The 57,671-nt window shown below is 54.8% G+C and carries 51 protein-coding genes and 1 other annotated feature (1 of these 52 running past the window's edge); of the genes, 3 read left to right on the forward strand and 48 right to left on the reverse strand.

What is annotated here, in order from left to right; translation table 11 throughout:
- The 25 genes from NR121_RS03065 to gpr all read right to left on the reverse strand — a co-directional run.
- Positions 1 to 828, reverse strand: an 828-nt coding sequence (locus NR121_RS03065) for an AAA family ATPase (protein ID WP_256830459.1), incomplete at its 3' end; no start/stop codon positions are given.
- Between the two features lie 79 nt (positions 829 to 907).
- Positions 908 to 2,080, reverse strand: coding sequence for an exonuclease SbcCD subunit D (locus NR121_RS03070; RefSeq protein WP_054818548.1), 1,173 nt, complete (start codon positions 2,078 to 2,080; stop codon positions 908 to 910).
- Positions 2,081 to 2,092: 12 nt separating this feature from the next.
- Complete coding sequence (addA, locus tag NR121_RS03075; protein WP_256830461.1) at positions 2,093 to 6,061, reverse strand: helicase-exonuclease AddAB subunit AddA; 3,969 nt, start codon at positions 6,059 to 6,061, stop codon at positions 2,093 to 2,095.
- Positions 6,058 to 9,768, reverse strand: coding sequence for a helicase-exonuclease AddAB subunit AddB (gene addB, locus NR121_RS03080; protein WP_256830462.1), 3,711 nt, complete (start codon positions 9,766 to 9,768; stop codon positions 6,058 to 6,060). The genes addA and addB overlap by 4 nt, the downstream gene beginning before the upstream one ends.
- A 716-nt stretch (positions 9,769 to 10,484) precedes the next feature.
- Positions 10,485 to 11,057 (reverse strand): nitroreductase family protein, encoded by a 573-nt coding sequence (locus NR121_RS03085; protein WP_054818553.1) that lies wholly within the window; start codon positions 11,055 to 11,057, stop codon positions 10,485 to 10,487.
- Between the two features lie 63 nt (positions 11,058 to 11,120).
- A complete protein-coding gene (locus NR121_RS03090; RefSeq protein WP_054818547.1) occupies positions 11,121 to 12,491 on the reverse strand; it encodes a class I SAM-dependent rRNA methyltransferase in 1,371 nt (456 codons plus the stop codon).
- Positions 12,492 to 12,511: 20 nt separating this feature from the next.
- Positions 12,512 to 13,195: a deoxyribose-phosphate aldolase gene (gene deoC, locus NR121_RS03095; RefSeq protein WP_054818546.1), complete on the reverse strand. Its 684-nt coding sequence runs from the start codon at positions 13,193 to 13,195 to the stop codon at positions 12,512 to 12,514.
- A complete protein-coding gene (locus NR121_RS03100) occupies positions 13,196 to 13,624 on the reverse strand; it encodes an NUDIX hydrolase (RefSeq protein ID WP_062407539.1) in 429 nt (142 codons plus the stop codon).
- A gap of 84 nt (positions 13,625 to 13,708) precedes the next feature.
- Positions 13,709 to 15,115, reverse strand: a complete 1,407-nt coding sequence (mtaB, locus tag NR121_RS03105) for a tRNA (N(6)-L-threonylcarbamoyladenosine(37)-C(2))-methylthiotransferase MtaB (RefSeq protein ID WP_054818544.1) — start codon at positions 15,113 to 15,115, stop codon at positions 13,709 to 13,711.
- A 1-nt stretch (position 15,116) separates the two neighbouring features.
- Positions 15,117 to 15,887, reverse strand: coding sequence for a 16S rRNA (uracil(1498)-N(3))-methyltransferase (locus NR121_RS03110; RefSeq protein ID WP_256830465.1), 771 nt, complete (start codon positions 15,885 to 15,887; stop codon positions 15,117 to 15,119).
- 153 nt (positions 15,888 to 16,040) lie between these two features.
- On the reverse strand, positions 16,041 to 16,718 hold the full coding sequence (locus tag NR121_RS03115; RefSeq protein WP_062407533.1) for a site-2 protease family protein: 678 nt from the start codon (positions 16,716 to 16,718) through the stop codon (positions 16,041 to 16,043).
- A gap of 10 nt (positions 16,719 to 16,728) precedes the next feature.
- On the reverse strand, positions 16,729 to 17,709 hold the full coding sequence (prmA, locus tag NR121_RS03120; protein WP_062407531.1) for a 50S ribosomal protein L11 methyltransferase: 981 nt from the start codon (positions 17,707 to 17,709) through the stop codon (positions 16,729 to 16,731).
- A gap of 349 nt (positions 17,710 to 18,058) precedes the next feature.
- Positions 18,059 to 18,505: a hypothetical protein gene (locus NR121_RS03125; protein ID WP_306274250.1), complete on the reverse strand. Its 447-nt coding sequence runs from the start codon at positions 18,503 to 18,505 to the stop codon at positions 18,059 to 18,061.
- The gene (locus NR121_RS03130) at positions 18,435 to 18,584 is read right to left on the reverse strand and encodes a YfhD family protein (protein WP_375162504.1); all 150 of its coding nucleotides are present in this window, start codon (positions 18,582 to 18,584) and stop codon (positions 18,435 to 18,437) included. Before NR121_RS03130 ends, NR121_RS03125 begins: the two co-directional genes overlap by 71 nt.
- 126 nt (positions 18,585 to 18,710) lie before the next feature.
- Positions 18,711 to 19,826: a molecular chaperone DnaJ gene (gene dnaJ, locus NR121_RS03135; RefSeq protein ID WP_062407529.1), complete on the reverse strand. Its 1,116-nt coding sequence runs from the start codon at positions 19,824 to 19,826 to the stop codon at positions 18,711 to 18,713.
- A gap of 83 nt (positions 19,827 to 19,909) precedes the next feature.
- Positions 19,910 to 21,745: a molecular chaperone DnaK gene (dnaK, locus tag NR121_RS03140; RefSeq protein ID WP_074726985.1), complete on the reverse strand. Its 1,836-nt coding sequence runs from the start codon at positions 21,743 to 21,745 to the stop codon at positions 19,910 to 19,912.
- A gap of 51 nt (positions 21,746 to 21,796) precedes the next feature.
- Positions 21,797 to 22,417, reverse strand: coding sequence for a nucleotide exchange factor GrpE (gene grpE / locus NR121_RS03145; RefSeq protein WP_054818542.1), 621 nt, complete (start codon positions 22,415 to 22,417; stop codon positions 21,797 to 21,799).
- A 138-nt stretch (positions 22,418 to 22,555) separates the two neighbouring features.
- On the reverse strand, positions 22,556 to 24,097 hold the full coding sequence (locus NR121_RS03150; RefSeq protein ID WP_062407523.1) for a TCP-1/cpn60 chaperonin family protein: 1,542 nt from the start codon (positions 24,095 to 24,097) through the stop codon (positions 22,556 to 22,558).
- A complete protein-coding gene (gene hrcA / locus NR121_RS03155) occupies positions 24,094 to 25,128 on the reverse strand; it encodes a heat-inducible transcriptional repressor HrcA (protein ID WP_054818552.1) in 1,035 nt (344 codons plus the stop codon). Before hrcA ends, NR121_RS03150 begins: the two co-directional genes overlap by 4 nt.
- A gap of 89 nt (positions 25,129 to 25,217) precedes the next feature.
- Entirely contained in the window at positions 25,218 to 25,682 is a 465-nt protein-coding gene (locus NR121_RS03160) for an N-acetyltransferase (RefSeq protein ID WP_062407521.1), read from the reverse strand.
- Between the two features lie 76 nt (positions 25,683 to 25,758).
- A complete protein-coding gene (hemW, locus tag NR121_RS03165) occupies positions 25,759 to 26,931 on the reverse strand; it encodes a radical SAM family heme chaperone HemW (RefSeq protein ID WP_062407519.1) in 1,173 nt (390 codons plus the stop codon).
- An 87-nt stretch (positions 26,932 to 27,018) separates the two neighbouring features.
- Positions 27,019 to 28,833, reverse strand: a complete 1,815-nt coding sequence (gene lepA / locus NR121_RS03170) for a translation elongation factor 4 (RefSeq protein WP_062407517.1) — start codon at positions 28,831 to 28,833, stop codon at positions 27,019 to 27,021.
- A gap of 83 nt (positions 28,834 to 28,916) precedes the next feature.
- The gene (locus NR121_RS03175; protein ID WP_062407515.1) at positions 28,917 to 29,285 is read right to left on the reverse strand and encodes a hypothetical protein; all 369 of its coding nucleotides are present in this window, start codon (positions 29,283 to 29,285) and stop codon (positions 28,917 to 28,919) included.
- A gap of 51 nt (positions 29,286 to 29,336) precedes the next feature.
- Positions 29,337 to 30,587, reverse strand: a complete 1,251-nt coding sequence (gene spoIIP, locus NR121_RS03180) for a stage II sporulation protein P (RefSeq protein WP_062407513.1) — start codon at positions 30,585 to 30,587, stop codon at positions 29,337 to 29,339.
- Positions 30,588 to 30,822: 235 nt separating this feature from the next.
- Positions 30,823 to 31,821, reverse strand: a complete 999-nt coding sequence (gene gpr / locus NR121_RS03185) for a GPR endopeptidase (protein WP_174350754.1) — start codon at positions 31,819 to 31,821, stop codon at positions 30,823 to 30,825.
- Positions 31,822 to 32,016: 195 nt separating this feature from the next.
- Between gpr and rpsT the strand changes: the two genes are divergently transcribed.
- The gene (gene rpsT, locus NR121_RS03190) at positions 32,017 to 32,289 is read left to right on the forward strand and encodes a 30S ribosomal protein S20 (protein ID WP_054818541.1); all 273 of its coding nucleotides are present in this window, start codon (positions 32,017 to 32,019) and stop codon (positions 32,287 to 32,289) included.
- A 91-nt stretch (positions 32,290 to 32,380) separates the two neighbouring features.
- Here rpsT and holA read toward each other — a convergent pair whose 3' ends face one another.
- The 5 genes from holA to NR121_RS03215 all read right to left on the reverse strand — a co-directional run bounded on the left by holA (position 32,381) and on the right by NR121_RS03215 (position 37,209).
- Positions 32,381 to 33,400, reverse strand: coding sequence for a DNA polymerase III subunit delta (holA, locus tag NR121_RS03195; protein WP_054818550.1), 1,020 nt, complete (start codon positions 33,398 to 33,400; stop codon positions 32,381 to 32,383).
- Positions 33,401 to 33,713: 313 nt separating this feature from the next.
- Complete coding sequence (locus NR121_RS03200) at positions 33,714 to 34,985, reverse strand: anti-sigma factor family protein (protein ID WP_054818540.1); 1,272 nt, start codon at positions 34,983 to 34,985, stop codon at positions 33,714 to 33,716.
- A gap of 51 nt (positions 34,986 to 35,036) precedes the next feature.
- Positions 35,037 to 35,594 carry an RNA polymerase sigma factor gene (locus NR121_RS03205; RefSeq protein WP_062407507.1) on the reverse strand — a complete coding sequence of 186 codons (558 nt, stop codon included), beginning with the start codon at positions 35,592 to 35,594 and terminating at the stop codon, positions 35,037 to 35,039.
- 230 nt (positions 35,595 to 35,824) lie between these two features.
- Complete coding sequence (locus NR121_RS03210) at positions 35,825 to 36,028, reverse strand: 2-hydroxymuconate tautomerase family protein (RefSeq protein ID WP_054818538.1); 204 nt, start codon at positions 36,026 to 36,028, stop codon at positions 35,825 to 35,827.
- A complete protein-coding gene (locus NR121_RS03215) occupies positions 36,016 to 37,209 on the reverse strand; it encodes a YbfB/YjiJ family MFS transporter (protein WP_074726988.1) in 1,194 nt (397 codons plus the stop codon). Before NR121_RS03215 ends, NR121_RS03210 begins: the two co-directional genes overlap by 13 nt.
- A gap of 136 nt (positions 37,210 to 37,345) precedes the next feature.
- Here NR121_RS03215 and NR121_RS03220 point away from each other — a divergent pair, with 136 nt between their 5' ends.
- Positions 37,346 to 38,218, forward strand: a complete 873-nt coding sequence (locus NR121_RS03220; RefSeq protein ID WP_062407501.1) for a LysR family transcriptional regulator — start codon at positions 37,346 to 37,348, stop codon at positions 38,216 to 38,218.
- 108 nt (positions 38,219 to 38,326) lie between these two features.
- Here the strand turns inward: NR121_RS03220 and NR121_RS03225 are convergent, their stop codons facing one another.
- The 7 genes from NR121_RS03225 to NR121_RS03255 all read right to left on the reverse strand — a co-directional run bounded on the left by NR121_RS03225 (position 38,327) and on the right by NR121_RS03255 (position 45,119).
- Entirely contained in the window at positions 38,327 to 39,241 is a 915-nt protein-coding gene (locus NR121_RS03225; protein WP_054818535.1) for an EamA family transporter, read from the reverse strand.
- 190 nt (positions 39,242 to 39,431) lie between these two features.
- A complete protein-coding gene (locus tag NR121_RS03230) occupies positions 39,432 to 39,794 on the reverse strand; it encodes an MFS transporter (protein WP_256830477.1) in 363 nt (120 codons plus the stop codon).
- A 51-nt stretch (positions 39,795 to 39,845) separates the two neighbouring features.
- A complete protein-coding gene (locus tag NR121_RS03235; RefSeq protein WP_137670529.1) occupies positions 39,846 to 40,022 on the reverse strand; it encodes an amidase family protein in 177 nt (58 codons plus the stop codon).
- Positions 40,023 to 40,034: 12 nt separating this feature from the next.
- Entirely contained in the window at positions 40,035 to 42,626 is a 2,592-nt protein-coding gene (locus NR121_RS03240) for a ComEC/Rec2 family competence protein (protein ID WP_306274252.1), read from the reverse strand.
- A gap of 65 nt (positions 42,627 to 42,691) precedes the next feature.
- A complete protein-coding gene (locus tag NR121_RS03245; protein WP_062407496.1) occupies positions 42,692 to 43,204 on the reverse strand; it encodes a deoxycytidylate deaminase in 513 nt (170 codons plus the stop codon).
- A 15-nt stretch (positions 43,205 to 43,219) separates the two neighbouring features.
- Positions 43,220 to 44,512 carry a homocysteine synthase gene (locus NR121_RS03250; protein ID WP_062407494.1) on the reverse strand — a complete coding sequence of 431 codons (1,293 nt, stop codon included), beginning with the start codon at positions 44,510 to 44,512 and terminating at the stop codon, positions 43,220 to 43,222.
- Positions 44,513 to 44,609: 97 nt separating this feature from the next.
- Entirely contained in the window at positions 44,610 to 45,119 is a 510-nt protein-coding gene (locus NR121_RS03255; protein ID WP_235594253.1) for a ComEA family DNA-binding protein, read from the reverse strand.
- Between the two features lie 108 nt (positions 45,120 to 45,227).
- Between NR121_RS03255 and comER the strand changes: the two genes are divergently transcribed.
- Positions 45,228 to 46,109: a late competence protein ComER gene (comER, locus tag NR121_RS03260; RefSeq protein WP_062407490.1), complete on the forward strand. Its 882-nt coding sequence runs from the start codon at positions 45,228 to 45,230 to the stop codon at positions 46,107 to 46,109.
- Between the two features lie 48 nt (positions 46,110 to 46,157).
- Here the strand turns inward: comER and leuS are convergent, their stop codons facing one another.
- The 11 genes from leuS to NR121_RS03315 form a co-directional block, all read right to left on the reverse strand.
- Positions 46,158 to 48,605: a leucine--tRNA ligase gene (leuS, locus tag NR121_RS03265; RefSeq protein WP_062407488.1), complete on the reverse strand. Its 2,448-nt coding sequence runs from the start codon at positions 48,603 to 48,605 to the stop codon at positions 46,158 to 46,160.
- Between the two features lie 54 nt (positions 48,606 to 48,659).
- Positions 48,660 to 48,906, reverse strand: a binding site (T-box leader).
- 307 nt (positions 48,907 to 49,213) lie between these two features.
- Positions 49,214 to 50,008 carry a class I SAM-dependent DNA methyltransferase gene (locus tag NR121_RS03270; protein WP_054818532.1) on the reverse strand — a complete coding sequence of 265 codons (795 nt, stop codon included), beginning with the start codon at positions 50,006 to 50,008 and terminating at the stop codon, positions 49,214 to 49,216.
- Between the two features lie 75 nt (positions 50,009 to 50,083).
- Positions 50,084 to 50,983 (reverse strand): CvfB family protein, encoded by a 900-nt coding sequence (locus tag NR121_RS03275; RefSeq protein WP_062407485.1) that lies wholly within the window; start codon positions 50,981 to 50,983, stop codon positions 50,084 to 50,086.
- Positions 50,980 to 51,327 carry a ribosome silencing factor gene (gene rsfS / locus NR121_RS03280; RefSeq protein ID WP_054818531.1) on the reverse strand — a complete coding sequence of 116 codons (348 nt, stop codon included), beginning with the start codon at positions 51,325 to 51,327 and terminating at the stop codon, positions 50,980 to 50,982. The genes NR121_RS03275 and rsfS overlap by 4 nt, the downstream gene beginning before the upstream one ends.
- A 30-nt stretch (positions 51,328 to 51,357) precedes the next feature.
- Complete coding sequence (yqeK, locus tag NR121_RS03285) at positions 51,358 to 51,951, reverse strand: bis(5'-nucleosyl)-tetraphosphatase (symmetrical) YqeK (RefSeq protein WP_054818530.1); 594 nt, start codon at positions 51,949 to 51,951, stop codon at positions 51,358 to 51,360.
- On the reverse strand, positions 51,941 to 52,528 hold the full coding sequence (locus NR121_RS03290) for a nicotinate-nucleotide adenylyltransferase (protein ID WP_256830480.1): 588 nt from the start codon (positions 52,526 to 52,528) through the stop codon (positions 51,941 to 51,943). The genes yqeK and NR121_RS03290 overlap by 11 nt, the downstream gene beginning before the upstream one ends.
- A gap of 52 nt (positions 52,529 to 52,580) precedes the next feature.
- Positions 52,581 to 52,874: a ribosome assembly RNA-binding protein YhbY gene (yhbY, locus tag NR121_RS03295; RefSeq protein ID WP_256830481.1), complete on the reverse strand. Its 294-nt coding sequence runs from the start codon at positions 52,872 to 52,874 to the stop codon at positions 52,581 to 52,583.
- Between the two features lie 45 nt (positions 52,875 to 52,919).
- On the reverse strand, positions 52,920 to 53,789 hold the full coding sequence (locus NR121_RS03300; protein ID WP_256830482.1) for a shikimate dehydrogenase: 870 nt from the start codon (positions 53,787 to 53,789) through the stop codon (positions 52,920 to 52,922).
- Positions 53,790 to 53,841: 52 nt separating this feature from the next.
- The gene (gene yqeH, locus NR121_RS03305) at positions 53,842 to 54,972 is read right to left on the reverse strand and encodes a ribosome biogenesis GTPase YqeH (protein ID WP_062407474.1); all 1,131 of its coding nucleotides are present in this window, start codon (positions 54,970 to 54,972) and stop codon (positions 53,842 to 53,844) included.
- A 7-nt stretch (positions 54,973 to 54,979) separates the two neighbouring features.
- Positions 54,980 to 55,474 (reverse strand): YqeG family HAD IIIA-type phosphatase, encoded by a 495-nt coding sequence (locus NR121_RS03310; RefSeq protein ID WP_062410855.1) that lies wholly within the window; start codon positions 55,472 to 55,474, stop codon positions 54,980 to 54,982.
- 122 nt (positions 55,475 to 55,596) lie between these two features.
- On the reverse strand, positions 55,597 to 57,671 hold the 3' portion of the coding sequence (locus tag NR121_RS03315; RefSeq protein ID WP_256830485.1) for a transglutaminase TgpA family protein. It continues 157 nt past the right edge of the window; the window shows 2,075 of its 2,232 coding nt (coding positions 158–2,232); the start codon falls outside the window, past its right edge — the gene reads right to left on this strand; its stop codon occupies positions 55,597 to 55,599.

Below are 57,671 nucleotides of genomic sequence, written 5' to 3' on the forward strand. Positions count from 1 at the left end.
CGCCACGTGCGGCGCCTGCGCCGCCAGCGCGGCCCGACGCGCAGCCACCGCCGCGCGTTCGCGCTGCAGCTCGCGGACGGCGCGCAGCTCGGTCGCGCGTCGCTCGCAGGCGATCAGCCGCTCGCGCAGCACGCGGGCCGCTTCGCGCGCCTCGGCCAGCCGAGCCTCCGCTTGCGCCAGCGCCGCCTCTGAAGCGTCGCCCAGGCCCTGCTGCTCCGCCTGAAGCTCCTTGAGCGCGGCATCCGTCTCCTTATAGCGCGCGGAGGTCTTGGCGCTAAGCTTGTCGCCGTAAGGCTCCAGATGAAACAATCGCTGCAGCATCGCCCGCCGGTCCTTGCCGGCAAGTGTCAGAAATTCCGCAAACTTCCCCTGCGGCAGCACGACGGCACGGGTAAAATCAGCCATCGATAACCCTAAAATGTCTTGAATGTGCTGGTTGACTTCCCCCGCTTTGTCGGCCAATACGACGGATTCGCCGTCGCGGTAATGGATCAGCCGGCACAGGCTGCCCAGGATAGACTGCTCTCCGCTGCGCTTAAACTGGCGGTCCACCCGGTACCGCTTGGCCCCGGAACCAGAACCCAGCTCGAAGGTAAATGAGACGGACAGCGTCTGCTCCGCCTGATTCATGATCGCCTGCGTGCCGCCGGGCGCGCGCTCCACCTTGCCGAACAGCGCCAGCGTAATCGCATCGAGCAGGGTGGATTTGCCGCTGCCCGTCGGGCCGAAAATACCGAACACGCCGGCGCCCGTCAGCGCGGCAAAATCGATCTCCTGCGCTTCCCGATAGCTCTGAAGTCCGGCGATTTGCAAATGAATCGGCCGCATGCCGAAGCCTCCTTTTCGCTCAAACCCATGTTTTTTCAGGTCATCGCGTTATAGTCCAACATGTAATATGTCTTTCGCTTTATACCGCCGCGTCGTCCTCCTCAGCCAGCAGCTCCAGAAACAGCCGGACCAGTTCCGGCTCGGGCTGTGCGCCTCCGGTCTGCCGCTCGTAAAAGCGCCGGAACAGCTCGTCCATCGGGAGCCGGGATGCGGAAACGGGCTCCATGGCTTCCGGTTGCAGCTCCGGATAGACCGGCCGGATATGAAGGAAACCGTCCCTCGCCTGCCGAAGCTTGTGGATTTGTTCGAGCGACATCGTCTCCTGAAGATGAATTTCCAGATCGATCCAGGCCGTCGGATCTTTTCCTTCATCCAACCACCGGTGAACCTCCGCAAGCCCTCCCTTGGCCTTCCACTCCACTAAAGGCCTTCCGCTGGAAAGGAAAATCTCTTCCACCTGCGGAACCGAACCCGGCTTGATATCCAGAATGGTTACCGATTTGGCTTGTCCCGCCTCCGAGAAGCTGTAAGCCAGCGGCGAGCCGCTGTACCGAATCATCGTCCCGGAGCGGATGTACTGCGGACGGTGGAGATGTCCGAGCGCCACGTACTGCGCGCCGGCCGTCAAAGCTTCCGTATCGACCGTGTAGGCGCCGCCTACTTGAATCGGCCGTTCGGATTCGGTTTCTTTGCCTCCCAGAACGTACAAATGGCTCATCAGCAGATTGACCGTGTCTTTCCGGTAATGCCTCGCCTGCTCCTGCACGATATGCTTCACGCGTGCCGAATAAGCCCATCGCAGCAGCCCTTCCTCCGCCTCATCGGACAGCAGCTCGCGAAGACGGGATTCGGACGGATAAGGCAGCGCGAAGACGATCGCCGTTTCTCCCGTTCGCTTGATCGCCGACTTGTATACTCGCGCCTCCGGCAGGCCGACCAACGTCACGCCCAGCTTTAGCGCCAGCGGAGCGGCTGCCGCCAGCCGGTCCGGATGATCATGGTTTCCGGCAATGACATAGACCGGCCGGCTTCCCTGATCGGAGAGTCGGGCCAATGCGTCGTAAAACAGCTGCTCAGCGGCGGCAGGCGGATTGACCGAATCATAAATATCCCCCGCCACCAGCACCAGATCAATCTGCTGATCTCTCACGATGGCCGCCAGCTCATCGATAAAAGCCTCCTGCTCCGGCAGCCGGCTTCTTCCCTCCAATGTCCTGCCGAAATGCCAATCCGCCGTATGCAATACCCGCATGCCCATCCTCCTTTATAGCTGTACCACATGAGCTCCATCAAATAAAAAGATGTATTTGCCGATGACCGGCCTTTTCCAGATTGTCTCCACCGCTCTTGCATACAAATCGAGCTGCATCCGGTAGCTCTCCGCCACCCGTTGAGGAGAAGCGCCCTTCAGGCGATCCGTCTTGTAATCGAGCAGGACCAGACCCTCCTCCTCATCAATCAAGCAGTCGATCACCCCTTGCAGCATGACCGTTTCCTGCGATAAGCCTCCCGGTTCAGCGCCATACACATCCGTCGCAGGCAGTCCGAAGCTGAAGGGCACCTCCCGGTGTACCCGCTTGGCTTGAAGCAGCCGCTGCCCCAACTCGCTTCGGAAGAAAGACACAATAACCGCGGGGTCCACCAGCGATTGCTGCTGTTCGGTCAGCAGCTCCCGCGACACCATCCAGGCCAGCGTTTCGCGCACGTCCGCCTCCGAAGGATGACGATCCAGCGGCATATGCTGCATGACGGAGTGAAACACCGAGCCCCGCTCCGCCGCATTCAGCTCTCTTTGCTCCATGAAACGAGGTCTGCGGACAATCATCCGGCGGAAGACCGTTTGTCCTTTGTCCCGGCCTTTCTTGTCAACGTTGTCCTGACCGTTTTCCGCAGCGTGCCAAGGCGCCGCCGCGGGTTCCTCCGATAGCAGCTCAAGCAGTTTATGATGCTCGGACAGCCGCTTGAGCTCCGTTACGGACGTTTTGGACAAGACCAGCGTAGCGTCTTTATAGGAATAATCCCACGACAACCGCCGCCACACTTCATGCTCCCACCGCTCCGTTTCGTCCACAGGCTCCATGCGGACCACCGACTGCCACCGCGAATCGGCGTGATCCGATCCGGCGGCCGCCTGCGCCATACCGGCAAACAGCTCCGGCATGATCAGATGCACCCGCCACTCGGAAGACTCGTCCTTTAGAAACAAGGGAACCGTATCTTCTACGCCTGCCCCTTCCCGGAGCAGCTTTCCGTCGGGATGGCGAATCATGGCGGGACCGATCCAATCCAGATAACATTTGGCTTTGGCCAGCGCGTCATCCGGAAGCGCCAACCGGTCATGCAGAACAAACCGGCTCCATGCCTTGAGCTGTTTTTCCAGCCCTTTGACCGAGGCTACCAGCACCAGCTTCTCCCTCGCACGGGTAAGGGCCACATACAGCACGCGCATTTCTTCGGCAAGCATTTCCATCTGGATTTTGCGTTTGATGGCAAGCCACGGCAGCGTGGGATAGCTGACGCGCGTCTTCGGATCGGTCAACTTCGGTCCGAATCCGAGCTCCTTGTGCAGCAGGAAGCTGTCCGTCAAATCCCGCCGGTTGAACGGCTTGGCCATACCGGCTGCGAATACGACCGGAAATTCCAGCCCCTTGCTTTTGTGAATGGTCATGATCCTTACGACATCCTCTTGCTCGCCCAAAGCCCTGGCGGTGCCCAAATCGCCTCCGCTGTTTTGCATTCGTTCAACGAAACGCAAAAAACGGAACAGGCCCCGAAAGGAGGTCGCCTCGTACTGGCGGGACCGATCGTAGAGCGCGCGCAGATTCGCTTGGCGCTGCTGCCCGCCGGGCAGCCCGCCTACGAAATCGAAATAGCCGGTTTTTCTGTAAATGTCCCAGATCAGGTCGGCAAGCGAGCCCTGCTGAGCCATCCTTCTCCAATCGTTCAACTGTTCAAGGAAGGATCTTGCTTTGCGTTGAGTCTCCGTTTTTGGAATATACGCGCCATCGCCATCGCCGGACGGTTCCGAACCATCCGGATCGGAAAGCTCTCCGGCTTCCTCCGTCTCCGTTTCATCCTTTCTCGCATAAGCTCTCACCGCATCGAAAAAAGCTCCGTGACGGCTGCATATCCGGATATGCGCCAGCTCCTCGCTGTCCATTCCCACAATAGGCGAACGGAGCACGGAGGCCAGAGGAATATCCTGATACGGATTATCGATAAGCTTGAGCAGAGACAATACCACTTGAATCTCCGTTGCCGTAAAATAGCCGGTATTCAGCTCCGCATAGGCCGGAATGCCCTGCTGCCGCAGTTCCTCGATCAGCACCGGCGCCCACTGCTGAGTGGCGCGCAGCAGAATGACGAAATCCCGGAAAGCGGCCGGCCGCAGCCCTTTGAGGGATTTATCGAACACCCGAAACGGCTCTCCGCCATCCATCCCCATCATGAGGCGAATCTGCTGCGCGATATACCGGGCTTCCAGCTGCGCCGTTTCCAGCTCCTGCCTATTTTCGGCCGGATCCTCCGAAGCGCCGTCCGCCTCCGGGTCTTGATCGGAATCCGTCACGCTTTCGTCTTCTGTTTTCTTGCCGGACACGCTCTCGTCATGGGCCGACCTGTCGATGAGAATCAGCTTGGACGCCAAGTCAAAGTTTCCATTCCCGGTTTCCGGATACCCTGCGCCGTATACGAGCTCCGCCTTTTGATCATAAGCGATTTCACCTACGTTCTCGTTCATCAGCTGGCGGAATATGTAGTTTGTACCGTCCACCACTTGGCGGCGGCTGCGGAAGTTGCGCGCCAAATCAATCCGTCTTCCCGGATCCGCTCCGTCCGGGGTAAAGCTTTTATATTTTTCCTGAAACAGGCTCGGCTCCGCCAAACGAAACCGGTATATGCTTTGTTTCACGTCCCCGACCATAAACCGGTTGCCGGGAGATTCCCGCGAAATCAGCTCGACGATCGCCTCCTGCACGCGGTTCGTATCCTGATATTCGTCAAGCAGCACTTCGACGAACTGTTCCCGGTATTCCAAAGCGGCTTGAGAAGGCACCGGCGCTCCGGGCGCGGATCGGTCCGAGCTCAGGATGCGCAGACAATAATGCTCGAGATCGGCGAAATCGACAAGACCTTTGTCCAGCTTGACCTTCCGATACCGCTCCCCAAACTCGATCACCAAATCCGCCAGAGTCCTCATGAGCGGGGCCATCATTCTCAGTTCCTCCTCGTACTGCTCCGGAGTTCGTACGAACAGTTCCTCCTTCAGGTCTCCCAGCCTTTCCTTGGCTTCATTGCGCAGCGCTTTGACCTGCTCCTGCAGCTCTTTATCGTACTGCTCGCCTTTACACGCCTTCAGCTTTCCGAAGCCCGCCCCCTGAAACGCCTGATAAAGTCTGTGCCAGGACGGATCGGCCGCCGCCTCAAGCAAAGATTGAATTACCGTTAAATCTTCATTCAAATTGGCCAAATACGGTTCGGGACCGAAGGGGGCCTCGGCCGTACGGACAGCCTCCCTCAGCAGGGCGTCAATCCCCTGAAGCTCCAGGCGGATATAAGCCTGCAAGCTCGACTGCCAAGGATTCTCTCCTGCCATCGAACACCGTTCAAATCTTCCTACGCTTTCCTCAAGCCAATGCTCCGGCCAGGGATGGCTGCGGGCATCATCGTATATTCGCTGCACCAGCTGAAACAGCGCGTCGTCGCTTTTATCCGAACTGAACGCATCCGCCAGCCGCCAGAAAGGATCGTCTTCGGCGGAGTCTCCATACCGTTCTTCCAACAGCTCCTCCAGCACATCCTGACGCAGCAGCGCGCTTTCCGTTTCGTTGGCGATACGAAACCCGGGGTCTAATCCGATAACCTGATAATGCTTTTGAATGACTTCCATGCAAAAGGAATGCAGCGTCGTGATGGAAGCCCTTGGAATGAGCGCCAGCTGGCGCCGAAGGTGATCGGATTCCGGATTGGCCGCGAGCGCTTTTTCCAACGCCTCGCTGATACGGTGACGCATCTCCTCGGCAGCCGCTTTGGTAAAGGTGGCCACAAGCAGCCGGTCTACATCCGTCGGATTTCTCTCATCGGAAATGCGCCGGATAATCCGCTCCACCAGGACGGCCGTTTTGCCTGAACCGGCGGCAGCCGCTACCAGGATGGATTGACCGCGAACGGAAATGGCATTCCACTGCTCATCCGTCCATGTGCTGCCCGCAGGCTTCGGGATCGTTACAGTCATTTGGTCTCGCCTCCCTCGTTATCTTTGCTGCCGGAGGGCGGAATGAACCCGTCTTCTACAGCGGGCTGATCCGTTTCGTCTTCTGCCGAAGCGGCGACTTCCAACGAAGCAAGGGCTGCGGTTCGGGATGCGGATGGCCGGAAGCGCGACTTTGATTCCGTTTGTTTTTCCATCAGCTCCCATACGAGATCCTTGCCGATCGGAGGCAGTACCCTGTAATCGTTGCCTTCCAGCTGCGTGTCGAACTGGCATACCGGCCGGAAGGAGCAATGACTGCAAGCGGTGGACTGCCCCATCCGATACGGCTCGATATCAATGCGCCCGTCCGTCATCGAAGTGCCGATGTCGCGAATCGTCCGTCTTACATACCGCCTGACCGTATTCCACTGCTCCTCCGATGCCACAGAGGATGATTTATAGAAGCTGCCATCCGTTTTGAGCGCCGCCGGCAGCAGCTCGGAATGGCCGCTTGCCCCAATCAGACTGCTGTCCATCAGCTTGATCACTTCAGGATCGGCCCGAAGCAGTCCTTTCATTTTGAAGCGTTTTTTCAGCTCTTTATCGATCTGTTCCGCAGTCAGTCCATTTTTGGCATTCAACAGCGGATTGTGTACATGAAAATAGAGGACGCCTGCAGGCTCCGCTTCTGTGCCCAGCCATATCGGAGCATGCGTCAAAATGACATCCAGATAAGTCAACATTTGCAGGGACAGCCCGTAATATACTTCGGCCATGTTCAGCATTTTGGCACTTGATTTATAGTCAATCACCCTCAGCAGCGTTCCCCGTTCCGTATCCGCCCGGTCAATCCGGTCAATCCGGCCGCGCAGCTCCATAAGAACTCCGTTGTCCAGCTCGTAGAGCAGCGGAGGAATCGCCTGTCCGCTTCCAAAACCGATTTCGAGCCCGATCGGGCGAAATTGTCCGCGTTTGGCATGCTCGCCCAGCATCAAAGCGGCCCGGCCGATCACCTGCTTCAGCTTGCGGGCAATATACAAATACCTTTTGGAGCTGAGCAGGATTTCGCCCTGCAGCTTGGGCGCCAGCGCATCGACAACGAGCGCGGCCCGCTCTTCGCTCTCCCGGGCCGTCAGCGCCCCCCAATCGATGCCCTCCTTCTCCACCTGCTCGGCAAACTTGCTCAAAGCCGCATGAAATAGTTGGCCTACGTCAGGGGCTTCCAGGCGGAAGATCCGGCGTTCCTTCAACCGCAGCCCATGGGATGCGAATTGCGAAAACGGACAAGCGACGAATCGTTCCATCCGCGACACGCTGGTTTCAATATGCTCTCCGTACAGCCGCTTGCTGGTCGAATCGCTTAACGCCACAGCCTTGTTCGTATAGAGCAGCGATTGAACCATTCGGGAAAGCCTGCCGCCGAATTCAGGCTGCCGGGCAAACCAATTGTACACGGACCACCATACCCCGCTCATCGGAGCTCCCTGCATCCATTGCTTTAATTGTACAACCAGCAAGGACAGCGCCTTATCGGGATGCGCTATGTATTCCAACTGCTCGGTGGACGCCGCATCCGGAGCCGGATCATTCAACAGCAGCCGTTCCCTGACTTGCGGAAACAACCGCTTGATTTGCCGGATCACGTCGGAAGGAAGCAGCGATTTTCCTTCTTCATCGGCCAAAGCATAACTGAGCCATAATCCGTCGGACGGCGTGCAGAATGCACAATAGATCAGGAACGATTCATCCAGCAGCCGTCTGCGGCTGCCTTCGGCAGTCTGAAGACCGGCTGCGCCGAGCCGTTCCCGCTCCACTTCCGTCAGCACGCCGCTTTCGGTTATTTTGGCCGGCATAACGCCTTCGTTCACACCGAGTACAAACATGTGCTTCACCCGGCCGGAGCGGGTTCTGTCCATCGATCCGATCAATACCTGATCAAGCGTCGGGGGAACAAGCCCGAGCTTGATGCTTTCCAATCCCGTTTGGATCAATTCGGCAAACAACTCCAGAGATACGGACTGCTCCCCCATCAGCTCGATCAACTGATCGAACATATCCATAACCCGCTCCCATACCTGCGCATGCTCCCGCGCTTTCTCCGGCTCGCCCAAATGAAGCGAGCTCTGGCTCCATGCTTCCAGGCGATCCGGCACCCGGAGTCCGATGAGGAGCTCGTATACCGCTTGAACGCGGTCTTGTACCGCGGTTTTCTCCCGCAGCTTCTTTTGCAGTTCGCCAAGCGGCCCTGCTACCGCCCGACGGCAAGCATTGATTTTCGTTAAAAAAGCCTCGTCCGCGTCACCGGCCTCCGCATCATCCTGCTCCAGGCTCGTTCTATAGGAATAAGTCCAATCCTTCGGATCCGTCCATTTGGAGCCTTGAATACCAAAGGCCAGCACATAGTTTTCCAACTGGTCCATGGCAAGACGGTCGATCCGTATGCGGTCTCCCTGCAGTTCCTTATCTTCCGCAAAGGGCAGGAGCAGTCCGGTTTTGACGCATCGAAACACGGCATCGTATTTCCAATGGGTGAGTACCGTCTCCAGCGCCGAGCGAATCAGTTCCACCAGCGGATGATGCAGCACCGAACGCTTCTGATCGAAGAAATGCGGGATACCGTAATCGCGGAACGTTCCGGCCAGTAAATCACCATAGGCTTCAACACTGCGGACGGAAACGGATATATCGCGCCAACGCAAGCCTTCGTCCCGCACAAGCTTTACAATATCCCGGGCCACCCCCTCTACCTCCGCCCTGCGGCTGACCGCTGCGGAGATACGGACGGACGAACCCGTTCCTTTGCGGACCTCCGCGGGTTCGGGAAACGGCCTCTTGACTCCGTCCCCCCAATGCGCTTCGAGATAAGCAAGCATCGGATTATGCCGAAAGCGGGCGGGAGGGGAATCAGGCAGCACAATATGATCCGTTACATGGATAGCCTGCTGCCGCAGCCGCTCCTGCAGCTCCAGCATCGTGCGTGCCGTCGGGTGGAACAAATCAAGCTCATGCAGACCTTCCCCATTCACATATGGCCGGGGAAGGCACAACGTAAGCGTCACATTCCCCGCATGCCGGGCAAGCTGCTCCAGCACCGCGAATTCCTGCGGCGTAAACCCGTGAAATCCGTCCACCCAGCATTCGGCGCCATGAACGTAATCCGATTCGCCAAGCTGCCTGGCAAGCAGAGTCAAATAATCTTCTCCGTCCAGGTAAAGCTTCGACAGTTCAGTCTGGAATTCGGCATAAATCAACTGCAGATCGTGCAGCTTGTCCTCCAATGAACCGCTTGGGCCGCTCTGGGATCCGAAACGCTCCGAATAAAATCCGCTAAGCCCTTCGGATGTGATACAGTATCGTTTAAATTCGCTGAACAGCTGATTAAAACGGTCCAAGAAACCCATTTGATCCGCAGACGCTTGAAATCGGCGCAGACGCTCTTTATTCCTATGTATAATCCGGTGAAGCAACAGCTTCTTCCCGGTTTCATCGATCGGAAGACGGGCCGTCCCCCCAACCTCCTGCATAACCCGCCAGGCCAGACGGCGAAAGCTGAGAACCTGCGCCCGCAGCGTTCCCCCCAGTTCAGGCGCGGATACAAGCGCATACTCCGCCTGAAACGTCGCCTGCTCCGGCACAAGCCAAATCAGCGGACGCCCCTCCGGCTTCTCCATGAGCTTTTGTTTGATTTCGTTCAGACAAAACGTCGTTTTTCCGCTCCCGGCACGGCCAAGCACAAAACGAAACGCCATGATCGCTTCCTCCGTTGCGTAGGATTTACCTCAACTCTATTATTCTACCAAAATCCTCATGTGTTGGGAAAAGGGAGGTTTTGGTCATTATAACATATTTTCAAAAACAGGAACAAACGTTCTTGATGTGAGCATTTTTTGAACCTGCGGTCATCCAATCCTCCTGGTTTATTTTCGATTGGCAATGAAATCCTGCGTAAAACCCCGAAATCGTAAGAGCATGGTCTATGATTTACGTTTTCATTGGTTTTCATTGGCAATGATTGCCGCTTTCATGAAAAGATATCGACTTTGTCAAAAGGCATCGGCCGGAGCGATAATAAAGCTACGGCAAAGCCAAAAACTACCGTTTGTAAGACCGGCATAACACAGCATACCACGATGAAAAAGCCCGCAAATAAAAAGAGGAGGTCATTTTCAATGATTACATTTTTAAATTCGTTTATCGATTATTTCTTGGAAGTAAGAGAAGAGTCTTATCAATTGTTGGCAAAATACGGATATAACGACATCGAATAAGAGCATGTTCCGTCCTTCGTTCGATGCAGTATAAAGAGGTGTAAAATGATGGATTCCGGTTGTGCAGGTTGAAGCCCTGTTCGTTCCCCCTATGGAATGAACAGGGTTTTTTGTGTTAAAATGAGCCCCCTTACGCCAAAAAGACGGTATCCGTATCGGATATCGCCCTTCTGTTATCCATTTGCATCTGCTGAACGTCAATCCGTCATCCAAACCGTTTTATCCGCTGCCGGTTTCCGTTTGCCTTCCGGATGCGGCATATCCGGAATCCCCATATACAGCAGCCCGACCATTTCTTCCTTCTCGGTCAGCTGAAAAGCCTGCTTCATCCGCGGGTGGTACATCGGTTCGCCGGAGCGCCAAATCGCTCCAAGGCCCAATGCATGCGCCGTCAACAGCATATTTTGCACAGCGGCGTGCGCTGCGGCAAACTCTTCGATCCGGATCACTCCCTTTCGATCCGACGGCGAAACCGCCACAGCGATCACAACCGGTGCGCGAAACGCTTTGGCCGCCTGCTTCGCCCGCATCGCTTCAAGCTCCTCCCCCGTAAGCTGTGGAGCTGCTTCTGAAGCAATATCGGCATAAGCATCCGCCAGCGCTTGCCGACCTTTGCCCGTCATGACGAAGAAACGCCACGGTTCGGTACCGTGATGGCTTGGCGCCCAGTTTCCCGCCTCCAGCACCTCTTCTATGTGTTCGCGGGTGATCGGCTCCTGCTTCACCCGTCCGATACTGCGCCGTCCCCGAATCGCTTCATTCAAACGCATGTTCCCCAATTTAACGACACCTCTCCTCTTAAACGGTATCTCAGCGCTGCAAAGCTTTTTCGGTTATCGCCTGCCGCGCACTTCAAATATAGCAAATTTTAAATAATTTCCTTCTTCCACTCCCAAAATTCGGGGATGATCCTTTCCGGCGCTGCGGAATTCGATCAAGCGGAGCGTTTTGCCTGCATCCACTGCCGCAGCGTGAACCGTCTCCAGAAACAGCTCCGGCCTCATATGGTAAGAACAGCTAGCCGTCACCAAATAACCGCCCTCATTGACCAATTTCATTCCGTGCAGATTGATGTCCTTGTAGCCTCTGACCGCTCCTTCCACAGCGCTTCGCGATTTGGCGAAAGCCGGGGGATCCAAAATGACGACGTCCCACGTTCTTCCTTTATTCGCCAAAGGGACGGAGGTATCCACCTTCCGCCGGTCCGCCTGAGCCCGTTCCCGGCGGAGATCCAGACCGCGGGATTGCTCGCGCAAATAATCGAACGCATCGGCCACCACAAACTCTACCCGGTCTTCGAACCCGTTCAGTTCGACATTTCGCTTGGCCGTCTCCACCGCATGCTCTGATATATCCAGGCAGGTCACCTTCTTCGCCCCGTACGCGCATGCATGCAGCGTGAAGCTGCCCGTATGCGAGAAACACTCCAGCACCGTAGCGCCGTCCCAGTAAGGAAAGGTCACCTCGGCTCCGCTTTTGTTCACGGGAACCCGCTTCACCGTTCCGTCATCGAGCACCTTCTCCCTCAGCTCAATACCGCTTCGTTTGCCCCAGTTTTTCATCAGCGGAGCCAGGGCCGCCCGGTTTTCCCGCTGATCGAAGAAATATCCCGTCTTCTGGCCTTGCTCGATATCGACCTCCAGCAGCAACCCATTCTCCCGTATGGTCACATATCGCGGGCATTCGCCATAAAGGAGCCCTTTGCGCTGCGTGAGACCTTCCAGCTCCCGCACCGGCACATCGCTGCGCTCATAGATGCCTGCCGGACGCATCACTTCGATTAAAGCGTCGAGTAAGGCCTCTTTGGCCTCTTCCATCCCCAGCGTAAGGATCTGGACAACCAGCACGTCCTCGAATTTATCAACGATCAATCCCGGCAGCAGGTCGGCTTCTCCATAGACCAGGCGAAAGCTTCTAGCATCCGGAAGAAACCGCTCGCGATGGTCCTTACACTGCTGCAGGCGGCGAATAAAGAAATCCCGGTTCATTTCCTCCAACGGTTCATAAGAAACAACCCGGACCGCAATCTGCGACGCCGGATTGTAGTAGCCGGCCGCGAGGAACTGGCCGGTATGCGTATGTATCCGAGCAAGTCGGCCCGGGACGATTTCTCCTTCTACCCGTTCGATTTCCGAGCGGAATACCCAAGGATGCCCCTCCTCGAGCCGCTGTTTCCTTTTTTTCTGCAAATAAATCATTGCCATAGCCTTAAGCCTCCAAAGGATTAATACAACGACGAGCCCGCAAGCCCCGACATCAATGCGACTCCTGAGCTTGTCCCAAGCCGGGTCGCTCCGGCTTCAATCATCTTGACCGCCGTCTCCAGGTCACGGATGCCCCCGGATGCTTTTACACCGATGGAAGAAGAGACACTGCGGCGCAGAAGTGCCACATCCTCCACCGTAGCTCCCCCTTTACCGAATCCCGTTGACGTTTTGACATAATGGGCTCCCGCTTCTTCGGACAGACGACAGGCAGCCGTTTTTTGCCCATCGGTCAGGACGCCCGTCTCGAGAATGACTTTAACGATCGCTTGTCCCTTTACAGCCTGCACGACGGCACGTATATCGTCGCGGACGGCGTCGTAATCGCCCTGAATCAGCTTCCCGATTTGCAGTACCATATCGATTTCATCGGCTCCCTGATCCACGGCTGCAGCCGCTTCAAACGCTTTTACCGAGCTGTCGCCGGCACCTAAAGGAAACCCGCATACTACGCTGATTTTTACGCCCGAATCCTGCAGTAGCTCCCGGCATAACGGAACCCAGGCGCCATTCACACATACACTGTAAAATCCGTACTGCCTGGCCTCTTCGCAGAGCTTTTGAATCGCCTCACGGTCCGCATCGGCCCTCAGCAGCGTATGATCAATGTATGAAGGCAGTTCCTTTACCTGAAATCCGTTCATTCAGCTCACCTCGTATCCAAGCGCTTCCAGCGCTTTTTTGAGAACCGAATCGTTATTTCCGTATCCCGATTGGATCTGCTGCTGCCAAGCCTCAAGCGGATCGAGCCACTCCACTCCGAGAATTTCCTCTACTTGAGCCTTCAGCGTTCCGCCCGTCGCCTCTACCAAATAATAATGTACCTCCTTGTCCACAACGCCTACGCCGGACAATGTAAATTGATAAGTGATCTTCTCCAGCGGCTGCACAATCTTCCCGACGATCCCCGTTTCCTCCGCAATCTCGCGCAGCGCGGTTTGTTCGATCGTCTCTCCGGGCTCCATTTTCCCTTTAGGCAGCGTAATTTTACCATAGCGGTCTTGAATCATTTGCACCTGCAGGCGATCCCCGACCTTGCGGTACACGACGCCTCCAGCCGAAATTTCCTTCATTGGACCTCATCCTTTCTGAATATAAAGAAATCGAAAGGATTTCATCGGAACATGCTGCCCAACGAAATCCTCTCCTTTCCCAATCTATACGATAGCTTTTGCCGCTTGACCAGGAATGGCATCGACACTGCTTGTGCCGGCCGTTTTCCTTGGGGACGGATTCACAGACACGATCTCCGGCACGCGGACGATTTCGCCGCGGCACTCATTCACCCCGGCCTCGGTCACCTTCACATGGCATATCTGACCGATCCAATCCTCGCTGCCTTCAAACACAAGCTGAAGATAATTGTCCGAATAGCCCATGATCAGACCGCTGCCCGGCTGTCCTTTGTAGTCGCGCTCGGGAATAACCTCCAGCACTTGACCCACAAACTGTTTGGCGTAATCAAGCTGCATCCGCTCCGACAAATCGATGAGCTCATGTACCCGGGCGTTTTTAATTTCCTCGTCCACTTGATCCTCCATACGGGCGGCCGGCGTACCGGTCCGTTTGGAGTACGGAAATACGTGCATCTCCGAGAACTTCATCTGCTCCATGAACCGGTATCCATTGCGGAACATCTCTTCCGTTTCTCCCGGAAAGCCTACAATCACGTCCGTCGTAATCGCTACACCCGGCATGATGCGGTGAATGTGCTCGATTTTTTGTGCGAACTGCTCCGTCGTATATTTTCTGCGCATCCGCGCCAGCACGTCATTATCTCCGGCCTGCAGCGGAATGTGCAGGTGACGGCACATTTTGTCCGATTTTTGCAGGACCTCCAGCACTTCATCGGTAATTTGGCTCGCCTCGATGGAGCTGATGCGGATCCGCTTCAAACCCTCCACCTTATCCAAATCCCATAGCAGCTTGGCCAAGCTGTAGTCCTCCATATCCTCTCCGTAGCCGCCGGTATGAATGCCCGTCAGCACGATTTCCTGGTACCCGGCATCCACCAGCATGCGGGCCTGCTTCAGCACGCTTTGAGGATCGCGGCTGCGCATCAGACCGCGCGACCACGGAATAATACAGAAGGTGCAAAAGTTGTTGCAGCCCTCTTGAATTTTAAGAAAAGCGCGTGTGCGGTCGGCAAAATCCGGCACGTCGAGTTCCTCGAAGGTGCGGGTTTTCATAATGTTGCGCACGGCGTTAATCGGTTTGCGTTCTTGCTCCAATTGTTTTATATAAGGCATAATTTTGTCGCGGTCCTGCGTCCCGATCACCAGATCGACTCCCGGAATCGCCATGATTTCGGCGGGCGACGTTTGGGCGTAGCAGCCCGTTACCGCTATAATCGCCTCCGGATTTCTGCGGATCGCGCGCCGGATCATTTGCCGGCTTTTTTTATCCCCTGTATTTGTCACTGTACAACTGTTAATGACATATACGTCCGCCGTCGATTCAAAATCGACCTGTTCGTATCCTTCCTGCTTAAACAGCTGCCAGATCGCTTCCGTATCATAAAAGTTGACTTTACAGCCCAGCGTGTGAAAAGCGACTGTCGCCATGTTACTGTTCTCCTCCCATCTCTCCGGATTCGTATAAAATACACGTGAGCCCGACCATGGCGGCCGTCTCCGTTCTAAGTATGCGTTTGCCCAGACTGACGACGCGGCAGCCAGCCGCTTCCGCCTCTGCCGCTTCCCGTTCAGTAAACCCGCCTTCCGGCCCGATCATGAGCAGCAGCCTTTGTCGGCGGCCTTCATTCTTGCGAGACAAGATCGCCTTGCGGATCTGTCCCCGAAGCTCCTGAACGCTCTGCTTCTCATAGCAAATCCAAGCCGCATCGGCTTCTTGAGCCAGACGCAGCAGTTCCTTCCAGGATACAACCGGGTCCACTTGCGGCACGCGATTGCGATGAGCCTGCTCCGCCGCTTCTTTGGCGATCTTCTGCCACCGCTCCAGCCGCTTTCCTTCTTTTTTGCCGTCCAATTGAACTACGGTACGCTCAGACACGAAAGGGATAAAACGCGACGCCCCGATTTCCGTTCCCTTTTGAATAACCAGTTCCATCTTGTCGCCTTTAGGCAGGCTTTGCGCCACCCAAACATCCACGGCAGGCTCATTGTCCATCGGCAGCCATTCGATCACGTCGGCAACAACCTGCCGAGGATCTACCGTTTGCAATCTGACCAAGGCCTCCCGGCTTATGCCGTCGCTCACTATACATGTATCGCCCGGCTTCGCCCGCATCACCCGGGTTAAGTGGTGTGCGTCGTCTCCGGCTATCGTTGCGGTTTCGTCTGTAAACTGCTCCGGCTGAATGAAATATCTTTGCATGGTAAACCGTCTCTTCCGTGAAAATAAGTCTGACCGCTTATACATAAAGTAAAAACGGTCAACCTTCATCATACACCTTTTTTACCGTAAAAACCAGTATTCCGAACAAGAACGCAGTATTTTACCATTTCAGGCAGGAACCTGACAACAAATTTATCCTCCGAACAATAGGCTGACTATCGCTTGAAACCATGCCAGAATGGGTTCCCGCAGCGCAAAGACGGGTCCCAGTGTTACCGCACGAATCGGTTCAATGAAAAACATCAGCAGAATCGCAAAAAACAGCCACTGCTCATACGGCTTCACTTTCATCAAAATTCGGCGCGGCAGCAGGTCTTCCAGAATGCGGTAGCCGTCCAGCGGCGGAAAAGGAATGAGATTCAGGATGAACAAAAAGATGTTCTGCGTCACCATCAGCGTCAAAAAGAGATTGACCGCCATATGGATGCCGGATGACATCCCGGACATCAGGTTGAAATAGTGCAAAGCGTACAGGATGATCAAGCTGATAAATCCAAGCGCCAGATTGCTGAAGGGCCCCGCGAAAGATACGATAATGCCCATCCTTCTAGGATATTTAAAATGACTCCGGTTCACGAGCACGGGCTTGGCCCATCCAATCCCTATAATGAGAAAAAAGATCATGCCGAGCCAGTCCAGATGCACGCGCGGATTGAGCGTTAACCGCCCCATTGTCCGGGGAGTCGGGTCTCCGAATTTGTCGGCAACATAAGCATGAGCAAACTCATGCACGGTGAAAGCGATCAGCAGCATCACAAAAACGAAAGGCATCTGCTCGACCGGGAATGCCAGAAACGAACTCCAGTCCATCTTCTTTCACCTACGGCTTTCTGGCGACGAGCACGACCCAATCCTGCTCCTCGTGACGTTCCGTTATGATGAATCCGGCAGCTGTCAACGCCTCTTCCACGGACGCCTTTTTTGCTTTGATAATCCCGGATACGATGTAGGTTCCGCCCGATTCCAGCACTTCATACACATCGTCAACAAACATCAGAATAATTTCCGCCAAAATGTTCGCCACCACGACCTGTACGGGCAGCTTCACTCCAAGCGTACCTTCGGAAGCTCCGGCGGCACGGTGCTCATTGATCACCTGCAGCAGATCGCTCAGCTTCACCGTAATTTGCCGTTCCAAGCCGTTCAGCTTGGCGTTCTCCGTTGCGCTGGACACGGAGACGGGATCCAGATCGAGCGCAAGCACGCGGCCTGCTCCCAGCTTCGCCGCGGCAATCGCCAGAACGCCGGAGCCCGTCCCTACGTCAATCACATCTTCTCCGCCTTGAATGACTCTCTCCAGTGTCTTCAGGCAAAGCGCCGTCGTGGCATGTGTTCCCGTACCGAACGCCATGCCAGGGTCAAGCTCCAGAATCAGCTCGTCAGGTCCTGGAGTATACTCCTCCCAAGTCGGCTTGATCGTGAGACGGTCGGTGATGCGAAGCGGCTTAAAATACTGCTTCCATGCGTTCGCCCAGTCTTCATCGTCGACTTCCTTCAACTCGTATGTAGGTTCGCCCGTATCTATATCGTACTCTCTCAGCGTTTCCACAGAACGCTTCAGCTCAAGCAGAATAGCCTCCATATCGGTACCTTCGGAGAAATATCCCTTGATGACAGCCCGCCCTTCGGGTATATCGTTCAGCGGAAGCTCGTACCATTGTCCGAGCGAGGTATCCCTCTGCTTGTTAAGCGTGCCCGACTCTTCAATCGATACCCCGCCGGCTCCCAGCTCATGTATAAAATTCGAGATCATTTCGATCGCTTCTTCGGTTGTGTGAACCGTTACTTCATGCCATCGCATTAACTTATCCAGCCTCCATTCGGTAAAAAGCACATTACGCCTATTGTACAACAATTCGTCATACGGGTAAAACTTTTCATAGAATAGAAATGCTGTCTGCCGGTCAGGTCCTTATCAAAACCTATACTTCGTGCACAGAGAGGTTATGGTTATGGGGGGGGGCAGCCGCTCTTGAAATCATTTGTTTTCATTGTTTTGAAGATGCGGTAATCACACGTCTACAAATTTATCATTTTTATCTTTATCGTTAACAAACCGGCTGGTCTAGAATCATATTTACCTCAGAAGGCCTATGAATTCCAAAATGAATAGCTGGCATCCTGAACGGGTGCCAGCTATTCATTCAAATTTATGGAATGCCTCCACCTTCATGTACGACGCGGAGAGCCTGTTCATATATGCTTTCGTCCACAACAACCGCCAACACAACGTCTCTGCCGGTCAGGTCCGATTCCGCCCCGCCTGCCAAGCCGCTGGCGTCTACGTCCGCCGCAGCCAACACCGCCGCATCCCGGCTGTCGAAATCGGCGCTTTGCGTCAAGTAGCCAAGCCCCGGAAAGTCGCTTGTGATCGGATTCATCACGTGATCAACGCCGTCTCCGGGATATTTGCCGAAACGGTCAACGGACACGTCGATGGCCCTCAGCGCTCTCAGTTTGGAAGCGACTCCTTCCGCTTCCTCCAGCGAGTGAAAATAGGCAAGTATGCTTTTCTCCGCCATCGCGTTACCTTTGGTTCTTTTCCTGGCGGGCGTCGGCGGCTTCGGCACGCTGAGCGGCTTTCCGGTCATCGCCATCGGCCAGCTCGCCCGAAAATTCAACGTCCTCGTTTTTGGCTGTAGGCAGTTCATTATGTGCCTTATTCTTTGCATTCATATCCATAAACCTCCTGTCCAATAGTCGATTATGCTTTCACAATGCAATTAGTTTCAGCCCCAATCTGCTCAAATATACAAAAAACACGGCAGGCAATCCGCTCCAGCGGAAAGCCTGCCGTGTTCATCAATCGCCTAAAAAAGCCTTTTTCATTCGTTCGAATAACGACTGCTGCTGTCCATTCGTATTCTCACCGGAAAGCTTGGAGAATTCGCGCAGCAGTTCCTTTTGTTCATCAGTCAAATTCGTCGGCGTAACCACGACGACTTTGACATGCTGATCGCCTTGTCCATAGCCCCGAAGTCGCGGAACGCCTTTGCCTTTGAGACGGAAATACGTATCCGTTTGGGTACCGGCAGGAATTTTGAGCTTCACCTTCTCGGTTAAGGTTGGAATTTCGATTTCATCCCCGAGTGCCGCCTGTGCGAATGTCAGCGGCACTTCGCAGTAGATATCGTCTCCCTCGCGCTCGAAAAATTCATGAGGCTTCACCCGAATAACGACATACAGATCCCCTGGAGGACCCCCGCGCGTTCCGGCTTCTCCTTCGCCGGTGACACGAAGCTGCGCTCCGTCGTCCACTCCGGCGGGAATGTTCAGATTAATCGTACGCTGCTTCTTGACCTTACCCGAACCATGACAGGTGCCGCACTTGTCCTTGATGATTTTACCCTGTCCTTGGCAGGCCGAGCAGACGCGGCGGTTAACGATGCGGCCGAACGCCGTATTCTGCACCACTTCCTGCTGGCCGGAGCCATGGCAGACACCGCATGTTTGCGGCTTGGTTCCCGGTTTTGCGCCGCTGCCTTCACAAGTGTCGCAGGTCTCGGTCCGAGGAATACGAATATCGGTTTTTTTGCCGAATACCGCTTCTTTAAACTCGATGGTTAGCGTGTACTGCAGATCGTTCCCCCGTTGAGGAGCGTTCGGATTTCGGCGCTGACCGCCTCCGAAGAACATATCGAAAATATCGCCGAAACCGCCGAAATCCTGACCGAAGCCGCCCCCGCCCATGCCCTGGTTCGGATCGACGTGGCCAAAGCGGTCGTACTGCGCTCTCTTTTGCTCGTCGCTCAGAACATCGTACGCTTCCTTCGCTTCTTTAAACTTTGCTTCTGCGTCTGGCGCCTTATTGACATCCGGGTGATATTGGCGCGCCAGCTTGCGGTAAGCTTTTTTTATGTCTTCCGGAGAAGCGTCCTTACCGACCCCGAGCACTTCATAGTAATCGCGTTTGCTCATCGTTCCACTCCTACTCCCGGGCGACAAACGGAAAGTCAAAGCCGGTCATGCCGGCTTTGACTCCCTGCGTGTCTAACGGGTTATTACTTCTTGTCGTCGACTACTTCATAGTCGGCATCCACTACGTTGTCTTTACCCTTGGAGGCACCCGGCGCATCCTCCGCTCCTCCTGCCTGGCCCTGCTGGGCAGCTTGCTCATACAGCTTCACGGACAGCTGCTGAACGACTTGGGTAAGCTCTTCGCTGGCTGCTTTGATCTCATCCAAGCTGTTGCCTTCGAGAGCTTTTTTCAATTTTTCTTTCGCTTCATTAGCTTTATCGATTTCGGCTTGGTCAACCTTGTCGCCCAAATCCTTGATCGTCTTGTCGACGGAGTAAACGAGCTGATCCGCTTGGTTGCGGGCTTCTACGAGCTCTTTACGTTTGCGGTCCTCTTCAGCGTGAGCTTCAGCTTCCTTCATCATGCGCTCGACTTCTTCGTCAGACAAACCGCTGGAGGAAGTAATCGTGATTTTTTGGCTTTTTCCTGTGCCTTTATCGAGTGCAGACACGTTAACAATACCGTTGGCGTCGATGTCAAAGGTAACTTCGATTTGCGGAACGCCGCGCGGCGCCGGTGGAATGTCTCCCAAAATGAAGCGGCCCAGCGTTTTGTTGTCCGCAGCCATCGCACGCTCACCTTGAAGCACGTGAATTTCAACGCTTGGCTGGTTGTCTGCATAAGTCGTGAACACTTGCGATTTCGTTGTCGGAATCGTCGTGTTGCGTTCGATCATCTTAGTGAACACGCCGCCTGCGGTTTCAATACCCAGGGAAAGAGGCGTTACGTCGAGCAATACGACGTCTTTCACGTCCCCTGTCAGAACACCCGCTTGAACGGCAGCACCGAGAGCCACCACTTCATCAGGGTTTACGCCTTTGTGAGGCTCTTTGCCGATCAGGCGTTTTACAGCTTCCTGGACAGCCGGAATCCGGGAAGAACCGCCGACCAGCACCACTTTATCGATTTGATCCGGAGTAAGTCCGGCATCGCTTAAGGCCTGGCGGGTAGGACCCATCGTTCTTTCCACCAAAGGAGCGGAAAGCTCTTCGAACTTGGCACGGGTCAGGTTAACCTCCAAGTGCTGCGGCACGCCGTCCACGACCGTAATAAACGGCAGGGAAATGGTTGTCGTCAAGACGCCGGACAGCTCTTTCTTGGCTTTTTCTGCCGCATCCTTCAGACGTTGAACCGCTGCTTTATCTTTGCTCAGATCGATGCCGTGCTCTTTTTTGAACTCGGAAACGAGATAATCGATGATGACTTGGTCAAAATCGTCTCCGCCCAAACGGTTGTCACCGCTGGTTGCTTTCACTTCGAAGAAGCCGTCGCCAAGCTCCAGAATGGAGACGTCGAATGTACCGCCGCCAAGGTCATAAACCAGAATCGTTTGGTCCTCGGACTTTTCAAGACCGTAGGCCAAAGCGGCCGCCGTCGGTTCGTTAACGATCCGGAGCACTTCAAGACCTGCGATTTTACCGGCATCCTTCGTCGCTTGACGCTGGCTGTCGTTGAAATAAGCGGGAACCGTAATGACGGCTTGCGTTACCGGTTGGCCCAGGTACGCTTCCGCATCGGCTTTCAGCTTCTGAAGAATCATGGCCGAAATTTCTTGCGGCGAATATTCTTTATCGTCGATTTTCACTTTATGATTCGTACCCATGTGACGCTTGATGGAGATGACCGTACGGTCAGGATTCGTGATCGCTTGACGCTTTGCCGTCTCGCCGACGATGCGCTCTCCATCCTTTTTGAAGCCCACTACGGAAGGAGTCGTACGGTTTCCTTCCGCATTAGGGATAACTACCGCCTCGCCGCCTTCCATAACGGCTACGCAAGAGTTTGTTGTCCCAAGGTCGATACCAATTACTTTACCCATAAGGATTTGCCTCCCTTAATTTCGTTTGTTTCGTTTGCAATGATGCTGCACTTATGAGCTCACCTTGACCATGGCCGGACGCAGAACTTTATCCTTAAGCATGTAGCCCTTTTGTACCTCTTCCACTACAATGCCTTCCTCATGTTCTTCCGATTCCACCTGCATGATCGCCTGATGGTATTCCGGATTAAACGGTGTGCCCACCGCTTCCATTGGCTTTAAGCCTTCGTTTGCAAGCACTCCGTCCAATTGACGGAAAATCATTTCGATGCCCTTGGCCAGAGCGTCGTAATCCTTGTTATCTTTGCTTGCGGCGAGGGCCCGTTCGAAATTGTCGACAACCGGGAGCAGCTGCTCGATAAGCTTTAAAGAGGCGTACTTCGCAAATTCTTCCTTTTCTTTCATCGTACGCCGTCTGTAATTGTCAAAATCGGCTTGAGCTCTTAACAATCTCTGCTGATGGTCTTCCACCTGCTTCCTAAGCTCCTCAAGCTCCTGATTGACAGCATCTTGGGCTTCGGAAGCATCTGCTGCCTGCGCCTGTTGGTTTTCGTCTCCGGCCTCGGCAGCATTCGTTTCATTATCAGTTGCGGCTTCATATGTAACGTTCGCCTCTTGCTCCGGCTGTTCGCCTGCCTTTTGGCGTCCGTCCGCTTGTTGTTCCGTGTTCAATGTCTGTCACCTCCTTGACCGAATCAGCCCGGCCATCCACTATAACTGTGGCTTGAGCAGTTCAGGGTACGCCGACCTTTATCTTTATTTATATATTGTAACCATTCTGCATCGGTGAACACAACCATACGGCAGCACTCACTCTTCGGTACGCGGATCCCGCATTTTAATCACGGTGTGTATGCGCAGCACAGCGGACGCCACTTCTCCTGCCGCCTGCAGCGCATGCAGCTTCACTTCCGCCGGATCGATCACACCCTGCTCCAGCATATCCTTCACCGCTCCCGTATCGCAGTCGATGCCGAGGCTGTCGCTCCCCGCGGCAATCTGCGCGGCTTTGGCTTCTTCTACCTTCTCAAGCGGATTGTAGCCCGCATTCACAACAATTTGCGCCAGCGGCTTACGCAGCGCCTGCACAACGGCCGCGATGCCGAAGCCTTCCATCCCCTGCACCGTCTCTCGGTACCGTTCGAGCTCATGCGCAACGGCCATCTCGGCAGCCCCGCCGCCGGGCAAGCATCCTCCCCGCAGCGCGGCCTGCACGCTGGAAGCCGCGTCACGGGCAATGCGAAGCCGTTCTCCGACGACTTCGCTTGTGCTGGCGCCGACGACGATCGATACTTGCGCACGGCCTTTGCCCTCAGCCATACGCACCAACTCCAGCCGTTCGTCGTAGGCAACATGCCCGGCATAACCGAGATAGCCTGCCAATTCATGGGCCGGCTTGCGCAGCCCGCTGCGGCGGAGCGGCCGGGCACCGGTGTATTCCGCAATGCGGCGCAGCTCCGCCCGCGGCAAGCGCTGCAGCACCATAATCCCGTGATCGGTGCAGAACTGCTCCGCTTCCGGATCAATCCCCCGTTCCGAAGCGATAAAGCCCACGCGCAGCTCGATCAGCTTCCCGAGCATCTCGCGGAACTGTTCGCGAAGCTGCAGCTGCTTGTGAAAGCCGGCATCCGTCGTCAAAGCCTCCTCATCGACGGTTTCCGGTTCGAATGCATCCTGAAACAGCAGGATATGAGCCGTATCGGGAGGAAATTCAAGCTGCGCATTGGCTGGCTTTTTCTGAATAAGCAGGCCGGGCCAAACCTCTCCCTCTGCCTTGCCGCGGGATAAAATGACGTCAGAAAAGCGGAAATGCTCCTCCCTCAACTTTTGCAGCCCGAGCCGTTTGGCGCCTTCAATGACGAGTCCGGCCAAATCGGCGTACTCACGCCCCGCAATATAAGCGATCCGATACAACAAAGGATCGTCGAGCCCGCTGATCGGGCGCGAACGACGAGCCAGGGAACGCAAAGCGAATGCAATGCCTTCCTGCACCCCGCGTACGACCTTAGCTACCGGAACGCCGCGTGTGACCTGAGCCACGCCTTCAGCTACAAGCGCTCCCGCAAGCACCGTGGCGGTTGTCGTACCGTCTCCCACCCGATCCTGCTGGGATCGGGCCACCTGGATGAGCAGTCTTGCCGCCGGATGGGTCACATCCATCTTCTCCAGGATGGTGACGCCGTCGTTGGTAATAATAACTTCTCCCCGTGAGCCTACCAACATGGTATCAAGCCCCTTAGGGCCCAGCGTTCCTTCCACCGCCGCGCAAATCGCGCGAATCGCATTGGCGTTGTTTCTCAGCGTTGCATAAGTTTCCTCGCCATCCTGACTCCCGTTATTCACCTGGCTCATTTATACCAACGCTCCATGAGCTTCGTCAAATCTTTGGACAGATGATCCAGAAGCTTCATTACTCTGGCGTAATCCATCCGTGTCGGACCGAGAATGCCGATGGTGCCCAGCAATTGACCGTCTATAGAATACGATGCGGTAATCAGGCTGCAATCATTCACCGCTTCGAGCTTGTTCTCACTGCCGATCCGCACTTGAATTCCGCCCCTCGCATCCGCCGTCCCGTCAAAAAGCTGTACCAGCTTCGGCGTTTCGGCAAGCAGGTCAAGAATATTCTTCACTTTATCGACATCTTTGAATTCCGGCTGATTGAGCATGTTGGTCGTGCCGCCCAAATATACGCGTTCTTCTTCTCCGCGGCTTATCACGGAATCCAGCATGGCCAATAGCTCCTCATAGCCGGAAACATAGCTGCTCATCTCCGCCGCGATCTCCGTATACAGCTTCGATTTAAAATGAAGCAGCGGTACGTTTTTCAGCCGTGCATTCAGAAGGTTGACGAACTTCTCGATCTCGCCCATCGGGATGCCTTCGGGAATCGTCACCGTTTTGTTCTCTACCTGGCCTGTATTGGTAACAATGATAGCAACGGCTGTCCGCTCATTCAAAGGGACGATTTGCAGATGCTTCATCGTCGTGCCCGTCATTTCCGGCCCGAGTACGATGGAAGTATAATTGGTAAGCTGAGACAAAATCATTGCCGTCTGCTGGATAACCCCTTCCATCTCCTGCATTTTATCGGTAAAAAAACGTTTGAGCACATTCACTTCATGGTGTGCCAGTTTGCCGTAAGTCATCAAATGATCGACATAATATCGGTAACCCTTATGAGAAGGAATCCGGCCGGCCGATGTATGCGGCTGCTCCAGATAGCCCATATCCTCCAAGTCTGACATTTCGTTGCGGATGGTGGCAGGGCTGAATCCCACATTTCCGCGTTTGGATATGCTGCGGGAGCCAATCGGCTCTGCTGAACGAATATAATCATCTACGATGGCGCTTAAAATATGACGTTGACGTTCGGTTAGCACATTCATCCCACCTTTCGTTAGCACTCCATTCGATCGAGTGCTAATCTAATACAAAAATAACAGACCCCAAGGGTCTGTGTCAAGTCGTCTCACAACCGTTTCAGAACGGCGATTTCGTCGCAGCAATGCTGCTTTTTACAATGAATGCAGTCCCGCCAAACCTTCTCAGGAAAGATTTCTTTATCCACAACAGTGAACCCGTTTTTCTGAAAAAACGCCACCTCGTATGTCAGCGCCATGACTTTGGGAATTCCCTGTTCTTTTGCTTCTTTGACCAAAAAATCGACAAGCGCCTTGCCGATCCCCTGTCCCTTATAACCGCTCGTTACGCCGAGCGAACGGATCTCCACAAGATCATGTCCAAGCCTTGTCAGCGAACCGCAGCCAACCAAGGCACCGTCGATCTCCGCCACGATGAACGTATCGATCTGCGCGGCGAGCGTCTCCCTGGAGCGCGGAAGCATAATCCCTTGTTCAGCATAGCCTTGAATAATATCGTAAAGCGTACCTATATCGTCTTCCGTCGCTTTTCTGCAGGTCACGGTCATTTTCATCGGGATCCCACCATTCGTCTAGTAAAAAGTGCAATGAAATAATATGAATAAATATACAACAGAACGTATAAAATATTCAACCCTTTTTTAACCCGACCGCTCCCAAAAACTCGCCGAACACCTCATTGCCAAGCCATAACCCGCGTGCGGATAACTTATAGCCCTCCGGCTGAGCCTCAAGCAGCCCTTGTCCGCAAAGCTTATCCAGCACATCGCCGAACACATCCTCGAGTTTTCTGCCGAATTGCTCGGTAAAATCCGCTTTCCTTACGCCGCGAAGCAGCCGCAGCCCGACCATCATGAAATCTTCCATGGCCTCCTCTTCGCTGACCTCACTGGTTTCCAAAAGCGGGCGTCCTTTCCGGGTCGCGTCGATATACGGCTGAATCCCTTTTATGTTGACATGGCGCAGCCCCCGGACATACCCGTGCGCTCCCGCGCCAAGGCCGTAATAGCTTTGATTGCGCCAATACATCGAATTATGGCGGCTCTCATACCCTGGCTTCGCAAAATTGCTGATCTCATATTGACCGTACCCCGCGGACTTTAACCGCTCCATGATCAGGGCGAACATGGCAGCTTCCTCTTCTTCCTCAGGCAACGGAAGCTCGCCCCGTTCATACAGGGCATGGAACAGTGTGTTTTCTTCTACCTTTAAGCTGTAAATCGAATAATGAGTCAGATCCAGCGCTAAAGCTTTGCGGAGCGTATCTTCCATCATATCCCGCGTCTGCTTCGGCAGTCCGAACATCAGATCGATAGACAGATTGGTAAAGCCGGCCGCGCGTGCGTTCTCAAGACTCCGGTATACGTCATCCGTGTTGTGAATTCTTCCGATCCGTTCCAGCAGTCCGTTGTCGAACGATTGTACGCCGAAGCTGACCCGGTTGACGCCGCCCTCTTTCATGGCCTGAAGCTTATCCGGATCCGTTGTGCCGGGGTTCGCTTCCATTGTAAACTCGAGCTGAGGCGACCAAAGCGGAAAGTAGGTGCGTACCCGGTGCAAAAAGCTTTTCATCTGTTCGGGCGTCAGCACCGTCGGCGTTCCTCCACCCACGAAAATCGTCTCGATCTCTCCCGGCGGCACTGCCTTTACGGTTTGCTCCATCTCCCGCTCCAATGCGTCCAAATATTCCATGACCGGCTGGCCCTTGAGAATATACGAATTAAAGTCGCAGTAATGGCATTTGTTCGTGCAAAACGGGATATGAAGGTACACCGCTTTAGGTGTTTGGTTTTGCTGCAGCATTTGGGTCACCATCCCTCGAATGGCAAAAGCAGGTGCCTGCCTGAAGCCGCGATAGCCCCGATCAGCACCTGCCCGCCTATGTTCAGTTTATTTATCGTCGATCTTCAGCACCGCCATAAACGCTTCCTGCGGTACCTCTACGCTGCCGACCTGCTTCATGCGCTTTTTCCCTTCCTTCTGCTTCTCCAGGAGCTTCCGTTTCCGGGAAATATCGCCTCCGTAGCATTTGGCAAGCACGTTTTTGCGCATCGCTTTGACCGTTTCACGGGCAATGACCTTCTGTCCGATCGCCGCCTGGATAGGCACCTCGAACATTTGCCGGGGAATGATCTCCTTGAGCTTCTCGCAAATGATGCGTCCGCGGTTGTAAGCGCGGTCGCGGTGAACGATGAAGGAGAAGGCGTCTACCTGCTCTCCGTTCAGCAGAATATCCATTTTGACCAGGTTGGAACGTTTGTAGCCTGAAAACTCATAATCAAAGGATGCATACCCCTTGGTGCTCGATTTTAGCTGATCGAAGAAGTCGTATACAATCTCCGATAACGGGATCTCGTAGGTCAACGTAACCCGCGTCGTATCGAGATATTCCATATTGATATATTCGCCGCGCTTGGATTGGCAAAGCTCCATGATCGCCCCGACGTAGTCGTTAGGGACAATGATCGACGCCTTCACGAACGGCTCCTCGACAAAATCGATTTTGCCAACTTCAGGAAACAGCGACGGATTTTCAATGTTCAGCACCGTACCGTTGGTCTGCGTCACGCGGAATACCACGCTCGGCGCCGTGGTAATGAGCGGAATGTTAAATTCCCGTTCAATCCGCTCCTGAATGATCTCCATGTGGAGAAGCCCCAGAAAGCCGCAGCGGAAACCGAATCCGAGGGCGGTCGATGTCTCCGGCTCAAAGCTGAGCGAAGCGTCGTTCAACTGCAGCTTCTCGAGCGCTTCGCGCAGGTCGTTGTAATCGCTTGTTTCAATCGGGTACAAACCGCAGAACACCATAGGATTGATTTTGCGGTAGCCCGGGAGCGGTTCCGGTGTCGGGTTCTTGGCATCGGTGACGGTATCCCCGACGCGGGTATCGCCGACATTCTTGATCCCCGCCACGATAAAGCCTACATCGCCGACTTCCAGCGACTCGACGGTTCCCATCCGCGGCTTGAACGCCCCGACCTCGATGACTTCAAACGTTTTGTCCGTCGCCATAAACTTGATTTTGGAGCCTGAACGGATAGAGCCGTCTATCACCCGGACGTAAACGATAACGCCTTTGTACGGATCGTAGTGCGAGTCGAAAATGAGCGCCTTCAGCGGTTGGTCGGGATCGCCCGTCGGAGCCGGCACCTTCTGGACCACCTGCTCAAGGATTTCTTTAATCCCGATGCCCGCCTTCGCCGATGCGAGCACCGCTTCGCTTGCATCGAGCCCGATGACGTCCTCGATCTCCTGCTTCACCCGCTCCGGATCTGCGCTTGGCAAATCGATTTTGTTAATGACCGGCAGTATCTCCAAATTATTGTCCAATGCCAGATACACATTGGCCAGCGTCTGCGCTTCGATGCCCTGAGCCGCGTCTACGACGAGCAGCGCGCCTTCACAGGCCGCAAGGCTGCGGGATACCTCGTACGTAAAGTCGACGTGGCCCGGGGTGTCGATCAGGTTCAATATATATTCTTCGCCGTCATCGGCACGGTAGTTCAGCCTGACGGCCTGCAGTTTGATCGTGATCCCCCGCTCCCGTTCCAAATCCATCTGGTCGAGCACCTGATCCTGCATTTCACGCGACGATAGCGCGCCGGTGAATTCGAGAATCCGGTCAGCCAGCGTTGATTTTCCATGATCGATATGAGCGATAATGCTAAAATTTCTGATTTTTTTCTGTCTGGCTCGGATATCCATCGGCAGCTAAACCTCACTAACCTGCAAATTTACAATACTATTCATTATAGCAGTTGTGAGGGAATGCTTCAATGGAGTCCCGATTACTTCAGCAGGGCTTCAATCAAGGAGACGAAAGCGCGAATCGCGTGATACGCCGCAATCTGCAGCAGCTCCCCCGCCTTGTTGCCCACGCGGTTGATTCCCGTATCGGCGGTCGGCTCGGCGTCGGTCGCCGCCTTCGATTTGACCGGCGGCTTTGATTTGGCCGTATGGCTGCCTGCCGCCGCCGTCTTTCCGGCAGCCGGCGCCGAGCTGTAAGCACGCTGCGCGGGCGCGGCGTCCGCCTGCGCTTTGGTAAGCGGTCCGTGAATCCGTTCTGTCCCCTGCGTGGCGAGCGATACGCCGAAAAAAATGCAAAACGCCATGGCCAGCCCAAAGGTGCCGTACTTTACGAATGCATTGCCTCTCACACACTTTCCTCTCCTTTCATTGCAGGCGGCGGACGTTTACGTTTGGCCGGCTCAGCTTTGCTTTTTTTCCTCCGCCGGGGCAGGAGCAGGAGGGGCATCCACCTTCTCCGCATTCAGGATGACTTGGGAGATCGCTGCCGCAAGCGCATCCGCAGTACGGTAGCACTCCTCCAGCGTGTTGTCCACGCCGCCGATTTCGATCAGCACGTTGTGCGGTGAAAAATTCTGATTATATACCCCGTTGCCTTCACCGGATTTGGCATGAATCCCCTTGGAAATACCCGGGAATTTTTCTTCCAACGCTTGGTCGATCTGCTCGGCAAACTCATAATTTTGCTTCCAGTTCGGATTTTTCCCGCCGATGATAAAATAAACCTGTGCATACGTCTTGCCGTTAATGGTAGCCGTTGTTTTGTCGCGCCGCTGGGAATCGCGATGAAGATCAAAATAGAATTTCAAATCAGGATGTCCGGCCGAGGCTTCCTGCAGCGTTTTGAGAGAATACCTGTAAGAATAATAGTAATTGAAATTGGGCTCGATCGCCGGATAGTTTTTGTCGGAATGCACGGCCCCGATCCCTTCCCTTTCCAGCTTTTCCGCAAGCCTGCGGCCTACAAGCGTCACATTTTTCTTTGGATCGTAGGCCTTGTCCGGATCCTTCACTCCCGGAAGTTCCGGCAAATAGGACTCCTGATTGTGGGACTGATAAATGAATACCACATTTTTGCCCGCTGTTCTCGGAGGCTGCGCAGTCGGAAGCGGATGCTCAGGACCTTGAACCGGCCCCTCCGCAGCGGCACCCGGGTTCGCCGTAATGGAGCCGGCCTCGCCCAAATCTTCCCGTTCAAACACGCCGGACTTCGGTCCGAAATCCATCGGGGAATCTGCCGTCCCGCCGCCTTTGCTCAGCAGAACGGCGCGATCCTGCCCCATCCCCGGCACCTCCCTGGCGATCAACGACTTCGGATCATGCGGGTTCAGGTCGGTCACCAGAGAAAACAAAAAGGCGGATACGTTGGATTGCGAGAACGTGAACGTTTTCCCGTCCGACGGAAGATGGGGAATCTCCATGCCCATCATATCCATGAAAAATTGGCTCGATACCGAGGCCGCCAGCCCCTTCATGGAAGAAGACGGCTCCGTATTCCTGATCTTGGAATGCACATATCCAAACAACCCCAGCGCTATAAAAAATAACAGGCATCCCGTCATCAAAATCGTCAAGGTCCGCATATACACTCCAACGGAATATTTCGCTTTCCGAAGCTTGTTCAAGCTCACCGTAATTGCCGGCCATTTCATTGCCATTCCTCCTTCTTCTGCTTCCGGTTCTGCAGGCGCGGCGGCGGTCACTCGGGTTCCGCCCGCTTGTTCGTCTCCTCGATCGTCTACTAACAACTCTATGAAGAGGCGTAAATCGATAGAACCTAAAAATAATAGACCTTATCGGAAGAAGGAGCTTTGCGGCCCTCCGTTCAACAATAAAAAACGCCCGATCGGCTCAATAATGAGCCTTTCGGGCGTTTTCGCATCAGGATTAATGGGTATATGCCGACACATTGTCCGCATCCACCGCCTCGTGTAATGCGGCGTTCAAGCCGCTTGCGATGATGTTCGCAATGTCTTCAATAAACTGATCGATCTCTTTGGGCGTGACCAGCAGATCGTGCCCCAAAGGATTAAGCACTTCCTTGACAAGCTGCAGCCGCTCCTGCTCCTGCAGGTTATCGAGCAGACCGAGAATGTGTTCGGTATTGGCGGTTCGCTGCCGGAAATGATTCTGCATCATATCAAACGCATTGTTTACAATGGTAGAAGCGTAAACGACGGTCGGCACGCCGATCGCTATACAAGGAACTCCTAACGTTTCGAGCGTAAGACCCTTGCGTTTGCTTCCGATGCCCGAGCCGGGATGAATGCCTGTATCGGCAATTTGAATCGTCGTATTCACCCTTTCGAGCGAGCGTGAGGCAAGCGCATCGATAGCAATGACCAGATCCGGCTTCGAGCGGTCGACGATTCCCTGCACGATTTCGCCGGTTTCAATTCCCGTCGTGCCGAGTACACCCGGGGCTACTGCGCTGACAGCGCGGTATCCGGGACTCACCTGATCCGGCATCAGTTCAAAATAATGCCTTGTCACCATCACGTTCTCGACAACGATCGGACCTAAAGCATCGGGCGTCACATTCCAATTGCCAAGTCCGATAATGAGAACTTTGGCGTCCCGGGAAATGTTCAGCTTTTGCAAAAACTTCTCGAATTCTTGAGCTAGTACGGTGGCAACCCTGTTTTGAAGATCGCTGTCTTTTTGCCGGAGCGCCGGTACTTCAATCGTAATATAATGACCCGGCAGCTTTCCGAGCGCCCGGGATCCTTCCTGGGAGGTAATGTCGATCAGACTGACACGGATGCCGTCGTGCTCAACATTCGACGTATGTACGCCCGGGATGGACGAACCTGCGGAAGAAGCCATTTCGTTCGCCTCCAGCGCCAGGTCTGTCCGGACTGAATATGCGCTTAGGTCCAGCTCCATGAACTCGTCCCCTTTTCTCATTGTGCTCATGGTTTATAATGTGAAAAAGCTGTTAACGTTATGCAAAAGTTTTACAGACGCCCTCCTGCGTTTCTATTGCATTTTGATATACCTCATGTTAGAATATCAAGAGTTGTCTGCGAATGATGAAATGGACATTTAGTTTTTTGCAAGTTGTAGTAGGAGGTGAACGTCATGCCAAACATTAAATCCGCGATTAAACGTGTGAAAGTGAGCGAAAAGCGCCGTCTGCGCAATGCCTCTCATAAATCCGCACTTCGCACTGCTGTGAAATCTTTTGAAACAGCTGCAGCAAGCAACAACGTGGAAACAGCTAAAGCTGCCCTGATCGCTGCCAGCAAGAAGCTGGACAAAGCAGTGACCAAAGGATTGATCCATAAAAATGCCGCTGCCCGCAAAAAGTCCCGCTTAGCGAAAAAGTTTAACGCTCTTTCCGCGCAGGCTTAAGTTCGAGCGACGAAAGAAAGACCATGTCTCCTATACGGATACATGGTCTTTTTGTTTCTCCAATCCAACGGGTGCCTTGCCTTTCCGGCGATCAGGAAGCCAGCTTCAGCAAAAACATCTCCAGCCCCAGCACCTTATCGATTTTACCGCTTTTCATTTGGTAATCCAAATCCCCCAGCTGCTGCAAAATATGGGCCAGACGCTTCAGCTCGAACTTAACCGCCTGCCCCGCCGCAATTTTGACTCCATACGGATGCAGGCCGATCTGGCCGGCAATCTGCTGTTGGGAATAGCCCTGCTGCATCAGATCCTTCACCTGAAACATGATCCTGAACTGCCGTGCGATCAGCATGACGATCTTGATCGGCTCTTCCTTGCGCCGCAGAAGCTCATTCAGCAAGGTAAACGCTTGATCCAGTTCCACTTGCACAATATGCTCGATAAGCTGAAAAATATTTTGTTCGATGCTTCTGGTCACAAGCTGCTCCAGATCGGCGGATGTGATCGTGCCGCCCCGCCCGATATAGAGGGCGCATTTTTCCAACTCTTGGGCCAAAGCCTGCAGGTTTGTTCCCGTATATAAAATCAGCTGCTCCGCCACGCCGGGAGCCAGGCTGATGCCCGCCTTGTCCGCTTCCTGATTCACCCAATGCGCCAATTCGTCCGCCGAGAGCGCCGTACAAGGAATCAGCGCGTTCGCTTCCTTTAACGCTTTGACGATTTTTTTGCGTTCATCCAGCTTATCCGCATCCACCGTAAAGACGATGATGCTGAAGTCAACAGGCGTCTTCAAATAATCCGTTAACCGGTCCAGCTTGTGTTCGACCTTGCCGTTCTCTTTGGCGCCTGTCAAAAAGAGAGCATTATTGGCCACAACCACCTTGTTCGGCACCATAAAAGGAAGGGTCTCGGCCTCCTCGATTACCGCTTCCACCGGTGTCTCCGTCAAATCGTAACGGGATACGGCAAACGCTTTATGCTCCGGCAGCGCCAGCTTGTCCGTCAAGCGGTTAATCAGTTCCCGAATCAAGTAGCTCTCCGAGCCGTAACATACATAAACCGGCGCGAATTGCCCCTTGTCTATTTGTTTGACCGCTGTCTTGTAATCCATCGCCTTCAGCCACCATCCCCGTCCCAAGTCTTCCCTTCTTATCCCCGTCTGTGCCGGTACATTATATGATATCAACAACAAAGGGATTACGTCAAAACCGGTGCGGTCTGACCTAATCCCTTTGTCCGAAACCCATCTATATAAACACCGCCGACAGGTTGGCTCTAGAAACCCCTTAGCGGCCGGTGGTCATACGACGTGAATCGATAGTATCGTGTTGCTTGGATATCCTAGTATACGCCGAATCGTTGAGAAGTGTGCAAAACAAGTTTAAAATCGTGAACCCCGCAGCTTGCAGAGAGACGCCGCTAGTTCAGTTTTTGTTTGCCTTCGTTTCCGTCTCCGTCTGTTCCGCAAGCGAAACAATGAACGTTCTCGATTGCTCGTGCATTTTCACCGCATATGTCAGCTTATAATCTGCAGACCATTCGACCAGGTCTATCCGGTCTGCATCTTCCCACGAATATTTGGAGACATAAGCCTCTTGGCCGTTCTTGGTTCGCACGATCACACGGGCATTCTCGAAATAAGCGGTATATTTCCCGTCAGCGGAAGCCAACTGATGCACCGGCGGCGCCTCTGCCTCCGGCATGCCCAATAGTCCCATCGGACCGCCGATCTTGCTGCGGTTAACTTCAGGTACGGCAGGCTCTGACGGATTCTCCGGCTCTCCGCCACCTCCGCCTGCAGTCGGGTCCATGGTGGAGGACACACCGTGGGAAGGCTTATCGTCAGACCCCGAGGCTTCCGGCGCGGAAGGCTCCGATCCGCCGGCCGGTTTCTTCGCCGGTTCAGGCTCAGGTGCGGTATTCGATACCGCCGGCTCCTCGGGCTTCGACGTCGGTTTATGCGCCGCAGGGGGGACCGCCGCTTTGGGCGCTATCGCCATTGGCGTAAGGCTCTGCTTTTCTTCCCAATCGTCCGCTCCCGCTGCAGATTCGTTTGGAGCTCCGCTGCCGCCCGTCGCGCCATGTTGATCTATTCCGTCCGTTCCGCCCTGATTTGGGGCGTCCTGTGCAGGTAATTGGTCTTGAGCCGACATCGTGCTACCCTGATTGTCAGCGGCCTGGCTTCTTGAATCCCGTACAGCGCTTTCGCTTGCTTTTTTCTGGTCCAGTCCGAGCCATATGCCACCCGCATCCGGTCCGGCTTGCTGCTGGAACAGAAAGAACCCGAACGCAAGACCGGCCGCAACAACGCCTCCAAACACCGGAAACGAAAACCATTCCCTGACGTTTTTACGCATGCCCCGCTTTGACTGTTCTCGTGGAGGCGGCGCCGTCTGCTTCTCCGTCTCAACCTCCGCTTTCTCTTCCCCAATTGGTGCCGACCATGCCTCGCCCGGAACCTGTCCGCCTGCTTCGCCAAGCTGCTCCAGCTTCGGCATGATGGCGTCCACCAGGCTGAAAGGGGGGGTTACCTTCGGCAAGCTCTCGAGCTCATGCGACAAATTCACAAGACGCTCGAACAGCTCGGTGCAATCCGGACACTGCCGGAGATGCCCAAGCATCCGGCTGTACTCCGTTTCATCGAGATCCCGATCAAGGTATCTCTGCATCAGCTCGATCACCTCTTGACACATCATCCCCGTACACTACCTTTCTTTGGTGTTCGTATATCTTTTATCATTCGTCGCTCATCCCCGAATCGCATCGCTGCCCGCTTTTTTATACTCTCCAAGAATCGTTTGCAGCTGCTGCCTCGCCCTGAACAAATAAGACTTTACCGTGTTTATGGGCAAATCCAACGATTCTGCTATTTCATTATAGGAGAAATCCTCCAAATACCTCAGTACGACCACCGATCGATGGTGCTCGGGCAGCTTGTCGATCGCCTCTCTGATGTCTTGGGCGATATACGACGACATCACTTCGTCTTCCACCGTTTTATGGTCGGTAAAGCTCAGATCGTGCTGTTCAATCGAGACTGTCGGCTTTGCCCGACGGAATTTATCGATGCAAAGATTCGTCACGATGCGCTGAACCCACGTTTTAAACTGAGCCTTTTCTTCGTAGGAGTTGATTTTTGTATAGATTCGGATTAACGCTTCCTGTGCGGCGTCTAACGCATCCTGCTCATTGCCCAGAATGTAATAAGCGGTGCGGTAAACGTGATTCTCGATTTCTCGCAGTAGGGTAATAAGAGCGTCGCGATCGCCCGATTGGGCAGCCTTTATTAATTCTGGCGCTACCACTGGGATCCCCCTCTCATGCAACCTTATAAACGTTCCGGACTGCAAAAATGTTGCAGCGTCTTTAACTCTATTAAGAATATCAAATATTTCCTTTCAGGTATATAGAAGGAAAACGCCGTTAAGCTGCCATATTTTGCAGTTTAATATACGTCCGGAAAGCTTATTTGTTTCGTTCACGAAAACAAAAAAAGATTTCAGCGCCGCGCTTGCGGACTGAAATCTTTTTGGCTTTATTTCCCTTGCTTTCTGCGTACCGTGACCGACTCGCCGCCGATCCCCCAGTTATCCGTATCCACTTCGTCAATGACGACAACGGTCGTTTGCGGATTTTTGTTAAGTACATCTGCCAACAGCCGGGTTACTCCTTGAATCAGCTCGGCTTTCTTCTCCGTCGTCACATTTTCTTTCGTAATCTTAATGTTTACATAGGGCATGTCGATCGTCCTTTCGCGTGAATAGGAATGATGATAATGCAAGCGCCGATCAAAACGATGACGGCCGCTCCGGCAAGCGACCATCGATAGCTCCCGGACAGAGCGGCGAACAGGCCTGCAGCCGCCGGACCGGCCATTTGGCCTGCGCCGTAGATGGCGGTGAGCAATCCTACACTTCTTCCCGCATCATAAACCGCCAGACGCCTTGCCAATGAAACCGCCAACGTCGTAATGCCCATGAACGTGGCTCCAAAAAGAATCGCCCCGACGGCCAAACCGGATGCTGTCGGGAAAACCACAGGCAGCAGAATGCCGACAGCCTGCAGCAGCATGGAAAAGAAGAGCGTCCGCTCTTGCCCCCAGTACCCCTGAAGCTTGGACCACATCCAGCAGGAAGGCATAGCTGCCGCCCCTACCAGCACCCAGCTCCAGTAGGAAAGCTCCTTCATAGCGGGCACACTTTGGGCATAAGCGACCAAAAAGGTTCCGGTCACGATGTATCCCAGGCCTTCCAGGCCGTATACCAGCTGCAGGCGAAGCATTCGCGGGTCCACGCGGCGAAAGCCTTTTCCGGAAGAGCCGGATGCGGGCGGCGCAGGCCTGCGGTCTCCAACCTCCTGCAGCCCCCGCCAGCCCGTGCTTAACAGCATGGCGCAGAGCAGCGCGAGCCCCAGCCATGTGCCCTGCCAGCCAAAGGATGCCTCAAGAAGCGGAACCGCAAGTCCGGAAGCGGCGATTCCCGCCCCGACTCCGCCGTAGAATACACCCGAAGCGCCGGCAAAACCCCGCAGACCCGCAAGGCCGTCCATCACGACGCCGGAAGCATACACGAATACGGCCGCTCCAGCAAAGCCGGAAATAAACCGCAGAGCCAGCCATAGCGGGAAAAGCGTCGTCAATCCCATGAGAGCAGTTGTCAGCACGCTGATAACGAGGGAGAGCTTGAGCCGTCCAAGCCTCCGCTCGCTGCCCGAGAACCACGCCGCCATCACGGCGCCGGCCAAATACCCCGCATAATTCGCCGATGCAAGCGCTCCCGCTCCGGCTTCTCCGAAAAACTGCCGTTCCATCATAAACGGCAGAATCGGCGTATACGCGAAACGGCCGACGCCCATGGCTATAAAAAGCGCCAGCACACCGCTGATTAAAAGACCAAGCGGCCGTCCTGCCCATACCGTCATGCCCGCTCCTCCTCCGGTCCCCATTTTTTTAGCAGCCTGCTATTGTTAGCATAACGCTTTCTTGGTATCATGTAAAATACGTAATATTGATATGATCTATCTGAAATTGAGATATCAGAAAAAGGAGGAGCGCAAATTGGATATCGACATGCTCAGAGCTTTCCAAGCGGCGGCTGCAGCCGGAACCGTTTCCAAAGCTGCCCTGCAGCTCGGCTACGCACAATCCAATATCACGACCAAAATCCGTCAGTTGGAAAACGATTTGGGAACGCCGCTCTTTTACCGCCATAACCGCGGCATTACCTTGACCCCTGCGGGGAAAACGCTTAAGGGCTACGCGGACCAAGTGCTGCGCCTGATGGAGGAAGCGCGCAGGGCCGTGACCGACGGAACTGCTCCAAAAGGCTCCTTGGCCATCGGTTCTATGGAAACGACGGCTGCGGTGCGTCTGCCCGAGCTGCTGGCCTCCTATCACCGTTCCTACCCGGAAGTGAACCTGACGTTAGTCACCGGCCCGACTGAACAGCTTGTTCAGGCCGTGCTGGATTATGAGCTCGACGGCGCTTTTGTCGCCGGACCCGTGGAGCACCCCGACCTTCTGCAGGATTCGTTCATTGAAGAAGAACTGATGATCGTTACCGATGCCGCACACCCTCCGCTGGCCTCCGCCAAAGAGCTGGGCTCACGTACGCTGCTGGCGTTTCGCGCCGGCTGCTCCTACCGTGCCAGAATGGAACAGTGGCTTCATGAGGAAGGCGTCATGCCTGTAAAAATTCTGGAATTCGGCACGCTCGAAACGATTCTCGGCTGCGTGGCCGCCGGATTGGGCATTTCCCTGCTTCCCCGCTCTATCGTTCAGCGCAAAGCAGAGGAAGGCTCCATCCGCTGCCATCCCATTGCGCATAAGCACAGCCGTGTATGGACCGTGCTGATTCGGCGCAGGGACGCATATGTATCGCAGGCCTACAAAGCGTTTACAGAACAGATCCATGCCGGCGTCGTCCGATAACGGCAAAAGGACCTCAGGACCCCGTGGCAGTTACAATGGCAGCGCCGGCTCAACGAAACGCACATACGGCAAGACCGCCCCTCCACCAGGAAGAGCGGTCTTTCTTCATTAAAGCTTGCCTGCCGGCGGGTCTGTCCGCTTCACGGCGCTTTTCCGTTCAGACAAGATGATGCCTGCAAGGATCAGACCGATGCCGAGCCACTGCACCCATCCCGTCCGCTCTCCAAGCAGCAGCCCGGAGACGATGATCACGACGGGAAGCTCTACCGCTCCGAGAATGGCTGCCATCCCCGTATCCAGGTGCGGCGCTCCTTTGGCGAATACATACGGGGGCAGGATCATGCCGAACAAGGCCAGAATGCCTCCCCACAGCCACAGCCCCTCGGCAAGCGAGCCGTTCCACAGAAACTGTGGCGGATAAATCAGTAAAACCACGATAGCCGCCCCGGTAACCATCCACGAGCTTCTCAGCAATGCAGGCACCTCGACGGCTACCTTGCCGCTGAAATAGATGAACAGCGTGTAGCTCGCCGCCGCAAGCAATCCGAGTCCCGCTCCGGATAGATTAACGGGCTTTGTCGTTCCCATCCATAAGCCGGAGGCGAGCACCGTCCCGGCAAGGATAACGGCCACACCCGCAACCTGAAAGCGCCCGGGCGATTTGCCGTGCAGAAACCAATCCATCAGAAGTCCCATCCACGTAAATTGAAATAACAGCAGCACGGCGAACGAGGCGTCCAAAGACTGCAGCGAGTAATAATAGAAGACGCCTGTAAGCCCGGTAAAAAGCCCGCTGCCGATCAGCTTGAATACCGACCGCCTATCCACCCGTTTTAATGTGCGCCAGTACGGCAAACTGATCAGCCACATCGCGGCCCACCCGATCAGCACCTGGCTGCCCGTCACCTCGCCCGGCGTAAATCCATAGCTGTAAGCCAGCTTGACGAAGGTCGACAAAATGCCAAATGATGCGGCTCCCAGCAGCACCAGCATACTGGCCTTGAATCGCTTGGACGAAAGCATTCCGATTTCCCCTGTTTCGTATTATCCCTCACCCACCCGCGGTCATGCCGCACAGGTGAAGATCATAACAAAAACAGGCCGTTTATTCAAGCGGCATTCATCATTCCGCTTTTTTCAACCAACGGGAATATTTATCGTTTACAGGCGCAAGCGGCATCCAACTGCCCGCGGTGCTTTTTGCGCATCCATCTTAATGAGACAGGCACGGCCCCAGCCCTAAACCGCGAAAACTAAGCTGCACAACCAAAGCCCAAAGGCTGCTTTGTCCTGCGGTAAATCCAAGAGCGATGGACATACATGAGACCGTAAGCAGGCCTAACGGCAAAATCCACCCTGCGCCGTGCCGATCCACAATACGTCCGCCGACTGTCATAGCCAGCCCCATTGCCAGCGCCTGAGGCAGAAGGATAAGTCCCATAGCCAGAGCGCTGTAATGCAGCACCTCCTGCAGCAGCAGCGGAATGAGCAGAATGCCTGCAAACATGCTGGCCGTCGTCATCGAAGCGATGACCGTACCTTTGTTTGCCGATTTCTGTACAGTATTTTCCTGCATGCCGATCTCCCTTTCCTGCATAAAAGATAAGGAAGCCGAAGCTTCCCCATGCTAGGCAACCCATATTTCTTCTTTAGGCAGTTCTTTATACCAAGAGGTGTACTGTTCGTAGCAATGACCAACGGATAAAATTTCACCTTCCCCAAAAGGTCTGCCCATGAATTGCAAGCCGACCGGCAGCCCTTCGGAAGAAAATCCGGCGGGTACGGAAAGTGCCGTCAGCCCCAGAAAGTTCGCGTCTCATTCCTTCATTTTTGTGCGCATATATATTTTGCCCTCGCGAACGGTCATCTGCACCTCGCCGTGACGGTCGGTGCGGTGGACGCTCACCCGATGCGCGGCCAGCCGCTCCAGTACCGAAGGATGGGGATGCCCGTACACATTCTTCACTCCTGCGGAAATCACGGCATGCCTGGGCCGCCACGCCCTCAGCCACAGCTCGGAGGTAGAAGATTTGCTTCCATGATGCGCTACTTTCAGCACATCAACAGGGGGTTCCAGAAGCTTCGACGTCCCCGGCTCCAATGCCGACCACCGTTCCAGCAGCTTCCGTTCAGCCCCTTCGCCGATGTCCCCTGCAAACAGCCACCGCGTCCCGGACATCTCCATAAGAAACACGATGGAGCTCGGATTCTGGTCCTGCTCCAAACGCAGCCCCGAACCGTCCGCTTCCCGGAACGGATACAGAAAATGGAGCACCGTACCCTGTCCCTTCTCCAACCGGTCTCCGGCACGCGCATCGACAAGCTGAATACCGCGGTCCAGCGCGGTTTGGAACAGCTTCTCCACCCCGGCAGCCGGCTTCAGCGTCCCGTTAAAAATCAGCCGTTTCACCGGGATTTGTTCGATAACCGCCTGTAAACCGCCAAAATGGTCGACATCCTGATGGGTTAGAATCAGCTCGTCGATGGTCTGGACACCGCGTTTTTTGAGCAGCGGCACGAGCAGCTTCCGGCCGACTTCATACGGATCCCGCCGCTGCTTCCATTCCTCGCCCGGCTTGCGAAAGGATAAGGTACCCCCGCCGTCGATCAGCAGGCTGCCGCCGTTTCCCGGCGGCTGGATCAAGATGCTGTCCCCTTGACCGACGTCGATAAAATGCACTCTGCCCTCCGCCTTCTCCCGCCGGGGATCGTAACCGGTCCACAACACCGCGGCGAAGCTAACGATGACGGCCGGCAGCAGTACATATCGGATCCACCGCCGCGCGCGCTCCCGGCCTCTATGCTCCGCCATGGTATACAGCATAGGCTCAGTCTTTTCCCCTGCTTCCTGCGAATCCCGCTCGCCCAGCATCAGCACCACAAGCAGCGCCAGCAAACCGTAGTACATCAGGATCCATACCGGTTCCGGGCTCGGCCAAATGGTTTGAAACCACTCCGATCGGCTGGACCCGTCCACAATCCAGAACAGAAGGGTATTGACCTGACTGACGAACCAAGCAAACGGTTTGGCGATATAAAGAGAAAGGAAAGACAGCAGCATCGCTGCCGTCCCCGCCGGCATAACGATCATACTGAATACCGGAACAAGCAAAAAATTAGCCGCAAAAGAAAGCAGCGAAAATTGGCTGAAATAATAAATCGTAAGCGGAAACGAAACGAATTGCGCTACGACGGTAATGGAAACGGCATCGCGCAGCCTGGGCCGCTTCAAGGGAATCAGCTTATTCATCGCCGGGACGCCCAGGATGATCCCCAGCGTCACCAGAAACGACAGCTGGAAGCTGACGTTCACCAAATAATACGGTTCCCATATCAGCATCCCGACACCGGCGATCAGCGCAATATGCAGCCCGTCCTTCAACCGGTGCCGATAGGCCGCATATAAGCCGATCATGGCCATGATCCCCGCTCTCACGATGGAAGGCGCCGCGCCCGTCACGGCGATATAGACGGGCATCAACGCAATGGCCGTGAGCAAATACGTTTCACGCGTGAAACCGCACCGGCGCATGAGCCAAATCAAGCAGGCGAGAAAAATCGCGACATTAAGGCCGGAAATGGCGATAATGTGCGTAAGTCCGAGCCGCGAGAATTGATCGAAGAGCTCCGGGTCGATGTCATCCTCCAGACCGATCAGCATGCCTTTCATAAAGCCGCTCTGTTCCTCAGGAAACAGCTGCTCCACTTTGGCAGCCAGCTGCTCGCGAAACCGGTCGTTTGCGCGAAGAACCAGCCAGCCTCCCCACTCCCCGAAGGCGGGTGGGGTCACGCTGATTCCATCCAGTCCTTTGGCCGTCATTTGCCAGTGGATGTGCTGAAACCTTAAATAGTCCCGGTAATCAAAGCCCCCGAAGTTACGGGCCTCCCCCGGCCGCAATAACGTCCCTTCAAGCTCAATCTTATCCCCTCTTTGCCAATGCTTCGCCATTTCCTGTTCTTCCTGCTTTACTAGACGGATCGAAAACTGAACAAGCTCCCCTCGACCCCCATTCTCCGGCGGAAAACCCTCCGCGAGCGATACGCGATCCGCCTTCGCCTGAAAAGAAACCCGGTCACCGTCTACCTCCACAGGAGTCATGATTCTGCCTCGAAATCCCGCTCCGTTCGTCTCCTCAGCCTCAAGCCGGATCAGACTTCTGTTGCCGGCATCATACTCTCCGTACCATCCGGCCGCTGCCAAAGCGATCAGCATACCTGCGAACCAGGCCGAGCCCCTCGGTTTAAGCATGAGCACCAGGCAGCAAAAAATCCCGGCGCCGAAAGCAAGAAACAGATTCATCCAGGCCATCGGGTATACCAAGGCTACGGCATACCCCAGCGTCCAGCACAGGGCAAGCATGACGATAGGTCTTCTCCCGATACCTGTCAGCTCCCTTCTGTTTGCCAACAAAAAAACCTCCTTCCGAACACATGGCTAACCATGTCCGAAAAGAGGTTCTTCCTCCAAGTGATTTAATTTGTGACTTCCGAGATCGTGCTTGCCGGCGGCTCGTACTTCTCCAACTGACGGAACGTAAGTTTTTTTTGCTCCATCAAGGCGCTTACCTTGTCATGATCCTTCGGATAAGCCCGGTGATACACGATCTCTGAGATGCCGCTGTTCGCCAGCATATTGGCGCAGGTCCAGCACGGCTGATCGGTTACATACACAACCGAGCCTTCCCGGTCCTCGCGATCGGTGAACAGGAGCAGATTTTGTTCCGCATGAATGGTCCGGATGCACCGCTGCTTTTTGACCACCTGTTCTTTCCCTTCAGCAGGCACCAATTCAATTTCTTCCACCAGCATGCAGCCGGCCTCCGAGCAATCCGGGACGCCCGAGGGGGCCCCATTGTAAGCCGTGCCCAAGAGCTTTTTCCCTTGAACCAGCACCGCGCCCACATGTCTGCGGTTGCACCTTGAACGGGTGGATGCCATATAGGCGATATCCATAAAGTACGTGTCCCAATCTTTGCGGGCTGTCATGTCATGCTCGCTCCCTTATTTCTGGCTGGTTTGAATCGCTTGATTCAAGTCGTAGATGATGTCTTCAATCGCTTCCGTGCCGATCGACAGCCGAATCATGCCGGGGCTGACGCCTGCGGCCGATTGCTCCTCTTCATTGAGCTGCTGATGTGTTGTGCTGGCCGGATGAATGATCAGCGATTTCGAATCGCCCACATTGGCAAGGTGAGAGAACAGCTTCACGGCGTTGATCACCTTGCGTCCGGCTTCCACGCCTCCCTTGATGCCGAACGTCAAAATGGCTCCCTGGCCTTTAGGCATATATTTGCGGGCCAGATCATAGGAAGGATGGCTTGGCAATCCGGCATAGCTTACCCATTCGACCGCGTCGTGCCGCTCTAAAAATTCAGCTACCTTCAGTGCGTTTGAGCTGTGGCGTTCCATTCTCAGATGCAGAGTCTCCAGACCCTGCAGCATCAAAAAAGAATTGAAGGGAGAAATGGCCGCCCCCATGTCGCGAAGAAGCTGCACGCGTGCTTTAATTATGTATGCGACCGGACCTAGCGCATCCGTATAAACAAGTCCATGGTAGCTGGGATCCGGTTCGGTCAGCCCGGGAAATTTGCCGCTCGCCTTCCAGTCGAAGCGCCCGCCGTCTACAATGATGCCGCCGATCGATGTACCGTGGCCGCCGATGAATTTGGTGGCGGAGTGAACGACGATATCCGCACCGTGCTCTATCGGGCGGCACAGGTATGGACTTGGGAAGGTATTGTCCAGGATGAGCGGAATGCCGTTCTCGTGGGCGATGGAAGCCACCGCTTCGATATCCAGCACATCGCCTCTCGGATTGCCGATCGTCTCCGCAAATACCGCCTTCGTGTTCGGCGTAATCGCTTTACGGAAGTTCTCCGGATCGCTCGGATCGACGAAATGTACCTTGATGCCGATCTTGGGCAGAGTGATCGCGAACAGATTATATGTACCGCCGTATAAGCTGGCCGACGACACAATCTCATCTCCCGCTCCGGCAATATTCAGGATCGAGTACGTAATGGCGGCTTGTCCGGATGCCGTTGCCAGAGCGGCAAGTCCGCCCTCCAATGCCGCGACGCGCTTCTCGAACACATCCGTCGTCGGATTCATCAAGCGGGTATAAATATTGCCGAATTCCTTCAATCCAAACAGATTTGCCGCATGATCCGTATCCCGGAACCCGTAGGAAGTCGTCTGGTACAAAGGCACTGCACGAGCCATCGTGGCAGGATCAATCTCTTGTCCAGCATGGACAGCTAATGTTTCCAGCGCGAGCTTGCGTTCTTCAGACATCAAATACGTCCCCCTTAATCATAGCATAAAATGAATAATCGTACCTATTTTCGCATATTTCCCCCCAAAATGAAAGCGTTGTCTATAAAATACTCCGCTATGGCTCTACGGTGACATGAGGCTTGATCTTCTCCAAGGTTTTCGCACCGATTCCTTTGACCTCAAGCAGCTGGTCGGGGGAGCGGAATTTGCCGCCTAACCGCTGACGAAGCTCCAAAATGGCCTGCGCTCTGCTTGGACCGACACCGGGCAGATCATCCAGCTGCTCCGCCGTCGCCGTGTTCAGATTCAGCTTGCCCGACTTCGCAACGGCCTGATCCGCCTCCTCTGCGGCGGATGAACCTTTCCCTTCCAAAGTGGATTTGGGGAGCTCCGGCGCAGGCCCTTGATCTTCCACAGGCTTTGTTTCCGGCGGCTTTCCCTCCTGCTGACCGCCCGGAACCGTCTGCGATGGGGGCTTTTGCTCCGCTTGTTCCAGCAGCAGCCTGCGCATTTCCGCATCGGCGCTAATGAAGCTTGACGCGGGCGGCTCCGCCCATTTAGGATAAATCATCAGCAGTGCCGCGGAAAGACCGACAGCAAGCGCGATCAAAGCGATTCGCATCATCCCGCTCCCCCTTTCGTTGATCCCATCTTCATCACCTCTTTTTATTGGTAAATTGATGCATAAATTCATATCCTCCCTGATATACATGAAGAAACAGGAGGGATCGTCATGCGAGTAGGTTTCATCGGAACAGGCAGCATGGGCAGTATGCTTATTGAAACGTTCATCCGCTCCGGCGCTGTAAACCCGGAGAACGTGGTGGCGACCAACCGGACCATCGCCAAAGCGGAGCTTTTGGCAGCGAACTATCCGGGCTTGCAAGTTGCCCGTTCCAATAAAGAAGCGGCTTCTCAAGCCGATTTGCTGTTTATCTGTGTCAAGCCTCTCGAGTTCAAAGATGTCATTGAGGAGATTCAGGCTTTGTTGACACCCGAACAGATCATCGTTTCGATCACCAGCCCGGTGCTGATCCGGCATCTCGAAGCGCTGTTGCCCTGCAAAATCGCCAAAGTGATTCCGAGCATCACAAATCATGTACTCAGCGGAGCGACACTTTGTATTTATGGGGACCGGATGAAGGCCGAAGATCAGAAACGGCTCGAAAACTTGTTATCCCGCGTAAGCGCTCCGATTCGCATATCCGAGGAACACACCCGAATCTCCTCCGACCTGTCCAGCTGCGGACCTGCCTTCCTCGCCTTCTTCATTCAAAAGTATATTCAGGCAGCCGTCTCGGCCACCGGAATTTCCGAGGAAGAGGCGACGCGGCTCGCCAGCGAAATGACGCTGGGGACGGGCAAGCTGCTGACAGATGGAGGATTTACTCCCGCCGCGCTGCAGCAGCGTGTAGCCGTACCCGGCGGAATTACAGAGGAAGGACTCCGTATAATGGAAAAAGAGCTGTGCAGCGTCTTTTACGACTTGATCCGCACAACTCATGCCAAATACGAAGAAGATTTGGAAAAGGTGGAAGCCCGCTTTTTCGGGACCAAAGCCGATGAAGAACGCGATGCTTTCACGTCTTTTCCTTATGAACCGCCGTGCCCGTAGCCATCCGGGGGGCGGTTGTTTTTTTGATGCTTGCCCGTTTTATCCTTTTTATCCTGCTACAATATTGACCAGCTTGCCTTTGACCACGATGACTTTCCGGACCGTTTTACCCGCCGTGGCATCCTTCACTTTATCCAGATTCACAGCCAGCTCCCGCATAGAAGCTTCATCGGCATCGGCCGCAACCGTCGCGCGCTCGATGATTTTACCGTTCACCTGAACAACGATTTCCACCTCGTTATCTACGGTCCAGGCCTCATCATAGGTCGGCCATGGTTCATAAGTTACGGTATCGTTATGGCCCAGCTTCTCCCATAATTCTTCGGCCAGATGCGGCGCAAGCGGAGAAAGCAACTGCACAAAGTGCTCCATAGCCGCTTTCGGAAGACGATCCGTCTTGTAGGCCTCATTCACGAAGATCATCAGCTGGCTGATCGCCGTGTTAAAGCGCAGCGCCTCAAAATCCTCGGTCACCTTCTTGATGGTACGATGCCAAACCCGTTTGAACGCCTCGCTGCCCTCTTCCTCACTGCTAATTTTCGCGCTTAATTGCCCGTCCTCTTGGATGAACAATCTCCAGATCCGGCTTAAGAAGCGGTAAGCCCCCTCTACGCCGTTGGCGCTCCACGGCTTTGTCGCCTCAAGCGGACCCATGAACATTTCGTACAAGCGCAGGGTATCGGCTCCGAATTCATTGACAATGACATCGGGATTGATGACGTTCCCGCGGGACTTGCTCATTTTCTCATTGTTCTCGCCGAGGATCATCCCTTGATTGACCAGCTTGTGGAACGGTTCCTTCGTATTCACTACGCCGAGATCGTACAGCACCTTGTGCCAGAAGCGCGCGTACAGCAGATGGAGCACAGCATGCTCCGCGCCCCCGATGTACAGATCGACCGGCAGCCACTTGCGCTGCAGCTCCGGAGAGCAAATTTCCTTATCGTTCTTAGGATCGATAAAACGCAGGTAGTACCAGCAGCTGCCCGCCCATTGCGGCATCGTGTTCGTCTCGCGGCGGGCCTTCATGCCGGTCTCCGGATCGATGGTATTGACCCACTCGGTTACGTTCGCCAGCGGCGATTCTCCTGTGCCGGACGGCTTGATTTCGTCGACCTCCGGCAGCAGCAGCGGCAGCTGATCCTCCGGCACGGTTTTCATCGTCCCGTCTTCCAGATGAAGGATCGGAATAGGCTCGCCCCAATAACGCTGGCGGCTGAACAGCCAGTCGCGCAGACGATAGGTCACTTTGCCCTGGCCTTTGCCGTTATCCTCAAGCCACTGAATCATGGCTCCGATGGCCTGTTCGTTGTTGAGCCCGTCCAGGAAGCCGGAGTTCACATGCGGACCGTCGCCGGAATAAGCCTCTTTGGACAGATCCCCGCCCTGCACCACTTCAATTATCGGAAGATCATACTGTTTGGCGAACTCCCAGTCCCGTTGGTCATGTCCCGGCACCGCCATAATGGCTCCCGTTCCGTAGCCCGCCAGTACATAATCGGCGATCCAGATCGGCACCTTGCTGCCGTTCACCGGATTGACGGCATAGGCTCCGGTAAAGACTCCGGTTTTCTCCTTGGCCAAATCCGTACGCTCCAGGTCGCTCTTGCGGGCGGCACGCTCTTGATATTCCTTCACCGCCGAGGCTTGTCCCTCCGTCACGATCCGATTCACCAGCTCGTGCTCCGGCGCCAAAACGCAGTATGTCGCTCCGAACAGCGTATCCGGACGAGTCGTGAACACCTTCAGGCTGTCACCCTCATGCCCGTCGATAGCGAACGTCACTTCCGCTCCTTTGGATTTACCGATCCAGTTGCGCTGCATGTCCTTGATGCTTTCAGACCAATCGAGTTCCTCCAGATCCTCCAGCAGGCGTTCTGCGTACTCGGTAATCTTCAGCACCCACTGACGCATCGGCTTGCGAATGACGGGATGGCCTCCGCGTTCGCTTTTGCCGTCGATCACCTCTTCGTTGGCGAGGACCGTTCCCAGCGCGGGACACCAGTTGACCGGGACCTCGTCGACATAGGCGAGACCTTTTTTATAAAGCTGGATAAAAATCCACTGCGTCCACTTGTAGTAATCGGGATCGGTTGTGCTGAATTCGCGGTCCCAGTCGTACGAGAAGCCGAGCGATTTGATTTGTCTGCGGAAATTATTGATATTCTTGATCGTAATGTCGCGCGGATGCTCCCCTGTATCGAGTGCATGCTGCTCCGCCGGAAGACCGAACGCATCCCACCCCATCGGATGCAGTACGTTGTAGCCGCGCATTCTTTTGTACCGGGACACAATATCGGTGGCCGTGTACCCTTCCGGGTGGCCTACGTGCAGTCCCGCGCCGGAAGGATACGGAAACATATCCAGGGCGTAAAATTTGGGCTTGCTATCGTCGTCCAGCACCTTGAACGTTTTGTTCTCTTCCCAATAGCGCTGCCACTTCGGTTCAATCGCCTGCGGGTTATATCCTTGCTGTTCTTTGACTTCCTGTGCCATGTTGCTTTATGCCTCCTTCGAATAAAAACAAAAAAGCCCTCGCCTCTAGCCTTAGCTAGGGACGAGAGCTTTGCTTCCCGTGGTACCACCCTAGTTGACAGCCGGCATGCTTTGCCCCTGTCCACTCCAGCCCCTTAACGCGGGGAATACGATCCGGCTAGGTCTCGGACCCTTCTTCCGACGATCCTTCCCTTCACCTTCTGGCTCCAGAACGAGTTCGCTGCGACCACAACCGATTCCCACCAACCATCGGCTCTCTGAAATACGGCGTACAGCTACTGCTTTCTGTCATAGCCTTGCAAACGATCCAATTAAATTTCATTATATGTAAAACCGTTCCTGTGTGTCAAGCAGGACGCCATCGAAAGAAATCGCCCTTCCGGCACGATAATCCTCTTTGCCGGGGATTCCAGAAAGACTTTTTGTACATACTGTATAAAAAGTGTGTGCTGGAGGTTGCCGCCGATGCGAGGATTACTGAACGGTTTGATCTTGTCGCTGCCGCTCTGGGGCATGATTTTGAGCGCTGTGCAGCTGATTTTGCGGTTGATCGAAAAATAGTCCGGCTCGTCATCCCCCGCCTGTTTCCTGCCTCGAACAGGGTCAGCCTATTTTACCGCCACAAAAAACACCCTCTGCGTATTTTCCGTAGGTGGCTCCCACGTAAAATCCCCGTAGCAGGCCGTTTCCCGGAAACCGGCTTCACGCAGCTTCTCCCCAAGCCAATCCAGAGAATAAGCACGCTGCAAATGCAGCTCCTCCACCCGATGAAAGCGTTCTGTCACCGCATCGTCGGATCCCGTTTCGAGCATTTCTCCTTCTCTGACGAAAATCGTTAGCGCATGCTCGATCTCACAGCGTCCCGGGTCAAAATCGCATGTCCATATATACGCAATGTCCTCTTCGTTCAGAGTAAAGGGCTGCGATTCGGCATACGATTGCAGCTGATAAGGGGTGTGCATGTCAAACAGAAATACACCGCCCGGCTTCAACCCCGCATAGGCTTGCCGGATCGCCAGCACGACATCCTCTTCCTCCAGCAAATAGTTGAAGCAGTCGCAAAACGAGATGACTGCATCCACAGGACGGTCCAGCTCCCAATCGCGCAAATCCTGCTGCAGCAGCATCAGCCCGCCTCCGGCAGGGAACGGTGAATGCCGCTGCACGCTGTCCGCCTTTTGCTGAGCGACCGCGAGCATATCTTCCGAGAGGTCGATGCCGATCACTTCGAAGCCCTGCTGCGCAAGCGGTATCGCCAAGGCTCCCGTGCCGCAGCCAAGGTCGACGACGGTCCGGGGAACACCATACTTGTCCCAGCATTGTCCGGCAAACCGCATCCATTCCTCATAGGGCATATCCTCCATCAGACGGTCGTAAATATACGAGAACCGCTCATAAGCCACACGGCAAACCTCCTTGTCTTAATGCATCATCAGTATCCTGCCGGCGCAAGAAAAAACCGGCACCTCAGCGCTTCTTCACTGGGTAACCGGCTCTGTCGGATCCTGCTTCAGGTAAGTCCAGCTGCCTTCCTGATAAACCAAGCCTTCTTTCATCAGCTTGCCGATGGCGCGTTTGAATGCCGATTTGCTTATGCCAAAGCGCTGACTGATCAGATCGGCAGGCGTTTCGTCCGAGTAGGGCATGGCCTTGTTCGGCCGTTCATGAAGAAACGCCAGCAGCTTTTCCGCGTCCTCATCCCGCCCGACTTCCTTGCGTTCGCGCATCGTACAGTTCACGTTCCCATCCTCGCGCACGAATGTCACGCGAACCTTGACCTGCTCGCCTAACCGCAGCAGTCTTGTCCGTTCGGAGGAATGGATGAAGCCGATGACTCCGAAGCCGACCACGCCTCCGTCACAGACGACGAACGTACCCATCTGCAGGGGCTTGTACACCCTTGCTTCCACCCATTGGCCTCGCCAAGTGGCCGGAGCATCGAAACACAGCTTTTTCAAATGCTCTTCCCCCGCTGTTTTAGCCACGAGCCGGCCCTGACGGTCGTGCGTCAGCACGACAAAGACCTTGTCACCCACCTTTGGACGAAGCTCCTTAAGCTCAGGAAGCTCCTTAAACGGCAGCAGCAAGTGCCGCCCCAGCCCCATCTCAAGAAAGCATCCAAAGCGCGGATGAATATCTGCGACCTCGAGCAGCGCCACCTCGCCAAGCCGAATCAGAGGCTTTCGCATCGTTGCCGCCAGCCGGTCCTGCGTATCGTGAAACAGGAACACGTCTACTTGATCCCCGGGCTTCACTTCCCCGGCCGTTTCGCTGTAATGCAGAAGCACGTCCTGCGTCCCGTCGGTCAAAAAATAGCCGTTGGGCGGCACTTCCCTTGCCACTTCCAACCGCCGGATCGTACCGGCTTCAAGTCTCATACCCGCTCGACCACTTTCGCGTCGGACCAAAGACGCTCGATGTTATAATATTCTCTGTCATCGCGATGGAAAACATGAACGACCACATCGCCAAGATCGATGAGCACCCAGCGCGCCGTATCCATCCCTTCCAATCCGCGAATCCGCACCCCTTTTTCCTCCGCTTTCTTGCGGATTTCCGCAGCAATCGCCTGTACTTGTGTCTCGGAATTCCCGTGGCAAATGATAAAATAATCCGCAATCAGCGATATTCCGGACAGATTCAGGGTAACGATGTTAATTGCCTTTTTGTCTTCGGCCGCCTCGACCGCAAGCGTCATAAGCTCCTCCGGTTGTACCGTCATCTAGTTTCCTCCCTTAACTATACAAATGTTTCAGCTCTTCTGTACCATTCCGCCGTCCTGCTGCTCCAGCTCTACAATCAAACCATTGCGAGCGGCCAGCGTCAGCGGATATATCCGTTTTCCTTTATCCAGCAAAAACCTTATCGTTCCGTCAAATCCGGCAAGCAGCGCCTTCTCTAAACTATATTCGGCGATTTCGCGAATATTATGCACGCCTGGAAAGTCCCGCCCGGGCTCCATGTAATCGGCAAGGCAAACCACCTTGTCCAGCAGGGTCATCTGACCCCGCCCCGAGGTATGGTAGCGAATCGCATCCAGCACCTCTTCATCCTCCACGCCGTACCGTTCACGAGCCAGCCAGGCGCCCGCATGCGCATGCCAAAGCTCCTTGTCATATTCCAGAAGATCAAGAGGCAAACCGTTCTCCCGAATAATCCGCGCTTGCTCGTCCACCCGCCAATATTTGCACACATCGTGGAGAATAGCCGCCAGATCCGCTTTGACAGGATCCGCTCCGAACCGCTCCGCCAGCCTGACAGCCGTTTCCATCACGCCCAGCGTATGCACCCAGCGCTTCTCCGGCATTTGCGAACGGACCGATTCCATCAGGTCTTCACGCTTCATAAAGACGATTCACCTCGATATAGTCATTTACCCGGTCGGGCACCATATAACGCACCGACCGGCCCTCCGCGCGCCGCTGTCTGATCCCCGTAGAGGATAGCTCAATTTGCGGCATAGAGGCTAAACGAACAGCCTTCCTGATCGGGGCAGGCAGTGCATCGCAGCCGGTTTCATACCCCGGGCGGCGCAATCCGACAAAGGTCACATGCTTGATCAGCTCGTCGATTCTGTACCATTTGGGCAAATACTGCACCATATCCGCTCCAATGATGTAATAGAACTCATGTTCAGGGTACCGGGAACGGAGCATGAGTACGGTCTCGATGCTGTAGGATATGCCGCCTTTGCGCAGTTCGACATCCGATGGCTTGAAAGCCGGGTGGTCTTCTACGGCAAGGCACACCATCTGCCATCGCTGCTCCGGAGAAGCTCCGGGAACCTGTTCCTTATGCGGCGGCATGGACGTTGGCATAAACCAAACCTCATCCAGCTCCAGCTCCTCGTAAACGCTCTGGGCTGCGATCAAATGGCCGATATGAACGGGATCGAAGGTTCCTCCCATCAGGCCGATTTTCATCCGGCTCCCCCTCTTTGCATTATCCATCCCGGCTTCGCTTGAAGCTTAAAGCTTATACCGGAAGCTCGATCTTTTTTTGTTCTTTGGATTCTTTATACAGCACAATGGTTTTTCCAATGACCTGCACAAGCTCTGCACCCGCGCCGTCCGAGAGCTCCGCCCCCACCTCTTTAGGATCCTCCAGGCAGTTGTTGAGTACCGAGACCTTGATCAATTCCCGCACCTCCAGCGCCTCGCTGATATGGCGGATCAAATGATCGTTCACTCCTCCTTTGCCGACCTGAAATATCGGGTTCAAATGGTGCGCCAGCGAGCGCAGATACCTCTTTTGTTTACCTGTTAACATGCCAGTCCTTCTACCTCTATTCTATGGATGAATTCCATGATTGACTTAAGTTTGCCGCTCTTCAAAAGACTGCAGCACCGCTTCCCGCATGGCTGCAACCGGAGCCGGGAGACCGGTCCAGTATTCAAACGCATAGGCGCCTTGATAAATAAACATGCCCAAGCCGCTGTGAACGGTCGCTCCGCGAAGATCCCGGGCTTCTCTTAAAAAACGGGTAACCAGGGGATTATACACCAAATCGCTGACCACCGTTCCCGGCTTGATCAGCTCTACGTCCATAGGCACCCCGTCCACATTCGGATGCATGCCGAGCAGCGTATTGTTCACAATCAGCCCCGCCTCGCCAGCCAGCTTGCCTGCCTCGTCCAGTCCGTGACCGGATACGCTTCCGAACCCGCTCATGGAAGCCGCAAGCTCCAACGCTTTCTCCTTCGTCCGGTTGGCAATCCAGATATGCTCCACGCCTTCCTTGACCAATGCGTAACCGACGCCGCGTGCGGCGCCCCCCGCTCCGATCATCAGCACCTTGCGGCCTTTCAAATCGATGCCCGTTTCTTCTTTGAGCGAACGGATGTAACCGATGCCGTCGGTATTATATCCGATCAGCTTGCCGCCTTCGTTTACAATCGTATTGACGGCGCCGATGACGCGGGCTGCTTCATCGATCTCGTCCAAATACGACATCACCTCCACTTTGTGCGGAATCGTGACGTTGACCCCCCGGAACTGAAGCGCCCGAATCCCTGCGACCGCGTCCTTCAAGGTTCCCGGCAAAATGTGAAACGCCCCGTAAGCCGCATTGAGCCCTGTTTCTTCAAATGCCCTGTTCAACATGATCGGAGATTTCGAATGCCGGATCGGATCCCCAAAAACGCCGTACAACATCGTATGACTATCCAGCTTGTGCTTGCTCATCGTTTCCCGTTCCTCCCATTGGCTGCCATTGCAAACAATCTGAAGCAAAAGTTTAAATGAGCGGCTCCCTGACGGCAACCTTTACGCCCTTAGGCACGTGAATAACCAGATCCGCTCCGGCCTCGCCGTTCACTTTTACCCAACCGATTCCGGAAATGGACACATCCAGATTCGAACCCTTCGGAATGCGTACCGGATGCTTTACCCACTTCGGCAGCTTGTCCAGCTCCTCCCTGGCAGGCGGTGACAGAAGCCCGCCCTTGTGCTCCTCGTACAGCTCATCCGCACGCTCCAGCTTGGTCCGGTGAGCCTGAAGCGCATTGGATATATAGAAAGTAAAGGACTGCCGGGCTCCCTGTACAAAATCAAACCGCGCAAACCCGCCCAGGAAAATCGTCTGCCGCTCGTTTAGCTGAAACACCAAAGGCTTGACCGGCTTGTCCGGCATCAGCTTCGCCAGATCTTTCTTGCTCACAAGCTCCGTCAGCCGGTGTTGATAGACAATGCCGGGCGTGTCGATGATGGATGCGCCGTCCTCAAGCGGAATCCGGACAAGATCCAGCGTCGTGCCCGGGTATTGCGAAGTCGTCAGCTCCGCGTCCAGGTCGCTGTAATCCCGGATCAGCCGGTTAATCAGCGTCGACTTGCCTACATTCGTTGCGCCGACCACATAAATATCACGGCCGCGGCGGTGTTTATCCAACGCTTCAATGACCCGTTCGAAGCCCATGTTTTTCTTTGCGGAGCACAGCACGACCTCGGCAACCTTCAGTCCCGCTTCTTTCGCCTGGCGCTGCACCCAGTTTAAGATCCGGTTATAGTTCGTCGCCTTGGGCAACAAATCGATTTTGTTGACTACAAGCACAATCGGGTTATTTCCGACGAAGCGCGGAAGTCCCGAAATCATGCTGCCCTCGAAATCGAACAAATCGACAATATTGATAACAAGCGACTGCGTCGAGCCTACATGCGTAAGCAGGCGAAGAAAATCATCCTGATTTAAAGTAATACTGGAAGCTTCGTTGTAATGCTTTATGCGGAAGCACCGTTGGCAAATGACCGGCGTTCGCGTCAGCGCCTGCTCCGGCACATAGCCGAGCTTCTCGGCGTCTTGGGTTTGGAGCGCCACGCCGCAGCCTGTACAGTGTAACGCATCTTCTCTCATTTGTTTTTGATCCGTCATGGATTCCCTACCTTTTCATGATCGTTAAAGCCGCTTTCTCGATTCGGCGGTTTACCTTCGTAAAAAACCCTTCGTCGCCCAGCGAAATCGGAACCACCAGAATGGTATACAAGCCCATCCGGTTGCCCCCCAGCACATCCGTCAGCATTTGATCGCCGATCACAACGACCTCTTCCGCCCTTAAATTCATCATCTGCAGCGCTTTTCGAAAGGATGCGCTCGAGGGCTTTTTGGCCCGGTAAATAAAAGGCAGAGATAACGGCTCCGCGAACTTGGTCACCCTCGTCCGCTGGTTGTTGGAGACGACGACCACCTGAAAGCCCACGTGCGCCACTACCTTGAGCCAATCGATCAGCTCCGGCGTAGCCAGCGGCGCCTTGGCCCCTACCAGCGTATTGTCCAAATCCGTAATGATGCCCCGATACCCCTGCTCCCATAATTCGTCGAGTTTTATTTCATAAATCGAATTCACTTGTTTGCGTGGAATCAGCTTTTTCAGCAAAGCGTTCACCTCGAAAGACATTAGGCTGTATACGTCAAACTATACCATAATACTCCTTTTTGTTGCAAAAAGGAATACCCTCAAAGGCCGGCAGCCCGAAGCCGTCCAGCCTTTGATTCAAGCTACATCTGAGAACGAAGCTTTTCTACGATTTGCGTCGTTTGACGCCAATCCTCTTCGGTAATTTCCGCATTCCCGTATTTCGCTTTTTCAAAAACAGAAAGCACGGCATCCAGCTCCGATTTCATCCATCCGCTTTGCTTCGTCCAGCGCTGCATCGCTTCCCGGAGCGTTTCGTATTCCTCGCGCACGTAGCCGTTGCGTCGGAAAATACGGAGCAGCCGCTCACACTCCACAATGACTTTCTGCTTCATCAGCGAAGCTCTGCGCCTGCGCTCCCGCTCTCTCCACAGCTCGATGAGCTGAAATTTCCAAACCAGAAAAGCGGCAAGCAGTGCAGCCGCAGCAAGGATGCCTCCTGTGGCGACATGATGCGGCCCGACGACGGGCGTATTTTCTTCCGTCTCGGTTACGATGGGACCCGGAGCTTCGGAAACGTCGACTGCAGGATTGGCCTCCGCCGTCGCCGTTGGCAGAGCGAATCCGGCGGTCGGCTCAAACGGAATCCAGCCATAGCCGTTGAAGTAGACCTCCACCCAGGAGTGGGCATCCGAGTTCCGTACGGTATACACTCCGCCGGCATCGGTATTGGCCGAAACCTCGTCCGGGAACATGCCGAACAATTCCCCGTTCATTTCCGCCGCACCGGAAGCATAGCCCTTCACCCAACGGGCCGGCAGGCCCACAGAACGGGCCATCACCACCATGGCAGTGGAATAATAGTCGCAATACCCCTCCCGGATTTCAAACAAGAAGCGGTCGACGAAGTCGCGGCTGCGGCCCTTGGACAAGTCGGGTCTGTTCGTATAAGGAAAATTCAACTGGAGATACTGCTCGATTCTCTTGGCTTTATCGTACGGATTCGCAGCCTCTCTGGTAATCTCGGCTGCCAGCGTGCGCACACGTTCGGGCAAATGGTCCGGCAGCTGCAAAAACTCATTCATCCCCTGCCGTACCGGTTCCATCGGCAGTGCGCGCAAAGCCGCCTCGTCGACTACCGGCATGTGGGACACCACCGTATACGTCTTCGGATAAGGCTGATGCTCGCCGTATCTCAGCTCCGACTGCCGGGCGGACCATTGCAGCGCTTCAAATCCGCTCTTCGCTCCGTTAATGCCGGTTACTTTTTGCACGGCATAGGCGCCAAAGAAAACGGGATACCGCTCATCTGTGAGCATGGTCACCGTTTGCGTCACCTCAACGGTTTTCCGATTTCCCGCCGGATACCTCGGATCGGCAGGAACGGGAGCGTCCGGGCGCACGTTATTCCAGGCTCCCCGGCGTTCGCCGTCGCTTTCCTCCCAGCCTCTCCCGGTGTAAAGCGAACGGGTTTCACCGCGCCAATAGGCCCTGTGCGTCGTTTCTACGGTCATGACCGGCGTGTAGTCAAATTGGAACCCTGCGCCGAGATTAGAGTCGTTGCGGCTGTAACCGGAAGAAGAATCCGTCGCGTCCACAACAGCAGATACCTGGATTCCCTTGCCGGTTGTAAAATTCATCGGCTCCCCTTTGAAATTGCGCCATGCCGTATAAGGATCCGTTAGCGTCGGACCTACCTCCGGCATCAGCGCCCCGATAAATATGGTCAGGGATACGAGTGAAACGACCGGAATCGCAATCGATGCCGGGTAGTCGGCCAGCTTCCGCCAAGCCGACGAATCCTTGCGCCGAAGCTGCATAAAGTGACATAAAATCAGCAGGAACAGCCCGCAAGCGACGGCGACAGCCACCTGCGGCCATAAATAAATGGCCGAAAACGAATCGCGGATACACATCGCCAGAACCGTCAGAACCAGCAGAATATAAATCCGCCACTTTGCTTCCACCCACCAGATCGTGGTCAAATAAGCGACCCAGGCGCCAAGGGCGAACCATAAGTAAGGCGTAAGATCGTACAGGTTCAAAAACAGCTGGGAAGATAAAAAGCTGGAGAACGGCATGGGCTCGATCACCTCGTACCGTTCGAGCACCTGGATATTGATAACAATAATGGCACCGAGCTCCAACGCGCCGCGAAGAAGCCAATGGATAAGCGGAACATGCTCCATTATAAAAATGACGAGCAGCGTCAGCTGAA

Source organism: Paenibacillus sp. Pae15 (genome assembly GCF_024519685.1).
Classification (GTDB): domain Bacteria; phylum Bacillota; class Bacilli; order Paenibacillales; family NBRC-103111; genus Paenibacillus_G; species Paenibacillus_G naphthalenovorans.

Coding starts and splice junctions, on each gene's coding strand:
- NR121_RS03070 (WP_054818548.1), bottom strand. CDS start 2,080: ATGCGGGTATTGCATACGGCGGATTGGCATTTCGGCAGGACATTGGAG.
- addA (WP_256830461.1), bottom strand. CDS start 6,061: ATGACTGTAACGATCCCGAAGCCTGCGGGCAGCACATGGACGGATGAG.
- addB (WP_256830462.1), bottom strand. CDS start 9,768: ATGGCGTTTCGTTTTGTGCTTGGCCGTGCCGGGAGCGGAAAAACGACG.
- NR121_RS03085 (WP_054818553.1), bottom strand. CDS start 11,057: ATGCGTTTGAATGAAGCGATTCGGGGACGGCGCAGTATCGGACGGGTG.
- NR121_RS03090 (WP_054818547.1), bottom strand. CDS start 12,491: ATGGCAATGATTTATTTGCAGAAAAAAAGGAAACAGCGGCTCGAGGAG.
- deoC (WP_054818546.1), bottom strand. CDS start 13,195: ATGAACGGATTTCAGGTAAAGGAACTGCCTTCATACATTGATCATACG.
- NR121_RS03100 (WP_062407539.1), bottom strand. CDS start 13,624: ATGAAGGAAATTTCGGCTGGAGGCGTCGTGTACCGCAAGGTCGGGGAT.
- mtaB (WP_054818544.1), bottom strand. CDS start 15,115: ATGGCGACAGTCGCTTTTCACACGCTGGGCTGTAAAGTCAACTTTTAT.
- NR121_RS03110 (WP_256830465.1), bottom strand. CDS start 15,887: ATGCAAAGATATTTCATTCAGCCGGAGCAGTTTACAGACGAAACCGCA.
- NR121_RS03115 (WP_062407533.1), bottom strand. CDS start 16,718: ATGGACTGGAGTTCGTTTCTGGCATTCCCGGTCGAGCAGATGCCTTTC.
- prmA (WP_062407531.1), bottom strand. CDS start 17,709: ATGCGATGGCATGAAGTAACGGTTCACACAACCGAAGAAGCGATCGAA.
- NR121_RS03125 (WP_306274250.1), bottom strand. CDS start 18,505: ATGGCGATGACCGGAAAGCCGCTCAGCGTGCCGAAGCCGCCGACGCCC.
- NR121_RS03130 (WP_375162504.1), bottom strand. CDS start 18,584: ATGAATGCAAAGAATAAGGCACATAATGAACTGCCTACAGCCAAAAAC.
- dnaJ (WP_062407529.1), bottom strand. CDS start 19,826: ATGAGCAAACGCGATTACTATGAAGTGCTCGGGGTCGGTAAGGACGCT.
- dnaK (WP_074726985.1), bottom strand. CDS start 21,745: ATGGGTAAAGTAATTGGTATCGACCTTGGGACAACAAACTCTTGCGTA.
- NR121_RS03150 (WP_062407523.1), bottom strand. CDS start 24,097: ATGAGCCAGGTGAATAACGGGAGTCAGGATGGCGAGGAAACTTATGCA.
- NR121_RS03160 (WP_062407521.1), bottom strand. CDS start 25,682: ATGAAAATGACCGTGACCTGCAGAAAAGCGACGGAAGACGATATAGGT.
- hemW (WP_062407519.1), bottom strand. CDS start 26,931: ATGCTGCAGCAAAACCAAACACCTAAAGCGGTGTACCTTCATATCCCG.
- lepA (WP_062407517.1), bottom strand. CDS start 28,833: ATGGATATCCGAGCCAGACAGAAAAAAATCAGAAATTTTAGCATTATC.
- spoIIP (WP_062407513.1), bottom strand. CDS start 30,587: ATGAAATGGCCGGCAATTACGGTGAGCTTGAACAAGCTTCGGAAAGCG.
- gpr (WP_174350754.1), bottom strand. CDS start 31,821: ATGGAGCTGGACCTAAGCGCATATTCAGTCCGGACAGACCTGGCGCTG.
- rpsT (WP_054818541.1), top strand. CDS start 32,017: ATGCCAAACATTAAATCCGCGATTAAACGTGTGAAAGTGAGCGAAAAG.
- holA (WP_054818550.1), bottom strand. CDS start 33,400: ATGGATTACAAGACAGCGGTCAAACAAATAGACAAGGGGCAATTCGCG.
- NR121_RS03200 (WP_054818540.1), bottom strand. CDS start 34,985: ATGATGTGTCAAGAGGTGATCGAGCTGATGCAGAGATACCTTGATCGG.
- NR121_RS03210 (WP_054818538.1), bottom strand. CDS start 36,028: ATGCCCTATGTAAACATTAAGATTACGAAAGAAAATGTGACGACGGAG.
- NR121_RS03215 (WP_074726988.1), bottom strand. CDS start 37,209: ATGACGGTATGGGCAGGACGGCCGCTTGGTCTTTTAATCAGCGGTGTG.
- NR121_RS03225 (WP_054818535.1), bottom strand. CDS start 39,241: ATGCTTTCGTCCAAGCGATTCAAGGCCAGTATGCTGGTGCTGCTGGGA.
- NR121_RS03230 (WP_256830477.1), bottom strand. CDS start 39,794: ATGCAGGAAAATACTGTACAGAAATCGGCAAACAAAGGTACGGTCATC.
- NR121_RS03245 (WP_062407496.1), bottom strand. CDS start 43,204: ATGACAGCCCGCAAAGATTGGGACACGTACTTTATGGATATCGCCTAT.
- NR121_RS03250 (WP_062407494.1), bottom strand. CDS start 44,512: ATGTCTGAAGAACGCAAGCTCGCGCTGGAAACATTAGCTGTCCATGCT.
- NR121_RS03255 (WP_235594253.1), bottom strand. CDS start 45,119: ATGATGCGAATCGCTTTGATCGCGCTTGCTGTCGGTCTTTCCGCGGCA.
- comER (WP_062407490.1), top strand. CDS start 45,228: ATGCGAGTAGGTTTCATCGGAACAGGCAGCATGGGCAGTATGCTTATT.
- leuS (WP_062407488.1), bottom strand. CDS start 48,605: ATGGCACAGGAAGTCAAAGAACAGCAAGGATATAACCCGCAGGCGATT.
- NR121_RS03275 (WP_062407485.1), bottom strand. CDS start 50,983: ATGAGACTTGAAGCCGGTACGATCCGGCGGTTGGAAGTGGCAAGGGAA.
- rsfS (WP_054818531.1), bottom strand. CDS start 51,327: ATGACGGTACAACCGGAGGAGCTTATGACGCTTGCGGTCGAGGCGGCC.
- yqeK (WP_054818530.1), bottom strand. CDS start 51,951: ATGAAGCGTGAAGACCTGATGGAATCGGTCCGTTCGCAAATGCCGGAG.
- NR121_RS03290 (WP_256830480.1), bottom strand. CDS start 52,528: ATGAAAATCGGCCTGATGGGAGGAACCTTCGATCCCGTTCATATCGGC.
- yhbY (WP_256830481.1), bottom strand. CDS start 52,874: ATGTTAACAGGTAAACAAAAGAGGTATCTGCGCTCGCTGGCGCACCAT.
- NR121_RS03300 (WP_256830482.1), bottom strand. CDS start 53,789: ATGAGCAAGCACAAGCTGGATAGTCATACGATGTTGTACGGCGTTTTT.
- yqeH (WP_062407474.1), bottom strand. CDS start 54,972: ATGACGGATCAAAAACAAATGAGAGAAGATGCGTTACACTGTACAGGC.